Origin of the sequence: Sulfurisoma sediminicola (assembly GCF_003865015.1) — a bacterium.
Taxonomy (GTDB): Bacteria; Pseudomonadota; Gammaproteobacteria; order Burkholderiales; family Rhodocyclaceae; genus Sulfurisoma; species Sulfurisoma sediminicola.
In genome coordinates this window covers 388,538-443,955 of record NZ_BHVV01000002.1, presented here as the reverse complement: position 1 = coordinate 443,955, position 55,418 = coordinate 388,538, and the positions used below count along the sequence as shown (strand labels likewise).

General features: G+C 66.4%; 55 protein-coding genes, 1 tRNA gene, 1 other RNA gene and 1 pseudogene (2 of these 58 running past the window's edge). 24 read left to right on the top strand and 34 right to left on the bottom strand.

What is annotated here, in order from left to right:
• Positions 1–793 carry the 3' end of a proline--tRNA ligase gene (locus tag EJE94_RS06280; RefSeq protein WP_121243295.1) on the top strand. It extends 935 nt beyond the left edge of the window, so 793 of the gene's 1,728 nt are visible here — the last part of the coding sequence; the start codon falls outside the window, past its left edge; the stop codon is at positions 791–793.
• Positions 784–1,389: a lytic transglycosylase domain-containing protein gene (locus tag EJE94_RS06275; RefSeq protein WP_121243294.1), complete on the top strand. Its 606-nt coding sequence runs from the start codon at positions 784–786 to the stop codon at positions 1,387–1,389. The genes EJE94_RS06280 and EJE94_RS06275 overlap by 10 nt, the downstream gene beginning before the upstream one ends.
• Before the next feature lie 2 nt (positions 1,390–1,391).
• Here EJE94_RS06275 and rnpB read toward each other — a convergent pair.
• The 4 genes and pseudogenes from rnpB to rsmI form a co-directional block, all read right to left on the bottom strand.
• Positions 1,392–1,766: RNase P RNA component class A (gene rnpB, locus EJE94_RS06270), an RNA gene on the bottom strand.
• A gap of 75 nt (positions 1,767–1,841) precedes the next feature.
• Positions 1,842–2,501, bottom strand: a pseudogene (locus tag EJE94_RS15015) (DUF3025 domain-containing protein); the annotation flags it as partial.
• A 104-nt stretch (positions 2,502–2,605) separates the two neighbouring features.
• Positions 2,606–3,643 (bottom strand): dihydroorotase, encoded by a 1,038-nt coding sequence (pyrC, locus tag EJE94_RS06260; protein ID WP_121243293.1) that lies wholly within the window; start codon positions 3,641–3,643, stop codon positions 2,606–2,608.
• A 10-nt stretch (positions 3,644–3,653) separates the two neighbouring features.
• Positions 3,654–4,490: a 16S rRNA (cytidine(1402)-2'-O)-methyltransferase gene (gene rsmI, locus EJE94_RS06255; protein WP_207855760.1), complete on the bottom strand. Its 837-nt coding sequence runs from the start codon at positions 4,488–4,490 to the stop codon at positions 3,654–3,656.
• Between the two features lie 21 nt (positions 4,491–4,511).
• Between rsmI and EJE94_RS06250 the strand changes: the two genes are divergently transcribed.
• The 5 genes from EJE94_RS06250 to rfaE2 are packed head-to-tail and all read left to right on the top strand — an operon-like array spanning position 4,512 to position 7,011.
• Positions 4,512–4,859 (top strand): YraN family protein, encoded by a 348-nt coding sequence (locus EJE94_RS06250; protein ID WP_121243291.1) that lies wholly within the window; start codon positions 4,512–4,514, stop codon positions 4,857–4,859.
• On the top strand, positions 4,837–5,202 hold the full coding sequence (locus tag EJE94_RS06245) for an HIRAN domain-containing protein (RefSeq protein ID WP_121243290.1): 366 nt from the start codon (positions 4,837–4,839) through the stop codon (positions 5,200–5,202). The genes EJE94_RS06250 and EJE94_RS06245 overlap by 23 nt, the downstream gene beginning before the upstream one ends.
• A gap of 53 nt (positions 5,203–5,255) precedes the next feature.
• Positions 5,256–5,849 (top strand): phosphoheptose isomerase, encoded by a 594-nt coding sequence (locus EJE94_RS06240; protein ID WP_121243289.1) that lies wholly within the window; start codon positions 5,256–5,258, stop codon positions 5,847–5,849.
• On the top strand, positions 5,846–6,520 hold the full coding sequence (locus EJE94_RS06235) for a BON domain-containing protein (RefSeq protein WP_121243288.1): 675 nt from the start codon (positions 5,846–5,848) through the stop codon (positions 6,518–6,520). Before EJE94_RS06240 ends, EJE94_RS06235 begins: the two co-directional genes overlap by 4 nt.
• The gene (gene rfaE2 / locus EJE94_RS06230) at positions 6,520–7,011 is read left to right on the top strand and encodes a D-glycero-beta-D-manno-heptose 1-phosphate adenylyltransferase (RefSeq protein ID WP_121243287.1); all 492 of its coding nucleotides are present in this window, start codon (positions 6,520–6,522) and stop codon (positions 7,009–7,011) included. The genes EJE94_RS06235 and rfaE2 overlap by 1 nt, the downstream gene beginning before the upstream one ends.
• Here the strand turns inward: rfaE2 and EJE94_RS06225 are convergent.
• From EJE94_RS06225 to acsA, 13 genes are all read right to left on the bottom strand, one after another.
• The gene (locus EJE94_RS06225) at positions 6,995–8,356 is read right to left on the bottom strand and encodes a TAXI family TRAP transporter solute-binding subunit (RefSeq protein WP_121243286.1); all 1,362 of its coding nucleotides are present in this window, start codon (positions 8,354–8,356) and stop codon (positions 6,995–6,997) included. The two genes, rfaE2 and EJE94_RS06225, sit on opposite strands and share 17 nt — an antisense overlap.
• Before the next feature lie 73 nt (positions 8,357–8,429).
• A tRNA-Ala gene (locus tag EJE94_RS06220) sits at positions 8,430–8,505 on the bottom strand.
• Positions 8,506–8,561: 56 nt separating this feature from the next.
• Complete coding sequence (locus EJE94_RS06215; protein WP_121243285.1) at positions 8,562–11,054, bottom strand: glycogen/starch/alpha-glucan phosphorylase; 2,493 nt, start codon at positions 11,052–11,054, stop codon at positions 8,562–8,564.
• A gap of 94 nt (positions 11,055–11,148) precedes the next feature.
• Entirely contained in the window at positions 11,149–12,102 is a 954-nt protein-coding gene (locus EJE94_RS06210; protein WP_121243284.1) for an L-threonylcarbamoyladenylate synthase, read from the bottom strand.
• Positions 12,102–12,599: a 5-(carboxyamino)imidazole ribonucleotide mutase gene (gene purE / locus EJE94_RS06205; protein WP_121243283.1), complete on the bottom strand. Its 498-nt coding sequence runs from the start codon at positions 12,597–12,599 to the stop codon at positions 12,102–12,104. Before purE ends, EJE94_RS06210 begins: the two co-directional genes overlap by 1 nt.
• Complete coding sequence (folD, locus tag EJE94_RS06200) at positions 12,596–13,447, bottom strand: bifunctional methylenetetrahydrofolate dehydrogenase/methenyltetrahydrofolate cyclohydrolase FolD (protein ID WP_121243282.1); 852 nt, start codon at positions 13,445–13,447, stop codon at positions 12,596–12,598. The genes purE and folD overlap by 4 nt, the downstream gene beginning before the upstream one ends.
• Positions 13,444–14,073 (bottom strand): indolepyruvate oxidoreductase subunit beta, encoded by a 630-nt coding sequence (locus EJE94_RS06195; RefSeq protein ID WP_121243281.1) that lies wholly within the window; start codon positions 14,071–14,073, stop codon positions 13,444–13,446. Before EJE94_RS06195 ends, folD begins: the two co-directional genes overlap by 4 nt.
• 9 nt (positions 14,074–14,082) lie before the next feature.
• Positions 14,083–15,942 (bottom strand): thiamine pyrophosphate-dependent enzyme, encoded by a 1,860-nt coding sequence (locus EJE94_RS06190; RefSeq protein WP_121243280.1) that lies wholly within the window; start codon positions 15,940–15,942, stop codon positions 14,083–14,085.
• A 108-nt stretch (positions 15,943–16,050) separates the two neighbouring features.
• Positions 16,051–16,305, bottom strand: a complete 255-nt coding sequence (locus EJE94_RS06185; protein WP_121243279.1) for an acyl carrier protein — start codon at positions 16,303–16,305, stop codon at positions 16,051–16,053.
• Positions 16,302–17,453 (bottom strand): dihydrolipoamide acetyltransferase family protein, encoded by a 1,152-nt coding sequence (locus EJE94_RS06180; RefSeq protein WP_121243278.1) that lies wholly within the window; start codon positions 17,451–17,453, stop codon positions 16,302–16,304. The genes EJE94_RS06185 and EJE94_RS06180 overlap by 4 nt, the downstream gene beginning before the upstream one ends.
• On the bottom strand, positions 17,450–18,424 hold the full coding sequence (locus EJE94_RS06175) for an alpha-ketoacid dehydrogenase subunit beta (protein ID WP_121243277.1): 975 nt from the start codon (positions 18,422–18,424) through the stop codon (positions 17,450–17,452). The genes EJE94_RS06180 and EJE94_RS06175 overlap by 4 nt, the downstream gene beginning before the upstream one ends.
• Positions 18,421–19,425, bottom strand: coding sequence for a pyruvate dehydrogenase (acetyl-transferring) E1 component subunit alpha (pdhA, locus tag EJE94_RS06170; RefSeq protein ID WP_121243276.1), 1,005 nt, complete (start codon positions 19,423–19,425; stop codon positions 18,421–18,423). The genes EJE94_RS06175 and pdhA overlap by 4 nt, the downstream gene beginning before the upstream one ends.
• Positions 19,426–19,776: 351 nt before the next feature.
• Positions 19,777–21,543 (bottom strand): acetate--CoA ligase, encoded by a 1,767-nt coding sequence (gene acsA / locus EJE94_RS06165; RefSeq protein ID WP_121243275.1) that lies wholly within the window; start codon positions 21,541–21,543, stop codon positions 19,777–19,779.
• A 146-nt stretch (positions 21,544–21,689) separates the two neighbouring features.
• Here acsA and fabI point away from each other — a divergent pair, with 146 nt between their 5' ends.
• Positions 21,690–22,517, top strand: a complete 828-nt coding sequence (gene fabI / locus EJE94_RS06160) for an enoyl-ACP reductase FabI (protein WP_121243274.1) — start codon at positions 21,690–21,692, stop codon at positions 22,515–22,517.
• Between the two features lie 30 nt (positions 22,518–22,547).
• Here the strand turns inward: fabI and EJE94_RS06155 are convergent, their stop codons facing one another.
• Positions 22,548–23,375: a hypothetical protein gene (locus tag EJE94_RS06155; protein ID WP_121243273.1), complete on the bottom strand. Its 828-nt coding sequence runs from the start codon at positions 23,373–23,375 to the stop codon at positions 22,548–22,550.
• Between the two features lie 63 nt (positions 23,376–23,438).
• On the opposite strand from EJE94_RS06155, the gene EJE94_RS06150 reads away from it, so the two are divergent.
• Both EJE94_RS06150 and EJE94_RS06145 read left to right on the top strand, forming a co-directional pair.
• Positions 23,439–24,536: a GDP-D-glucose phosphorylase 1 family protein gene (locus EJE94_RS06150; RefSeq protein WP_147435843.1), complete on the top strand. Its 1,098-nt coding sequence runs from the start codon at positions 23,439–23,441 to the stop codon at positions 24,534–24,536.
• A 2-nt stretch (positions 24,537–24,538) separates the two neighbouring features.
• Complete coding sequence (locus EJE94_RS06145) at positions 24,539–25,555, top strand: RNA methyltransferase (RefSeq protein ID WP_121243271.1); 1,017 nt, start codon at positions 24,539–24,541, stop codon at positions 25,553–25,555.
• A gap of 53 nt (positions 25,556–25,608) precedes the next feature.
• Here the strand turns inward: EJE94_RS06145 and EJE94_RS06140 are convergent, their stop codons facing one another.
• The 3 genes from EJE94_RS06140 to EJE94_RS06130 all read right to left on the bottom strand — a co-directional run bounded on the left by EJE94_RS06140 (position 25,609) and on the right by EJE94_RS06130 (position 27,635).
• On the bottom strand, positions 25,609–26,622 hold the full coding sequence (locus EJE94_RS06140) for an AI-2E family transporter (protein WP_121243270.1): 1,014 nt from the start codon (positions 26,620–26,622) through the stop codon (positions 25,609–25,611).
• Positions 26,623–26,661: 39 nt separating this feature from the next.
• Positions 26,662–27,321 carry a DUF1345 domain-containing protein gene (locus EJE94_RS06135; protein WP_207855758.1) on the bottom strand — a complete coding sequence of 220 codons (660 nt, stop codon included), beginning with the start codon at positions 27,319–27,321 and terminating at the stop codon, positions 26,662–26,664.
• 62 nt (positions 27,322–27,383) lie between these two features.
• Positions 27,384–27,635: a hypothetical protein gene (locus tag EJE94_RS06130; protein WP_121243269.1), complete on the bottom strand. Its 252-nt coding sequence runs from the start codon at positions 27,633–27,635 to the stop codon at positions 27,384–27,386.
• 250 nt (positions 27,636–27,885) lie between these two features.
• On the opposite strand from EJE94_RS06130, the gene EJE94_RS06125 reads away from it, so the two are divergent.
• Positions 27,886–28,704 carry a tetratricopeptide repeat protein gene (locus EJE94_RS06125; RefSeq protein ID WP_124962405.1) on the top strand — a complete coding sequence of 273 codons (819 nt, stop codon included), beginning with the start codon at positions 27,886–27,888 and terminating at the stop codon, positions 28,702–28,704.
• A 70-nt stretch (positions 28,705–28,774) separates the two neighbouring features.
• Here EJE94_RS06125 and EJE94_RS06120 read toward each other — a convergent pair whose 3' ends face one another.
• From EJE94_RS06120 to EJE94_RS06100, 5 genes are all read right to left on the bottom strand, one after another.
• Positions 28,775–30,454 carry a PAS domain S-box protein gene (locus EJE94_RS06120; RefSeq protein ID WP_165904766.1) on the bottom strand — a complete coding sequence of 560 codons (1,680 nt, stop codon included), beginning with the start codon at positions 30,452–30,454 and terminating at the stop codon, positions 28,775–28,777.
• A gap of 62 nt (positions 30,455–30,516) precedes the next feature.
• Entirely contained in the window at positions 30,517–32,139 is a 1,623-nt protein-coding gene (locus tag EJE94_RS06115) for an NAD(P)-binding protein (protein ID WP_121243266.1), read from the bottom strand.
• A 1-nt stretch (position 32,140) separates the two neighbouring features.
• Positions 32,141–33,145 (bottom strand): thiamine pyrophosphate-dependent enzyme, encoded by a 1,005-nt coding sequence (locus EJE94_RS06110; protein ID WP_121243265.1) that lies wholly within the window; start codon positions 33,143–33,145, stop codon positions 32,141–32,143.
• 11 nt (positions 33,146–33,156) lie between these two features.
• Positions 33,157–34,410: a pyruvate ferredoxin oxidoreductase gene (porA, locus tag EJE94_RS06105; RefSeq protein WP_121243264.1), complete on the bottom strand. Its 1,254-nt coding sequence runs from the start codon at positions 34,408–34,410 to the stop codon at positions 33,157–33,159.
• Positions 34,403–34,987, bottom strand: coding sequence for a 2-oxoacid:acceptor oxidoreductase family protein (locus tag EJE94_RS06100; RefSeq protein WP_121243263.1), 585 nt, complete (start codon positions 34,985–34,987; stop codon positions 34,403–34,405). Before EJE94_RS06100 ends, porA begins: the two co-directional genes overlap by 8 nt.
• A gap of 239 nt (positions 34,988–35,226) precedes the next feature.
• Here EJE94_RS06100 and aceE point away from each other — a divergent pair, with 239 nt between their 5' ends.
• From aceE to phoU, 6 genes are all read left to right on the top strand, one after another.
• Complete coding sequence (gene aceE, locus EJE94_RS06095) at positions 35,227–37,911, top strand: pyruvate dehydrogenase (acetyl-transferring), homodimeric type (protein ID WP_121243262.1); 2,685 nt, start codon at positions 35,227–35,229, stop codon at positions 37,909–37,911.
• Between the two features lie 3 nt (positions 37,912–37,914).
• The gene (gene aceF / locus EJE94_RS06090) at positions 37,915–39,297 is read left to right on the top strand and encodes a dihydrolipoyllysine-residue acetyltransferase (protein ID WP_121243261.1); all 1,383 of its coding nucleotides are present in this window, start codon (positions 37,915–37,917) and stop codon (positions 39,295–39,297) included.
• Positions 39,294–39,872, top strand: coding sequence for an MFS transporter (locus tag EJE94_RS06085; RefSeq protein WP_121243260.1), 579 nt, complete (start codon positions 39,294–39,296; stop codon positions 39,870–39,872). Before aceF ends, EJE94_RS06085 begins: the two co-directional genes overlap by 4 nt.
• The gene (lpdA, locus tag EJE94_RS06080; protein ID WP_121243259.1) at positions 39,869–41,602 is read left to right on the top strand and encodes a dihydrolipoyl dehydrogenase; all 1,734 of its coding nucleotides are present in this window, start codon (positions 39,869–39,871) and stop codon (positions 41,600–41,602) included. Before EJE94_RS06085 ends, lpdA begins: the two co-directional genes overlap by 4 nt.
• A gap of 67 nt (positions 41,603–41,669) precedes the next feature.
• On the top strand, positions 41,670–42,347 hold the full coding sequence (gene rpiA / locus EJE94_RS06075) for a ribose-5-phosphate isomerase RpiA (protein ID WP_207855756.1): 678 nt from the start codon (positions 41,670–41,672) through the stop codon (positions 42,345–42,347).
• 68 nt (positions 42,348–42,415) lie between these two features.
• Positions 42,416–43,117, top strand: coding sequence for a phosphate signaling complex protein PhoU (gene phoU / locus EJE94_RS06070; protein ID WP_121243257.1), 702 nt, complete (start codon positions 42,416–42,418; stop codon positions 43,115–43,117).
• A gap of 95 nt (positions 43,118–43,212) precedes the next feature.
• Here phoU and EJE94_RS06065 read toward each other — a convergent pair whose 3' ends face one another.
• From EJE94_RS06065 to EJE94_RS06050, 4 genes are all read right to left on the bottom strand, one after another.
• The gene (locus EJE94_RS06065) at positions 43,213–43,485 is read right to left on the bottom strand and encodes an oxidative damage protection protein (RefSeq protein ID WP_121243256.1); all 273 of its coding nucleotides are present in this window, start codon (positions 43,483–43,485) and stop codon (positions 43,213–43,215) included.
• Positions 43,486–43,558: 73 nt separating this feature from the next.
• Positions 43,559–44,896 carry an amino-acid N-acetyltransferase gene (gene argA / locus EJE94_RS06060; RefSeq protein WP_121243255.1) on the bottom strand — a complete coding sequence of 446 codons (1,338 nt, stop codon included), beginning with the start codon at positions 44,894–44,896 and terminating at the stop codon, positions 43,559–43,561.
• Between the two features lie 8 nt (positions 44,897–44,904).
• Positions 44,905–46,443, bottom strand: a complete 1,539-nt coding sequence (gene pap / locus EJE94_RS06055; RefSeq protein ID WP_121243254.1) for a polyphosphate:AMP phosphotransferase — start codon at positions 46,441–46,443, stop codon at positions 44,905–44,907.
• 2 nt (positions 46,444–46,445) lie between these two features.
• Entirely contained in the window at positions 46,446–47,174 is a 729-nt protein-coding gene (locus EJE94_RS06050; protein WP_121243253.1) for a 16S rRNA (uracil(1498)-N(3))-methyltransferase, read from the bottom strand.
• Positions 47,175–47,216: 42 nt separating this feature from the next.
• On the opposite strand from EJE94_RS06050, the gene EJE94_RS06045 reads away from it, so the two are divergent.
• From EJE94_RS06045 to EJE94_RS06030, 4 genes are read left to right on the top strand one after another with little or no spacing between them, the layout of a single operon-like run.
• Positions 47,217–47,774 carry a thioredoxin family protein gene (locus EJE94_RS06045; RefSeq protein ID WP_121243252.1) on the top strand — a complete coding sequence of 186 codons (558 nt, stop codon included), beginning with the start codon at positions 47,217–47,219 and terminating at the stop codon, positions 47,772–47,774.
• Between the two features lie 57 nt (positions 47,775–47,831).
• Positions 47,832–48,464 carry a LysE family translocator gene (locus EJE94_RS06040; protein ID WP_121243251.1) on the top strand — a complete coding sequence of 211 codons (633 nt, stop codon included), beginning with the start codon at positions 47,832–47,834 and terminating at the stop codon, positions 48,462–48,464.
• A gap of 7 nt (positions 48,465–48,471) precedes the next feature.
• Complete coding sequence (locus EJE94_RS06035) at positions 48,472–48,852, top strand: YajD family HNH nuclease (protein WP_121243250.1); 381 nt, start codon at positions 48,472–48,474, stop codon at positions 48,850–48,852.
• Between the two features lie 4 nt (positions 48,853–48,856).
• Positions 48,857–49,306 carry a YaiI/YqxD family protein gene (locus tag EJE94_RS06030; RefSeq protein ID WP_121243249.1) on the top strand — a complete coding sequence of 150 codons (450 nt, stop codon included), beginning with the start codon at positions 48,857–48,859 and terminating at the stop codon, positions 49,304–49,306.
• Positions 49,307–49,544: 238 nt separating this feature from the next.
• On the opposite strand, the gene EJE94_RS06025 is transcribed toward EJE94_RS06030, so the two are convergent.
• From EJE94_RS06025 to EJE94_RS06010, 4 genes are read right to left on the bottom strand one after another with little or no spacing between them, the layout of a single operon-like run.
• The gene (locus EJE94_RS06025) at positions 49,545–50,009 is read right to left on the bottom strand and encodes a hypothetical protein (RefSeq protein ID WP_124962404.1); all 465 of its coding nucleotides are present in this window, start codon (positions 50,007–50,009) and stop codon (positions 49,545–49,547) included.
• Positions 49,993–50,802 (bottom strand): hypothetical protein, encoded by an 810-nt coding sequence (locus EJE94_RS06020; protein WP_124962403.1) that lies wholly within the window; start codon positions 50,800–50,802, stop codon positions 49,993–49,995. The genes EJE94_RS06025 and EJE94_RS06020 overlap by 17 nt, the downstream gene beginning before the upstream one ends.
• Positions 50,789–52,060, bottom strand: coding sequence for a sulfate reduction electron transfer complex DsrMKJOP subunit DsrP (dsrP, locus tag EJE94_RS06015; protein ID WP_121243246.1), 1,272 nt, complete (start codon positions 52,058–52,060; stop codon positions 50,789–50,791). The genes EJE94_RS06020 and dsrP overlap by 14 nt, the downstream gene beginning before the upstream one ends.
• Before the next feature lie 11 nt (positions 52,061–52,071).
• On the bottom strand, positions 52,072–53,028 hold the full coding sequence (locus EJE94_RS06010) for a 4Fe-4S dicluster domain-containing protein (protein WP_121243245.1): 957 nt from the start codon (positions 53,026–53,028) through the stop codon (positions 52,072–52,074).
• Positions 53,029–53,589: 561 nt separating this feature from the next.
• On the opposite strand from EJE94_RS06010, the gene dusB reads away from it, so the two are divergent.
• The 3 genes in view from dusB to purH are tightly spaced (at most 9 nt apart) and all read left to right on the top strand, a layout consistent with a single transcriptional unit that may run on beyond the window.
• A complete protein-coding gene (dusB, locus tag EJE94_RS06005; protein ID WP_121243244.1) occupies positions 53,590–54,603 on the top strand; it encodes a tRNA dihydrouridine synthase DusB in 1,014 nt (337 codons plus the stop codon).
• Complete coding sequence (locus tag EJE94_RS06000; RefSeq protein WP_121243243.1) at positions 54,600–54,830, top strand: Fis family transcriptional regulator; 231 nt, start codon at positions 54,600–54,602, stop codon at positions 54,828–54,830. The genes dusB and EJE94_RS06000 overlap by 4 nt, the downstream gene beginning before the upstream one ends.
• Before the next feature lie 9 nt (positions 54,831–54,839).
• Positions 54,840–55,418, top strand: partial view of a bifunctional phosphoribosylaminoimidazolecarboxamide formyltransferase/IMP cyclohydrolase gene (purH, locus tag EJE94_RS05995; protein WP_121243242.1) — the 5' portion only. 993 nt of this gene lie beyond the right edge of the window; the window shows 579 of its 1,572 coding nt (coding positions 1–579); the start codon lies at positions 54,840–54,842; the stop codon falls past the right edge of the window.

Here is a 55,418-nt window from a genome sequence, read left to right as displayed (position 1 = left end):
GCCGGGACTCGAAGGCGGCTTCCGCTTCGCCAGCGAGCAGGAAATCATCGAGCATTTCGGCTGCCCGCCGGGCTTCCTCGGCCCGCTCAACACGAAAAAGCCGGTGAAGGTCGTCGCCGACCGCACGGTGGCCAACATGAGCGACTTCGTCTCCGGCGCCAACGAGATCGGCTTCCACATCCGCGACATCAACTGGGGCCGCGACCTGCCGGAACCGGACCTGATCGCCGACATCCGCAACGTCGTTGCCGGCGACCCCTCGCCCGACGGCGAGGGCAAGCTCGCCATCCAGCGCGGCATCGAGGTCGGCCACGTCTTCTTCCTCGGCACCCGGTACTCGGCGGCGATGAACTGCACCTACCTCGACGAGACCGGCAAGCCAAGAACCATGGTGATGGGCTGCTACGGCATCGGGGTCACGCGGCTGGTCGGCGCGGCGATCGAGCAGAACCACGACGAGCGCGGCATCATCTGGCCCGCTTCGATCGCGCCCTTCACGCTGGTGATCTGCCCGGTCGGCTGGGGCAAGTCCGAGGCCGTGCGCGAGGCGGCGACGAAGCTCTACGAGGACCTGCTCGCCGCCGGCATCGACGTCATGCTCGACGACCGCGACGAACGGCCCGGCGTCATGTTCGCCGACTGGGAACTGATCGGCGTACCCCATCGAGTCACCATCGGCGATCGCGGCCTCAAGGAAGGCATGGTCGAGTACCAGCACCGCCGCGACAAGGAAGCGGCCAAGGTGCCGCTGACCGAGATCGCCGCGCTGGCGCTGCAGAAGGCATGCACCTGAGGCGGCTGCTCGGCTTACTGGCCTTTGTCACGGGCAGCGCATGGGCCGGCGCGCAGAAGTACGAGCCGCTGGCGGCCAGCGTGCAAGCGGCGTTGCACGCCGCGGTGGCCGACCGTGCCGCGCCCGAGCCGCACTTTTCCTCGATGCAGGAGAAGATCGCATGGCTGTCCGAGATGTCGCGCCGGCTGGAAAAGCGCATCCCGGACCGCCACGGACGCCTCGAGTTTCTCAAGACCGTCTATTACGAGGCACAGCGCGCCGGGCTCGATCCGCAACTGGTGTTGGGGCTGATCCAGGTCGAAAGCGGCTTCCGCAAGTACGCCGTCTCCGGCGCAGGCGCCCGCGGCTACATGCAAGTCATGCCATTCTGGGTCAAGCTGATCGGAACCCGGGACAACAACCTGTTCCACCTGCGCACCAACCTGCGTTACGGCTGCACCATCCTGCGCCACTATCTCGACATCGAGAACGGCAATATCTATCGTGCGCTCGGCCGCTACAACGGCAGCCTCGGCGCGCCCGAGTATCCGAACATGGTGCGCGGGGCATGGGAGAAACACTGGAGCTGGGGGACGCGCTACATCCAGCCCCGATAAAAATCGGAAGCCCGCCGATAAGCCGGGTTCTGTGGGGCCGCCGCGCCGAAACGCGACGGCCTGGCAGCCATTCCTCTAGGCCTGCCGTTGCCGACAGGCTCAAGCAGCCTACCCGGGAGCGACGCGAGCCACGCCAATGCTCCCCTATTTGGCCTTGCCCCGGATGAGGTTTGCCGTGCCGTCCGTGTCACCACGTCCGCGGTGGGCTCTTACCCCGCCATTTCACCCTTGCCTGATCTCCTTGCGGAGCCATCGGCGGTATCTTTCTGTTGCACTGTCTGTCGCCTCACGGCGCCCGGCCGTTAGCCGGCATCCTGCTCTATGGGGCCCGGACTTTCCTCGCCATCTTGCGATGCCGCGGCTGCCTGGCGGACTTCCGGGTCGCATTGTAGACGCTTGGGCCGGAATTGCCGAATGTCGTCGTAATAGGCGGGTTGTTCGCTGTCCGGGGTGACGCCCGGAATGCCGAGCAGCGGCAGAGGCTGAAAGCTGCTGCGGAACGTCTCGTCAGTCGCATCAATCCGTGCGGCCAGCCAAGCATCGACCGTCGCGAGCTGCGCAGCCAAGGGCTGTTCCAGCCACGCTGCATCGACCACCATGCAGAGCGCCTTGGCGGTCAGGCCGACGAAGGGCACACGCAGGCTCTCCATGCTGGCATGGCCGAAGAGGAAGAAGCGCATCTTCGCCGCGACTTCACCGCGGCGATCGGCGAAGACCTCGCGCCAGCGATGGGCGCTGATGCCGGCCCACAGCGTCATGTCGGCGCAGGCGACGACGAGGCCGCATTCGTCGAACTGCGTCAGCGCATCGCGCAGACGGCCGCGATCCCTGCAACCGAGCGCGCGGCGCTCGGTCATCGTGCGGTAGTGCTTGCGGTTGAGCGCTGCCTTAGCCTGCGGATAGGCCAGCCAGACCAGCGCATTGAAGGCGTCGTGCCAGTTGTCGGCGCGGGTCTCGACCTCGCCATGCAGCCAGGCACGCTCCTCGTAGGCCAGTGTCGAACCGCCGGGGGAAACGAAGCGCAGCGTCTTGCCGTCGCCCGTCGCGATGCCATGCGCAGCGACCAGTTCGTTCAGCGAAAAACTCGGCACCGGCGATACGCCGCCCAGCATCTTCCGCGGCACGACCGCCGCGAGCGGGGCCAGCAGGTCAAGCACCGGGGCCGGGCGCCCGCCGGACGGGCTCGATCCCAGAGCCGCCGGTCACTGGCACACTTTCACGCCTGCAATCGCCAGGCCACGGTCTCGCCGGCACGCAACGGCACCAGCGCATCGTTGTCCGGATAGGATTGCGCGGCAGGTACGGTCCACGCCTCCTTGACCAGGGTGACCCTTTCCACGTTGCGCGACAGTCCGTAATAGTCGGGGCCGAAATGGCTGGCGAAGCCCTCGAGCCGGTCCAGCGCCCCGGCCGCCTCGAAGGCCTCGGCGTAGAGTTCGATGCCGGCATGCGCCGTGTAGCAGCCGGCGCAGCCGCAGGCCGCCTCCTTCGCGCTCTTCGCGTGCGGCGCCGAGTCGGTGCCGAGGAAAAACTTGGGGTTGCCTGATATCGCTGCGGCGACCAGCGCCTGGCGATGGGTCTCGCGCTTGAGCACCGGCAGACAGTAGTGATGCGGTCGGATGCCGCCGGCGAACATGGCGTTGCGATTGAGCAGCAGGTGATGCGCCGTCAGGGTGCCGGCGACGTTGGCGCCATGCGCCAGCACGAAGTCGATGCCGTCCTGCGTCGTGATGTGCTCGAGCACCAGCCGCAAACGCGGAAACTCGTGCAGCACGGGCACCAGCACGCGCGCGATGAAGGCCGCCTCACGATCGAAGACGTCGACGGCCGGATCGGTCACCTCGCCATGCACCAGCAGCGGCAGGCCCAGCGCTTCCATGCGCGCCAGGGTCGCCGCGCACTTCTTCAGGTCGGTCACGCCGGCATCCGAGTTGGTCGTGGCCCCGGCCGGATAGAGCTTGACGGCATGGATGAAGCCGCTCGCCTTCGCCACGTCGATCTCGCCCGGCAACAGATTGTCGGTGAGATAAAGCGTCATCAGCGGCTCGAAGCTCATGCCGGCAGGCAAGGCCGCGAGGATGCGCTCGCGGTAGGCCCGCGCCTGCTCCACTGTCGTCACCGGCGGCCTGAGGTTGGGCATGACGATGGCGCGGGCGAAGCGTCGCGCCGTGTCGGGCAGCACCGCGGCCATGGCCGCGCCGTCGCGCAGGTGCAGATGCCAGTCGTCGGGTCGGGTGATGGTCAGCGTAGACATGAGAAAGATTTTACCCGCCCTTGATTTCGAGCGCCCGCTGATAGAGCGCGTTCTTGGCCTGGCCTGTGATCTCGGCCGCGAGCTTCGCCGCCTGCCTGGTCGGCAACTCGGCCAGCAGTGCCTTCAATACCCGTTCGCTTTCCGCGTCGAGGCCCTCCCGCGGTGGTGGGCCGGAGACGATCAGCACGAACTCGCCGCGGCGGTGGTTGTCGTCAGCCGCCAGCCAGGCCGGCCCTTCGGTCAGCGGCATGACGGCGATCTGCTCGAACTGTTTGGTCAGCTCGCGCGCGATCACCAGCGTGCGCATCGGCTCCAGCCGCGCCGCGAGGTCCGCGACGGTCTCCTCGATGCGGTGCGGCGCCTCGTAGAACACGAGCGCCGCCGGCACCGCCGCGAGCTCCATGATCGCCGTGCCGCGGGCGCCGACTTTTGCCGACAGGAAACCGGCGAAAAGGAATCGCTCGTCGGCAAGGCCGGCCGCCGACAACGCGACGCTCGCCGCGCTCGGCCCCGGCAGCGGCACGATGCGATGGCCTGCGGCGCGCACCGCCGCGACGGCCCGGGCGCCCGGATCGGAGATGCCCGGCGTGCCGGCATCCGACACCAATGCCACGCGCTTTCCCTCGGCCAGCAGCGCGATCAGCTTCGCCGCCGCTTCGCGCTCGTTGTGCTGATGCAGCGCGAAGGTCGGCACGCGGATGCCGAAGTGGTCGAGCAGGTGGCGCGTATGGCGGGTGTCCTCGCAGGCGATCACGTCGGCCGTGCGCAGCGTAGCTAGGGCACGCTCGCTGATGTCGCCGAGGTTACCGATCGGCGTGGCGACCACATACAATGTTCCGATGTCCATGCACGGCATTCTTGCAGCGCAATGACGGCGAGGCAAGCCAAAGGCGCGGCGGCGGAAGATGCCGCCGCGCGGCTGCTCGAAGCGCGCGGCCTGCGTGTCGTCGGGCGCAACTTCCGCGTCAGGGGCGGCGAGATCGACCTCGTCTGCCGCGACGGCGCCACCACGGTGTTCGTCGAAGTGCGGCTGCGCAGCCGCAGCGACTTCGGCGGCGCCGCCGCCAGCATCACCGCCGCCAAGCAGGCGCGCGTGATTCTCGCCGCGCGCCACTGGCTCGTCCGCCACGGCGAAACGCCATGTCGCTTCGATGCCGTGCTGTCCGACGGCCAGACGTTCGAATGGATCCGAGATGCGTTTCGCCCTGCTGATTAGCCTGATCCTCGCCTGCCATAGCGTCGCGGCGCAATCCGTCAAGGTGCTGGTGCAAAGCTCTCCGCTCGCCGGCGCCCAGTACTACGAGGTCGGCGCGCTGTGGCAGGAGATGAAAGTCGGCGACGGCGTGACGCTGGCTCGCGAGCCGGACAATCCGCACGACGCCAATGCGGTACGCGTCGAATGGCGCGGGCGCAAGCTCGGCTATCTGCCGCGCACCGAGAATCGCGCCGTGGCGGCCGAGATGGACCGCGGCGGCCGCGTCGAAGGCCGCATCGCCGCGCTGGTGACGCACCGCAAACCCTGGCAAAGGGTGCGGATCGAGGTATTTGTCGTCCTTTAGCGCCCCATTTCAGTAAGCCCGCCGTCACGTCCCACCGTTAGAATCGCGCGACCATGAGCCTTTCCCAACGCATTCAATCCCAGTTCGCCGAAAGCATCGCCGCCAAGCAGGCCGCCATGGCGACCATGGCCCCACCCATCGAGGCCGCGATCCGCCTGATGGCCGATGCCTTGCGCGCCGGCGGCAAGGTGATGGCCTGCGGCAACGGCGGCTCGGCCGCCGACTCGCAACATTTCGCCGCCGAACTGCTCAACCGCTTCGAGAAGGAGCGCGCGCCGCTGGCGGCCATCGCGCTGACCACCGACACCTCGACGCTGACCTCGATCGCCAACGATTACGCCTACGATCAGGTCTTCGCCAAGCAGGTCGCCGCGCTCGGCCGCGCCGGCGACGTGCTGCTGGCGATCTCGACCTCCGGCAACTCTCCCAACGTCATGACGGCGATGAAGATCGCGCACGAACGCGGCGTCCGCGTCGTCGCTCTGACCGGCAAGGGCGGCGGCAGGATGGGGGAACTACTCGCCGCCGGCGACGTCCATTTGTGCGTGCCGGCCGAACGCACGGCACGCATCCAGGAAGTACACCTGCTCACGTTGCACTGCCTGTGCGACGGCATCGACGCCCTGATTCTCGGAGAAGACACATGACCCGCAAGCTGCATATCCTCTTACTGCTATCGATGGCTGCCGCGTTGCCGCAACTCAGCGGCTGCGTCGGTGCGGTCGCCGTTGGCGCCGGCGCCGGCGCGCTGATGGTCAGCGACCGCCGCCCCAGCGAGACCTACCTGTCCGACCAGGGCATCGAGATCCGCGCCGCCAACCGCATCGACGAACGCTTCGGCGACAAGGCTCACATCAATGTCACCAGCTACAACCGCGCCGTGCTGCTGACCGGCGAGGTGCCCGATGCCGCGACCAAGGCCGAGGTCGAGAAGATCACCGCCGCGGTGCCGGACGTCAAGGCCATCAGCAACGAGCTCGAGATCGCCGGCATCAGTTCGCTGTCGTCGCGCAGCAACGACACCTACGTCACCTCCAAGGTCAAGGGCCGCTTCCTCGACGCCAACAAATTCTCGGTCAACGCCGTCAAGGTCGTCACCGAGAACGGCGTCGTCTACCTGCTCGGCATCGTCTCCCAGCGCGAAGCCGATGCCGCGGTCGAGGTGGCCCGCACCACCGGCGGCGTGCGCAAGGTCGTGCGGCTGTTCGAGATCGTCTCGGAAGCACAGGCCAAGCGCCTCGACGACCCGGCCAACAAGCCGACCCAGAGTGGCGCGCCCGCGGCGGCGACGCCGCCACCCACGCCCGCCAAGCAATAATGCCCTACGCCCCGCCCTCGTTCGAAGCCAAGATCTGCGCGCCCGAGGCACTGGCCGAGCGCCTCGCCGCCGTAGCGCGGCCGCTGGTGTTCACCAACGGCTGCTTCGACATCCTGCACCGCGGCCACGCCACCTATCTGGCGCAGGCGCGCGCCCTCGGCAACTCCCTGCTGGTGGCGGTGAACAGCGACGCTTCGGTCAGGCGGCTGGGCAAGGGCGACGACCGGCCGCTCAACCCGCTCGAGGATCGCCTCGCCGTGCTCGCGGCACTGGAGTGCGTGACGCTGGTGACCTGGTTCGACGAGGACACGCCGCTGGCGCGCATCCTCGACAGCCGCCCCGACGTTCTGGTCAAGGGCGGCGACTGGCCGGTCGAGCGCATCGTCGGCTCTGCCGAGGTGCTCGGCTGGGGCGGCGCGGTGCATTCGATTCCCTTCCGCCACCAGCGCTCCACCACCGAGCTGATCGGCCGGATCAGGACGCAGCGTTAGGTGGGAGTGGCTCCAGCCGCTTGAGGATGTTCTGCCGCGCGATCAGGACGTGGCTGCGCAGGGTATAGAGCACGTCAGAAAACGCCAGCGGCGTCTGAATGCGGTTGATGGCCGCCTCCAGGGCATCGAGCCGCGCCAGCCATTCCTCGCGTGAATGCTTGCCGGGCTGGTCCTCGACTTCCGCCTCGAGCAGCTTGAGTTCGCCATAGCGGCGGAATATGCGCGAACGCACCCGCCAGCCATAGAGCGTCGGCGCGATTTTCACCAGCGGCACCAGCAGGGCCAGCAAGGGAATCAGCATCACCACGAGGCGATCGAGCTGCACCGCCACCCAGAACGGCAGGTAGCGCTGCAGGAAGGGCTTGCCGGACTTGTAGTAGCGCTCCGCCTCGGGCGCCAGGGGAAAGTCGGTGCCGGCGGGACGGGGAAACTCGCCGGGCCGCTGAAAGGCCCCGGGTTCGCTATGCACTTCAGCCAGCACCTGCATCAACAGACCCACCAGCACCGGGTGGGTGTCCTCGCGCACCACCAGCGTCGCCGTCGGTGCCACCAGGGTGATGTCCTCGGCCGGGACGTCGGCGTCCAGGTCGATGGTGCCACGCGGCAGCACGACCTTGGAGAGGTAGGGAAAGCGCCGGGTATAGGCATCCGCATGCGCCAGGTTCATCAGCCGCACGCCCGGGGTGTTCAGCAGCGTCCAGATCGCCGCCGACTTCGCCGGGCCGACGATGAACGCCGCATCGATCTTCTTCGCCGCCAGGGCCTGCCCCAGGCCAAGGCCGCCCTGCTCGACCAGGGTGACGTTCTTCTCGTCCATCTGGTGGGCCTGCAGGATCTCCCGCGCGAGGTAGTTCGCGCCGCTGCCCGGTGCGCCAATGGCGACGCGCTTGCCCTTGAGCCAGGCCACGCCCGCTGGCGCTCCGCCCTTGCCGCGCGGCAGGTCACCGCGATGGAAGATCCACAACGGCTCATAGTAGAGGCTGCCAAGCGAATACAACGCATCGCCTTCCTGCAGGCGCGCCGTACCGCCCTGCAGGAAGGCCGCGTCGACCGCGAAGTCGGGGTCGCGCAGGCGCTGCAGATTCTCGGTGGAGCCGGCCGAGGGCTTCTCGATCAGGCGGACGCCGTAGCGGGCCAGCGCGTCCTTGTAGGCCACGGCGAAGCGCTGGTAAGCGCCGCCCTCGCCGCCGCTGCTCAGGACGAGCGTATCGGGCGGCGCCGGCTTGATGAAACGCGAGGCCCCCCAGAAGCCGGCGATGATCAACACCAGCAGGGGGAGCCCGACCAGCAGCAGGTCGCGCAGCGAATAGTCGCGGATATGACGCAGCTTGATGGGGTTGAGCATCGGGGCGATCCTCGTTCCTGTCGGCGCGTGGGCAAATGACAAGGGCCTGCCAGCGGCAAGCCCTTGATGTTCGTGGTGGAGAGGAAGGGGATCGAACCCTCGACCTCCGCATTGCGAACGCGGCGCTCTCCCAGCTGAGCTACCCCCCCACGTCGGCCGCGGATTATAGCAGAAGCCAAATCGGGCCGGCCGGCGCCGGCGCAGGCTAGACGTCCACCGCCATCGGCTCGGCCCGCCAGATGTCGCGGCAATACTCCGCGATGGTGCGATCGGACGAGAACTTGCCCATGCGGGCGACGTTGAGTATCGACATGCGCGTCCATTGGCGGCTGTCGCGATATGTCAGGCCGGCCTGTTCCTGGCAGGCGATGTAGCCGGCGTAGTCCGCCAGCAGCAGGTAGTTGTCGTGCCAGACCAGGTGATCCACCAGCGGCTGGAACACGGTGCGATCGCCGTGGGAGAAGTGGCCGCTGGCGATCAGGTCGATGACGCCCTTGAGCTCGAGATTGGCGTTGTAGATGTCCCACGGCCGGTAGCCCTCCGCCAGCGTGCGCACCACCTCTTCGGCGGTGAGGCCAAAGAGGAAGAAGTTGTCGGCGCCGACCTCCTCGCGGATCTCGACGTTGGCACCGTCGAGGGTGCCGATAGTCAGCGCGCCGTTCATCGAGAACTTCATGTTGCCGGTGCCCGAGGCCTCCTTGCCCGCGGTCGAGAGCTGCTCCGACAGATCCGCAGCCGGATAGAGACCGTGACCGAGCTTGACGCTGAAGTTGGGCAGGAACACCACCCTGAGGCGGCCGGCGACATCGGGATCACGGTTGACCACGTCGGCGACGGCATTGATCAGGCGGATCATCAGCTTGGCCATGGCATAGCCCGGCGCCGCCTTGCCGCCGAAGATGAAGGTGCGCGGCGTGATGTCGAGCCCGGGATTGAACTTGATGCGGTTGTAGAGCGTGACGATGTGCAGCACGTTGAGATGCTGGCGCTTGTATTCGTGGATGCGTTTGGCCTGGACGTCGAACAGGCTGTCGGGGTCGATGCTGACGTTGCAGCGGTCGAGGATCCGCGCGGCCAGCGCCTCCTTGCGGCTGCGCTTGACCTCGCGCCACTCCTGCTGGAAGGCGGCATCGTCGGCATGGCGCTCGAGGACGCGCAGTTGCGACGGGTCGCGCGCCCAGCCCGCGCCGAGCGTGCGCGTCAGCAGGCGCGACAGCCCGGGATTGCTGAGCATGACGAAGCGGCGCGGCGTGACGCCGTTGGTCTTGTTCTGGAACTTCTCCGGCCACAACTCGAAGAAGTCGCGCAGCACCGTCTCCTTAAGCAGGCGGCTGTGCAGTTCGGCGACGCCGTTGATGGCGAAGCTGCCGACGCAGGCGAGGTGGGCCATGCGCACGAAGCGCGGCGGTGCCTCGTCGATAATGGACATGCGCTGCACGCGGGCCGTGTCGAAGGGATGGCGCAGCCGCACCTCGTCGAGGAAACGCGCGTTGATCTCGTAGATGATCTCGAGATGGCGCGGCAGCACGTTCTGGAACAGCGGAATCGGCCACTTTTCCAGCGCCTCGGGCAGCAGGGTATGGTTGGTATAGGCGAAGGTGTGCCGGGTCACCTCCCAGGCAGCATCCCAGCCCATCTGGTGCTCGTCGACGAGCAGGCGCATCAGTTCCGCCACGGCGATCGCGGGATGGGTATCGTTGAGCTGGACGCTGAACTTCTCGTGAAACTTGTCCAGCGGCTGGCCCGTGGTGCGATGGATGCGGATCATGTCCTGCAGCGAGCAGGTGACGAAGAAGTACTGCTGCAGCAGGCGCAGACGCTTGCCGATCTCCGGCTCGTCGTTCGGATAGAGCACCTTGCTGATAGTCTCCGAGCGCACCTCGCGCACCACGGCGCCGTAGTAGTCGCCGCGATTGAAGGCGTGAAAATCGAAGCCTTCGGCCGCTTCGGCGGTCCACAGGCGCAGCAGGTTCACGGTGTTCACGCCGTGGCCGAGGATCGCCGTATCGACGGCGATGCCGTTGAAGACCTCGTTGGGCACCCAGCGCACGCCGAAGCGCCCCTGGGCATCGGTGGTTTGCTCCGTATAGCCGCCGATCCTGACATCGTAGGCGATGGCGGGGCGGCGCACTTCCCACGGATTGCCGAAGCGCAGCCAGTTGTCGGTGGTTTCGACCTGGCCGCCGTCGCGAATCACCTGGTCGAAGATGCCGAATTCGTAGCGGATGCCGTAGCCGATCGCCGGGACCTGCAGCGTAGCCAGCGAATCCATGAAGCAGGCGGCGAGCCGGCCGAGGCCGCCGTTGCCGAGGCCCGGCTCCTCCTCGTGCTCGAGCAGGGCGTCGAGTTCGATGCCGAGGCCGGCCAGCGCCCGCCGCGTCGGTTCCTCGATGCCGAGATTGAGCAGGTTGTTGCCGAGGAAGGGGCCGGGCAAATACTCGGCGGAGAGATAGCAGACGGTGCGCGGATTGGCCTTCTGGTAGGCCCGCGTGGTGGCGACCCAGCGATGCAGCAGGCGGTCGCGCACGGTGTAAGCGAGCGCCTTGTACTGGTCGTTGAGCGTGGCCACCTCGGGGAAACGCCCCTGCAGGTAGAAGAGGTTGTCGAGGAAGGCGGCGCGGATCGACTCTTCGGACAGACCGGTACGAATGGTCTCGCGGTTGGTGCCGTTCAGTGCCTTGCGGTGCGACTCGGCCATGATCCCTCCCGTTCGCGCCGCCACCGGACGCGCCGGAGCCTATTCTGACCGATAGCCGGTGAAGCCGGAAGGGGTGGAAAATCCGCTGTGGCGTTCAGGCGGTGGCGCGGCGCAGACGATCGAGCACCCCCATCCAGGCGGCGGTCTGCGGCGGCTGCTGCACCACGATGCGACCACAGCCAAGTGCATCGAGTTCGCGCAGGCTGGCGTAGAGCGCGCGGGCGAAGGGCTCGGGCTCGGCCGGCGCGAGCCGCCAGCTGATCAGCTCGTGGTGGATCGGCTGCGCCATGCTGGCGAGGAAGGCAGTGCGCTCCTGCTTGATGATCGCGTTCCTGACGGCGAACACCAGGCCGTCGGAGGAGACGAGTTCGAGCGGCGTCGTCGGTGCGTAGTGCGATTCGAGCGAGCCGGAGACGCGCGGCGCATCGGCGCGGCCGCCGGCCGCCGGCGCCTGTCCGAGCACGGCGGCGATCGCGTCCACGCCTATCATGCCGGGACGCAGGATCGCCGGCGCGTCCCCCGACAGATCAAGGATGGTCGACTCGATGCCGACCTGGCAGGGGCCGCCGTCGAGCACCAGGGCGACGGCATCGCCGAGTTCCTCGCGCACATGCTCCGCCGTGGTCGGGCTGATGCGGCCGAAGCGGTTGGCCGAGGGAGCGGCCAGGCCGCCGCCGAATTCGCGCAGCAGTTCCAGCGCCAGCGGATGATTGGGCACGCGCAGACCCACGCTGTCCTGGCCGCCGGTGATGGCGTCGCTGACACCGGGCCGGCGCTTGAGGATCAGCGTCAGCGGGCCGGGCCAGAAGGCGGCGGCGAGCTTGCGCGCCGCTTCGGGAATGTCGCGCGCCCAGGCATCGAGCTGCGGGGCATCGGCCAGATGGACAATCAGCGGGTGGTCCTGCGGCCGGCCCTTGGCGGCGAAGATTTTCGCCACGGCCTGCGGGTTGGCGGCATCGGCGCCGAGGCCATAGACGGTCTCGGTCGGGAAGGCGACCAGTTCGCCCGCACGCAGCAATGCGGCCGCGCGTGCGATGTCTGCCGCCATCAAACTTCAGGCAAGGTCTTTGCCAAAACCTTTTCGGTCTGCCTGGTGCGGAAAGCCGACAGCTTCTTCGCCATCTCGGCGTCGGAGAGCGCCAGCATGGACACCGCGAACAGCGCCGCGTTGGTGGCACCGGCCTCGCCGATGGCGAAGGTCGCGACCGGAATCCCGCCGGGCATCTGCACCATCGCCAACAGGGAATCGAGGCCCTGCAGGTGCTTCGACGGCATCGGCACGGCGAGCACCGGCAGCTCGGTCTTCGCCGCGAGCACGCCAGCCAGATGGGCGGCGCCGCCGGCGGCGCCGATCAGCACTTTCATGCCGCGGCCCTGGGCCGAGGAAGCATAGTCGAGCGCGGCATCGGGGGTGCGGTGGGCCGACAGCACCTTGGCTTCGTGGGCGATGCCGAACTGCTTCAGCGTCTCGGCGCAGGCCTTCATGACCGGCCAGTCCGAGTCGGAGCCCATGACGATGCCTACCAGGGGATTCTTCTTGCTCATTTCAGTGTCCTCTCCGCGGATTCGAGGGTGTTGGTCAGCAGCATGGTGATGGTCATCGGCCCGACGCCGCCGGGCACGGGGGTGATGAGGCCGGCGACTTCCTTCGCCGATTCGAAGTCGACGTCGCCGCACAGCTTGCCGTCGGGCAGGCGGTTGATGCCGACGTCGATCACCGTGGCGCCTGGCTTGATCATGTCGCCGGTGATCATCTTTGCCTTGCCCACGGCGGCGACGAGGATGTCGGCGCGGCGGGTGTGGAAGGCGAGGTCCTTCGACTGCGAGTGGCAGACCGTGACGGTGCAGCTCTGCGCCAGCAGCAGCATGGCCATGGGCTTGCCGACGATGTTGCTGCGGCCGACGATGACGGCCTCGGCACCCTTGAGCGGCACGTGGCCGGCCTCGAGCATTTTCATCACGCCGTAGGGCGTGCAGGGGATGAAGCGCGGGTTGCCCTGCATCAGCGCGCCGATGTTCTCGGCATGGAAGCCGTCGACGTCCTTCTCGGGCGCGATAGCCTCGAGTACCGCCTCGGAATCGAAGTGCCTGGGCAGGGGCAGCTGCACCAGGATGCCATGCACCGCCGGATCGGCATTGAGCTCGGCGATGCGCGCGAAAACGACCGCCGGATCGACGTCGGGCGCGTAGACGTCCTTGATCGAGCGCATGCCGGTCTTCTCGCAGCCGGCGACCTTGTTGCGCACGTAGACCGCCGAAGCCGGGTCTTCGCCGACGAGGATCACGGCGAGGCAGGGTTGCACGCCGCGCGCGGTTAGCGCGGCGACGCGGCCGGCGAGTTCGGTGCGCAGGTGGGCGGAAAGCGCGTTGCCGTCGAGTATGGTTGCCGTCATGCCAGCGCCGACTCCTTGTGATGTGATGCCGCGGCATCGGCTGCCCTGCCGGCCTCGAAGGCCTTGCGGTTGACCTCGACCATGTGCGGCTTGCGCGCCGAGAAGCGCTTGAGGATGGACTCCAGCAGCACCCCGGGCGGGAAAGGCAGGTGGTCGGCCATGGCGCCGAGCATCACGGTGTTGCCCAGGCGCACGTCGCCGAGCTCGAGCGCGATGGCCATGGCGTCGAAGGCATGCACCTGGTAGCCGCGCGCCTTGATCTCGGCCAGCGGATCGTCGGGATAGTCGTAGAGGCCGAGATCGACCACCGGCGGCACCAGGCGTGCGGTGTTCATCAGCACCAGGCCGCCGGGCTTGAGGTAGTGGCACCAGCGCATCGCCTCGGCGGCCTCGAAGCCGACCAGCAGGTCGGCGGTGCCCGCCATGATCTGCGGCGACAGCACCTTGGGGCCGAAGCGCAGGTGCGAGGACACCACGCCGCCGCGCTGGGCCATGCCCGCGACCTCGGTCTTCTTGGCGTCGTGGCCGAGCGCGATGGCGGCCTCGGCGAGGATTTCGGTGGCGGTCATCACGCCCTGGCCGCCGATGCCGACGACGAGGATGTTGGTGATTTGGTTAGCGCTCATCACGGCCTCTCAATGGCGGACCAGGCGCATCGGCTTGGTCAGGTCGGCATGGACGATGGCTTCGGGTGCGCAGGGCTGCACGCAGAGGGTGCAGCCGGTACAGGCCGTCGTCTCGATCCTGACGAACTGCAGCTCGACTTCCTTGCCCGAGGGCTTGATCACCTTCTCGCGGCGCGTGACGTGGATCGCCGGACAGCCGACATCGACGCAGTTGCCGCAGCCGGTGCACTTGTCGTCGATGACTTCGTAGGGCTTCTGCTTCTTGTAGTCGTCGATCAGCACGCAGGGCTGGTCGGTGATGATCACCGACACCTCGGGAATTTTGATCTCGTCGCGGATGGTCTTGAACAGCACCGGCAGCTGGTAGGGATCGAGGACGTGGATGCGTTCCTTCTTCACGCCGAGCGACTCGACCAGCTTGGCAAAATCGACGCGCGGCGCCTCCTGCCCGTGGATGTCGCGGCCGGTGCCGGGGTTGGACTGGCCGCCGGTCATGCCGACGGCGCGGTTGTCGAGCAGCAGCACCGTGACGTTGCCGCCGTTGTAGACCATGTCGAGCAGGCCCTGCATGCCCATGTGGAGGAAGGTCGAGTCGCCGATCACGGCGACGATGCGCTTGTCCTTGTCGGTTTCGCCCCTGCCCTTGTCGAGGCCGAGCGCGATGCCCATCGAGGCGCCCATGGAGATCGTCGTGTCGAGCGCGTTCCACGGGTGTCCTGCCCCGAGGGTATAGCAGCCGATGTCGCCGGAGATGGTGATGTTCTTGATCTGCGCCAGCGTGTAATAGACGCCGAGGTGCGGGCAGGCCACGCACATCGTCGGTGGCCGGGGAAAGACCTGTGCCGGCGCCGTGATGCCTTCCGGCACCGGCTCGCCGAGCAGCTTGGCGATGGCCGGCTTCAGCACGTTGGGCGCGAGTTCGCCCTGGCGCGGCAGGATCTCCTTGCCCAGGCATTCGATGCCGGCGGCCTTCAGCTCGGTCTCGACCAGCGGCTCGACTTCCTCGACCACCACCAGCTTGTCCACGGTGGCGGCGAAGGCGCGGATTTTCTCGATCGGCACCGGGCAGGAGAAGCCGAGCTTGAGCACCGGTGCGTCGGGGAAGGTCTCGCGCACATGCATCCAGGCGGGGCCGGAGGCGACGAAGCCGACGCGCTTGTCGCGGCCATTGTCGATGATGTTGAGCGGCGAGGCTTCGGCCTCGGCGCGCAGCACCTTGTCGCGCTCGAACATCAGGGGGATGCGCTTGCCGGCGCCGGCCGGCGTCATCACCCAGCGCGCCGGTTCCTTCTTGAAGCCGGCGGCGGCGTGCGCCACGCGCTCGCCGACGGTAACCAGGCCCTTGACGTGGTTGATGCGCGTGGTCATGCGCAGGATCACCGGCACCTGGAATTTCTCCGAGAAGTCGAAGCCGGCCTTGGTCATCTCGTAGGCTTCCTGCGAGTCCGAGGGCTCGAACACCGGCAGGTGGGCGAAGCGGCCCCAGTAGCGCGAGTCCTGCTCGTTTTGCGACGAGGAGAGGCCGACGTCGTCGGCGATGGCGATCACCAGGCCGCCGGCCACGCCGGTCAGCGTCAGGGTCATCAGCGCATCGGAGGCAACGTTCATGCCGACATGCTTCATGCAGCAGAACGAGCGCGAGCCGGCGAAGGCGGCGCCGATGGCGACTTCCAGCGAAACCTTCTCGTTGACCGACCACTCGGAATAGATGTCCGGGTAGGTCGAGATCACCTCGAGCATTTCGGTGGAGGGCGTGCCGGGATAGGCGGCGGCGACGCGGCAGCCGGCTTCCCAGACGGCGCGGGCGACGGCTTCGTTGCCGGAAAGCAAAAGCCGGCTGGTGGCCGGCGCTGGGCTGACTGCTGCCATGTTGGACTCTCTCGTGTTGCGGGAAAAGTGGACCTTAGCCGCGATGCCGCATCGCACCATTGACGCCGGTCAAAGAGGGCGAATTATCCCCGTTTCGGCTGGCCGGCGCTACGGCCCAATCCCGAGCTTTTTCATAAGGTAAGCGACCACATCGTCGAGGGTCACCAGCCTCGCGTAGTCGGCCTCGGGGATCTCGACCTTGAGCCGCTTGTTGAGGCCGAGCAGGAAGTTGAGCCAGTCCATCGAATCGAGGTCGACCTGGCTGCGCAGCGGACGGTCGCCGCGCAAATCGTCGGTCTCGACCTCGGGCGCGATGGACAGCAGCGTGGCCAGCACCACGGCGCGGATTTCTGATTCATTCATCTGTCGAGGTCCTCGGGTCGTTGCAGCAGGTCGGCCAGTTCGCGCAGGAACAGCGCGCCGCGGTGTCCGTCGGAGACGCGGTGGTCGGCCGAGAGGCTGGCCGTGACCATGGGGAGCGCCTTGAGTTCGCCGTTCTCGGCCCACGGGCGTTCCGTAACGCGGCCGAAGCCGACCAGCGCGACCTGAGGCGGATAGATCACGCCGAACACAGCCTGCGAGCCCTGGTCGCCGAGGTTGGTGACGGTGATGGTCGCCTCGCTCATCTCGCTGCTGCGCAGCGAGCCGGCCCGCGTGCGCCGCACCAAGTCGGTCAGTTCCTGCATCAACTGCGTCAGCGGCTTGGCGTCGGCATTCAGCAGCGCCGGCGCGATCAGGCCGCCCTGGCGCAAGGAGATCGCCACGCCGAGGTTGATCCGTTCGGCCGGCACGAAGCCGCCATCGCGCCAGTAGCCGTTGAGTTCGGGGTAGCGCTTGAGCGCGACGGCCACGGCCTTGAACAGCAGCACCGCCGGCAGCAGGCGCTCGGCCATCGGGCGCTTCGCGTTCCCGGCCTGCAGCCAGGCCAGCGCCTTCACCAGCGGAATGTCCTCGGCGACGTAGTAGTGCGGGATCTCGCGCTTGGAGCGTGCCATCGCGGCGGCGATGGCGCGGCGCATCTCGCCCGCCTTGTCCGCCGCCGGGAGCACCGCGGCCGGCGGTGCGAGCCCCGCCGCCGCGTGCTCGACGTCCTCCAATGTCACAGCGCCGTGCGGGCCGCTGCCGGTCACCTTGTCCAGGTCGACGCCCTTCTCCTGCGCATGCTTGCGTGCGGCGGGCGAGATCATGCGGCGCGGGGGTGGCGCGGCCGCCGTGGCTCCAGCGCGCCCCGCAGGAAGTACCCTTGGGGTGCCGACTATTGTTTCTGCCGTTTCTCCCGGTTCAAGCAGCTTCGCCATCACCGTGCCCACGGGCATCTTCTGGCCGACCTCGGCCAGCAATTCGCCGACGCTGCCCTCCTGCCAGCACTCGACATCGACGGCCGCTTTCGAAGTATCGACCACGGCGACCACCTGGCCCTTCTTCACCGTGTCGCCAACGCCGACTTTCCACTCCAGCAGGGTGCCCTCGTCCATGTCGGCGCCGAGCGAAGGGAGCTTGAATTCGATCATCCGAGCAATCCCTTCACGGCGGCGACGATCTTCTCCGGCTGCGGCAAGGCCGCCTCTTCGAGATGCCTGGCGTAGGGGATCGGCACCTCCTCGCTGCAGACCCGCGCCACCGGCGCGTCGAGCTCGAAGAAGGCGTGCTCCATGATGCGCGCCACCACTTCGGCGGCAAGGCCGCCGCTCTTCCAGTTCTCGTCGACGACGACCACGCGGTGGCACTTGGCGACGGCAGCGGCGATGGTCGCGGTATCGAGCGGACGCAGCACGCGCAGGTCGATCACTTCCGCTTCGATGCTCTCTCCGGCCAGCGTTTCGGCCGCCGCCAGCGCCTTGGGCAGCGAACCACCGTAGGTAATGATCGCGACGTCCCTGCCCTCGCGCCTGACCTTGGCGCTGGAAATGTCGACCTTGCAGTCGTCCGCCAGTTCGCCCTCCACGTTGAACAAGCCGGCATGCTCGAAGATCACCACCGGATCGGGATCGGCCAGCGCCGGCGCCAGCATGCCGCGCGCGTCCTCGACGGTGGCCGGCGCCAGCACCCGGATGCCGGGGATGTGGGCGTACCAGCCCTCGAGGCTGTGCGAGTGCTGCGCCGCGAGCTGGCGCCCGGCGCCGGTAGTCATGCGGATCACCAGCGGCACCGAAAACTGCCCGCCGGACATGTGGCGGAAGAGCGCGGCGCTGTTCACGATCTGGTCGAGCGCGAGCAGGCTGAAGTTCACCGTCATCACCTCGACGATGGGCCGCATGCCGCCCAGCGCCGCGCCGATGCCGGCGCCGACGAATCCGAGTTCCGACAGCGGCGTGTCGCGAATGCGCTCGGGACCGAACTCCTCGAGGAAACCCTTGGAGAAGGCGTAGGTGCCGCCGTAGCGGCCGACGTCCTCGCCCATCAGGAAGACGCGAGGATCGCCGGCGAGTGCCTCGTGCATCGCCTCGCGCATGGCTTCGCGGTAGCTGAGTCTTCTGGTCATGGCGTATGCACGTCCTTCAAGAGGTCTTCGACCGGCTCCCACAGCCCCGCCTCGGCGTAGGCCACGGCCGCCGCCACCTCGGCGCAAGCGGCCGCGTCGAGCGAGAGGAACTCTTCTTCCGTCAGTTTGCCCTCGGCCTTGAGCCGCGCGCTGAAGGTGTGGATCGGGCCGCGCGCCTTCCATTCCTCGACCTCGGCCTTCTGCCGGTAGAGCTCGGCGTCGAACATCGAGTGGGCACGGAAGCGGTAGGTCTGGAATTCGACGAAGGCCGGCCCCTGCCCTGCGCGCACGCACTGCACGGCCTGCTGCATCGCCGCGTGCACCGCGACGATGTCCATGCCGTCGACGCGCCGCGCCGGCATGTCGTAGGAGGCCGCCTTGACGCAGAGGTCGGTCTGCGACTCGGCGCGCTCGATCGCGGTGCCCATGCCGAAAAGGTTGTTCTCGCAGCAGAACAGCACCGGCAGCTTCCACAAGGCCGCGAGGTTCAGCGACTCATGGAAGGCGCCCTCGGCCACCGCGCCGTCGCCGAAGAAGCAGGCGGTGATGCGATCCTCGCCCCGCATCTTCGCCGCCAGCCCAAGTCCGGTGGCCAGCGGCAGCCCGCCGCCGACGATGGCGTTGCCGCCGAAGAGCCGCGTCTTCGCATCGAACAGGTGCATCGAGCCGCCGCGACCGCGCGCGCAGCCGCAGCTCTTGCCGAACATCTCGGCCATGATGGAGGCCATCAACAGCCCGCGCACCAGCGCATGGCCATGCTCGCGATAGGTGGCGACCACGTTGTCCGCGGCCGCGAGTGCGTGCAGCGCGCCGACCGCCACCGCCTCCTCTCCGATGTAGAGATGGAGGAAGCCGCGAATCTGGCCGGCGCCGTAGAGTTCGGCCGACTTCTCCTCCATGCGGCGGATGCGCACCATGTCGGCGAGCAGCCTGTGCGCGAAGTCCTTGTCCCAGGAAACCGGGCCGGACGGCGGGGGCGGGGCGTGGTGGTCGATGGTCATGTCAGTTGTTCCACTGCGCTTCGCGCGACTGGCGACGCATAGGACGCCATGTTCGTGGCATGTCGGAGAGCGCCTCGGGTGACGGGTGGCCGACGCTGCTCATGTCACCCGAACCGGGCTGCGCCCGATTCTCCTTCTTTACTTCGCTGCGTCGGCCACCCGTCACCCGAGGCGAAATACGCGGGAGCTTTGCGACGGCCAAACACCCAAGGACGCCCCCGATCGGGCCGGTGGGGTGCTCTGCATAGCGAAGTAAAGGAGGAGGCGGCGGCCGCAGGCCACCGCCGGAGGACATGAGCAGCGCAGAGCACCCCACCGGCCCGATCACGCACCAAACGTCAAGTTTCATCTTCAGCCTCCACTTTCGAGCGTGGAAAGATCGCCCTCGGGCAGTCCGAGCTCCCGCGCCTTCAACAGCCGCCGCATGATCTTGCCGCTGCGCGTGCGCGGCAGTGATGCCACGACGGCGATCTCCTTCGGCGCCACGGCCGCGCCGAGGCGCTTGCGCGCATGGCCGAGCAGTTCCATGCGCAGCGCCTCCGAATCCTCGAAACCCGCTTTGAGCGAGACGAAGGCCTTGACCACCTCGCCCACCACCGGATCGGGCTTGCCGATCACGCCGGCCTCGGCCACGGCCGGATGCTCCATCAGCGCGCTCTCGACCTCGAAGGGGCCGATCAGGTGCCCGGCCGACTTGATCACGTCGTCGGCGCGGCCGACGAACCAGAAGTAGCCGTCGGCATCGCGCTTCGCCAAGTCGCCGGTGAGGTACCAGTCACCGGAAAAGCACTTGCGGTAACGCTCCTCGTTGTTGAGGTAGCCGCGAAACATCGAGGGCCAGCCGCGCTTCAATGCCAGTTCGCCCTCGACGTCGGGCGCATCGATCACCGCCACCGAGCCATCCTCCTGCCGCTTGACGATGGCCGCATCGATCCCGGGAAGCGGCCGCCCCATCGAGCCGGGCTTGATGTCGAAGGCCGGGGTGTTGGCGATCATGATGCCGCCGGTCTCGGTCTGCCACCAGTTGTCGTGGATCGGCAGGCCGAGCACTTCCTTGCCCCAGCGCACCGCCTCGGGATTCAGAGGCTCGCCGACGCTGGCGATGAACCTGAGCTGGGGGAAGCGGTACTTCCGCGGGATCTCGGCGCCAGCCTTCATCAGCATGCGGATCGCCGTCGGCGCCGTGTACCAGACCGTCACGGCCTGGTCCTGCAGGATCGAATACCAGCGCTCGGCATCGAACTCCTCGCGATCGACGATCGAAGTCACGCCATGCAGCAGCGGCGCGACGATGCCGTAGGAAGTACCGGTGACCCAGCCCGGATCGGCGGTGCACCAGAAGATGTCCTCGGGATGCAGGTCGAGCGCATAGCGGCCGGTGGCCCAGTGGGTGACCACCGCCCCATGCACGTGGATCGCGCCCTTCGGCGTGCCCGTGGTGCCGCTGGTGAAATGCAGCAGCGCCATGTCCTCGGCGCCGGTCGGTGCGACCTCGCAGACCTCGCCGGCGTCGGCCATCAGCGTGGCCAAGTCCAGCGTGCCGGGAATATCGGTGCAGCCGCCCTCCCCGGTCACCAGCAGCACGTGTTCGAGCGTCGGCATCTTCTCGCGCCACTTCGCCACCTTGCGTTCGTAGAGCAGGTCCGTGGTGACCAGCACGCGCCCTTCGCCGAGATTCACCCGCGTCGCGATCGGCTCCGGCCCGAAGGCCGAGAACAGCGGCGAGACCACCGCGCCATGTTTGAGGCTGCCGAGCACCGCGACGTAGAGTTCGGGAATGCGGCCGGAAAGCACGAAGACGCGTTCGCCGCGGCCGACACCGAGATTCTTCAGCACATTGGCGAAGCGGCTGGTGAGGCGCGACAAGCCTTCGAAGCTGACGTCGCGCGAGGCAGCGCCACGCGAAACAAAGCGGAACGCAGTCTTCTTGCGCAAATCGCCACTCGCCTGCCGCTCGACCGCCTGTCCGGCGATATTCACCCGGCCCTCCCGGTCCAAGGCCAGTTCCGCGCGCGCGGCCTCCCAGGAAAAACACTGCCGCTCGGCTGCGTAATCGGCCAGGTTCGGCGCCAAACGCAAATCGGCCGCGGTCTTGCGGATGATGGCTGATGCGTCCATGCCTTCTTCGCTCCCTTGCTGCAATATAGTCCCGCGGGGCGATGGAGGAAAGCGAGGGCAGGCCAATAGTCGGTGCTGGCGGGACGGCGACGATGTGGCTAGACTGTGATCGACGCCCTCGCTCGGTGTTTCGAAAGGATTCCGCCATGCTGACCGATCCCGACTCCGTCGATCCGCTGCCCAAAGTGTGGGACGAAGACTCCCGCGTGGGCGACATGCTGAAGGGCAAGCGGGGCCTCGTCGTCGGCGTGGCCAGCCCGGAAAGCATCGCCTTCGGTTGCGCGGCCAAGCTGCGCGCGTTCGGCGCCGAGATCGCGCTGACCTACCTCAACGACAAGGCCAGGAAATACGTCGAACCGCTGGCCGAGCAGATCGACGCTTCGATGCTGCTGCCGCTCGACGTCACCCAGCCGGGACAACTCGAGGCGGTGTTCGAGGCCATCCGCGAAAAATGGGGCCGGCTCGACTTCCTCATCCATTCGATCGCCTTCGCCCCGCGCGAGGATCTGCACGGGCGCGTCGTCGACTGTTCGGAGGGCGGCTTCCTCACGGCGATGCAGGTCTCCTGCCATTCCTTCATCCGCATGGCGCACCTGGCCGAACCGCTGATGAAGAACGGCGGCGTGCTCGTCACCATGAGCTACTACGGCGCCGACAAGGTGGTGAACAACTACAACCTGATGGGGCCGGTCAAGGCGGCCCTCGAAGCCTCGGTCCGCTACATGGCCAGCGAACTCGGCGAAAGCAACATCCGCGTCTTCGCCGTGTCGCCGGGGCCACTGCGCACGCGTGCCGCGAGCGGCATCGCGCAGTTCGACGAGTTGATCGACATGGCCGCCAGCCGATCGCCCGGCCAACGCCTGGTCGACATCGCCGAGGTCGGCCGCGTCGTCGCCTTCCTCGTCGGCGGCGCGTCGTCCGGCATGACCGGCGACGTCATCTACGTCGACGCGGGCCTGCACATCGTGGCCTGAGGCGCGTCCGCGGGCGACGATCCGCGGCCCTCAGAAGCGATACGAAGCCTTGAACTCGGCGCGCTTGCCGTAGGTGCTTGGTACGCCCTTGCCCCATAGCAGCGCCCCACCCAACAGCGCCAGCTCCCAGTCGCGGCCGACGCGCCAGCCGCCCTCGAGCTCGCCCACGGCACCGGTGCGCGCGTTCTGCACCCAGTCGATGACCGGCTTTGCGGTGAACTTCAGAAAGCGCGCCTGCGGCCACTCCCCGCGCACCTCGAGCTCGAACTTGGTCTGGTTGATGTCCTTGCGTGCGTCGTCGCCGGCCACGGACACCACCTGCTGCACCTGGGCGGAGAATGACTGCTTGACAGGCGTGGCGGCGGTGCCCAAGGCCAACGGCACCCGGGTACGCACCCCCACCCCCAGCTGATATTTTCCGGAACCGAGAGACTCGGGCGAAGCCGTCGGAAGGGTGGCCTCGATGAAAGAGGACACCGGCCGGCCGGCCACGGGAACCGCTTTCATGCCCATGCGGACCTTGATGTCGCCGGGGCGTGGATTGAACAGGTCGCCGGCGAAGTCGGTCTTCTCGTCGGGAAACGGCAGGTCGAGGCGCCACAGGTTCACCAACCCGTCCGGGAAATGTTCGAACCTCACCTGGGTCCGCGTCGATTCGTCGTCCGTGCCGCGGTCGGTGGCCTGGCGCTTGAACTGCACCAGCCAGCGGCGCGGCTCCGGCGCGGGCGACGCTTGCGCCGGCTTCGCCACGGCCGCATCCTGCCCCTCGACCGGCGCATCCGCAGCCTGCGCCCAGCAGGTGGCCGCGGCGGCCGCGGCCAGCAGCCAGCGGATGGGCTTGCGCGAAATTGCGTTCATCTACCTGCCGGAAGTCACCGGGAACCGGATAGCGCATTTTCCCCGATGGCTGCGGGGCTGTCAGTGTTGACTTTTGCCGTGCGACTCCCATCATGGCGGGCCTTCGCCCAAGCCCACCCCCTGCCCGACCCGATGCTGCCCGACCTCTTCGAATCCGCCGACGTCTTCCGCGACCGCTTCGAGCGGGGCCTCGTCGACCTGCTGCGCACCACGGGCGAGTTGGGCGAGGACATCCTGGTGCTGGCCAACGCCAATTTCGAGACGCGCATCTGGGAGCATCTGCACGACGAGCTGCGTGCCTGCTTCATGCGCCTTGCCGCCGAGAACGCGGCGCAGACGCTGCACGGCGCCCCCGACGACGTGGCGACGCTGCGCGAGATCCTCGATCACGACTTCGACACGCTGCGCCCGGTCGAGCTGCGCCGCGCCGGGCCGTGGGAGCTGCAATTCAATCCGCTACGCGCCTACCGCCCCGCGCGCCACAGCAATGTAGCCGTCACAGGCATTCGCGCGCCCTTCGACCCGGCGCGTTTCCACTTCGACAAGCCCTTCCTGCGCCAGGAGATCATCTGGGAGGGGTCGCTGCTCGGCCGCAAGGCGACGCTCTTCTACAACAAGTTCCCCTTCGCCGACTACCACGGGCTGCTGGTCCCGGACGTCGGCGGCCACCGTCCGCAGTTCCTCGAGCCGGCGGACCTCGCCTGGCTGTGGGACCTCGCGCTGGAACTGAACGGGCGCATGCCCGGCTTCGGCCTCGCCTGCAACAGCTATGGCGCCCATGCCTCGGTGAACCACCTGCACTTCCAGAGCTTCCTGCGCGAAACGCCGCTGCCCATCGAAGACGCGCGCTGGACGCACAATGGCGGCAGCGAGCCCTACCCCTGCCGCTGCCTGCGGTTCGACGATCGCAAAGTGGCCGGCGAATTCATCGCCGACCTTCACCGGCAGGAGATCAGCTACAACCTGATCCTCTCCGACGGCCTCTTCTACTGCCTGCCGCGGCGCAAGCAGGGCGAAGTCGCCTACGCATCGTGGCTGGGCGCACTGGCCTGGTACGAAATGGCCGGCGGCTTCCCGCTGGCGATCGCGGCCGATTTCGCGCGGCTGGATCCGGAGGAGATCGCCGCGCAGATCGCCGCCGTCGACCTCGCGCAGACCTAGCCATGCGCATCGAACACATCCGCCGGCGCCTGCGCGACCTCGGTGCCCAGCCCTGCCACGAGGAACGCATGCTGCGGGCGTGGACCCGGGCGCTGCCGCTCGACGCCGGCGCCTGCCCGGCCGACCAGTATTTCCCCCGGGCGATGCGCGAGGCGTTTCCCGCCATCGCCGCCGACCTCGACGCATTGGCGCGCGTGCGCTCCGCGCACGGCGGCGCCGACGGCTCCGCCCGTCTGCTGGTGGAACTCGGCGACGGCCAGACGGTGGAAAGCGTGCTGCTGCCGAAGGACGGTCTCTGCGTCTCGACCCAGGTCGGCTGCGCCGTGGGCTGCACCTTCTGCATGACCGGCCGCGACGGCCTGTTGCGCCAGCTCGGCAGCGCCGAGATCGTCGCCCAGGTGGTGCTGGGCCGGCGGCGGCGCGCCGTGAAGAAGGTCGTGTTCATGGGCATGGGCGAGCCGGCCCACAACATGGACAACGTGCTTGAGGCCATCGACCTGCTCGGCACGGCGGCCGACATCGGCCACAAGAACCTGGTGTTCTCGACCGTCGGCGACCGCCGCGTGTTCGAACGGCTGCCGCTGGAACGCGTCAAGCCGGCGCTGGCGCTGTCGCTGCACACGACGCGCGCCGACCTGCGTGCGCGCCTGCTGCCCAAGGCGCCGCGCATCGATCCGGCCGAGCTGGTCGAACTGGCCGACGCCTATTGCCGCGCCACCGGCTACCCGATCCAGTACCAGTGGACGCTGCTCGAAGGCATCAACGACGACGACGACGAACTCGAAGGCATCGTGCGCCTGCTCAAGGGCAGGTACGCGGTGATGAACTTCATTCCCTACAACGAAACGGAGAACGCCGGCGGGCCCGCCTACCGCCGCCCGTCGTGGGAGCGCGCACAGGCGATGGCGCTACACCTCTACCGCCATGGCATCCTCGCCAAGCTGCGCCAGTCGGCCGGGCAGGACGTCGACGGCGGCTGCGGCCAGTTGCGGGCACGGGCAGCCGCGCGGCTCGACTGAAGGTCGGCGCCGGCGGGACGGCACGTCGCCCCTTCTTTTGCGTTCTTCCTCGATCAAAACAAGCCCGCTCGCGTGAGTTCATCCTTGAGCCACGCATAGACAATCGGCGCCGCAACGACGCCGGTCATTCCGAAGACCGCTTCCATCAGCAGCATTGCCGTCAGCAGTTCCCAGGCGCGGGCATTGATCTGGCTGCCGACAATTCGGGCATTGAGGAAATACTCGAACTTGTGCACGACGACGAGGAATATCAGAGAGGCCAAGGCGGCGTGAGGCGAATGCGCCAGGCTGACGACGACGATGACGACATTCGAAATCAGGTTGCCCACCACCGGCAGGAGGCCTGCGATCAGCGTTATCAGGATCAAGGTCTTGGTGAGAGGCAGGTGCACGCCAAACAGCGGCAGCGCCACCACCAGGTAGATTGCCGTGAAGACGGTATTCAGCACGGAAATGCGCACCTGCGCAAAGACGATCCGCCGAAATGCCTCGGCAAGGCGACGAACGCGCTCCTGCAAGGCAACGCCCACCGGTCCCAGCGGCCGCCCGCCGTGGGCGTCCTGCGTCGCGACCATGGCACCGATGATCAGGCCAACGAGGATGTAGGCGAGGGTCACGGCGGCCTCCTTGCCGACATTCCGCAATTCGGAAGCATGCTCGCGCAGCAACTCCACGGTCGCCATTCTGAGGTCATCGGGATCCACGGGAATCATGTCAATGGCCCAGGATGGCAGCGTCGCACGCGCATCCTCGATGATCTGGGCCATTTTGGCGAACAGCGCGGACAGGCTGCCGGCGTCGCTCTTGAAGAACGCGATTGCGCCAATCACTGCCGCCGTAGTGAAGCTGGCCACCACCGTCGCCAGGACGATCACCGCGGCAAGCCGGGCGCGCTCGCTGGCGAAGTGCCGCTGCAGGCGTGGCGCAAGCAGATGCACGAGCACGAAGACAAGGAGTCCGGCGAACAGGGCGGGCAACAAGTTCAGGCGCAGCACCGCGACCAGCGCCATGCCGGAGAGCAGCCAGGAGGCGAGTCGCACCCGCAGATCGAAGTATTCAGCGTTCATTCTGGGTCATCCGGGGCGTGTTCGGGAGCACCATGCACGTCAACCAAGCAGTCCTGCAGCGATATTGACGGTAAGGGCCAGGAGTGTCGTGTTGAATACGAAGCCGACGATGCCATGGGCCATCGCCAATCGTCGCATCCGTGTGCTCGCGATGGCCACGTCCGCCGTCTGGGAGGTCATGCCGATGACCATCGCGAAATACAGGAAGTCCATATAAACGGGGCTGTCCTGTCGCGGAAACTCCAGCGGCGAGCCGACGTCTGTGCCGGAGGAAATGTAATACACGTGAGCATAATGAAGAGCGAACGCGGTATGAACCAGCAGCCAGGATGCGGCAAAGGTCGCGGCAACCAGGCCCACGTGAAAGCCCTGGCCGGTCGGCGCGTAGCCCTTCAGGCCCGACAGTTCCAGGACGATGGCGGCGAGGCTGGCGACGGCAGCCGCAACGGTCAGCACCAGGACGACCGCGGCGCCGTCATCCTGGATGCGGGCGCGCCACCGCATATGCTCCACGGAGGAACGATGGATCATGATCCAGGCCAGCAACAGGTACAAGCCCGCACCGATGTCCCAGGTAGCCAACGCCCGCGTCGAGAATGCCATCGTGGGTGGCAACAGCAAGAACGTGACCGTCCCGGTCAGGCCGGCGACCGCCAGCCGCGGCCGTGCGCGCACCTGATGCCAGAACTTGGTGATCAATGATCGGGCATGTTCCCTGGGGAGACCATCTGGGGACGGGGCCATGTCGCGCATGACCCCGATCAAACGTCAGGCTTCAGGCAATGGGCCGCCTTGGCTGCTTCATAGGATTGGCTGAGGTCCCTTTCGTCCTTTGCCGGAACCGACAGTTTCACCCAATGGCCGTTGCATTCGGATCGCTCGGCGATCAGTTCCGCGACGAACCTGGTCTTTTCCTCCATGGTCAGATGAGGCTTGTCCGTACAGGCGTTCAGCAGCGGGATGCCAAAGACGCCGATCAGGAGAGCGCGCATGGTTTGGGGCACGGAAATCATGTGGTTGTGTCGGATCGTTTGGGCATGGCCCGAAGGTGGATTGCATTCTATGGCCGACCGTTTCCATGATCGCGGCGAATCGATTCGAATCGGGCCATGCAAGTTGTAACAATTTGAAAGCATCCGGGCGACACATGTTGTTGCAATTCGCGCCTTGATGCGCAGGCGCACCACCCCTATCTTTCGCCGCGGACGGCGGCATTCGACCTCCGGCTGACGCCGTAGTGCGCTTTCGCAGCCCGATCAACCCGTGTTGAAACAGGAGTGTTCCATGAAAAGAGCCATAGCCTCGATCGTACTTGTCCTCACTGCTTCCGCAGCCCTGGCACTGCCGACACCCAAGGACATTGCCACCGCCGTAAATTCCGGGCAGCTGTCGCAGGCCGAGGCCATGTTGCACGAAGTGATCAAGGAGAAGCCGGCCAGCGCGAAGGCACACTACGAACTCGGTCAGCTATTGGCACGAGAAGGACGCAAAATCGAAGCGCGCCAGGAATTGCTCGAGGCACGGCGTCTCGATCCGTCGCTGAAGTTCGCCACCGACCCCAAGCACTTCAACGAGCTGCTGGACCGCTTGCCGGAAAGCATCGGTGCTCCGGTCACATCGCCTGCCGCGGCGACCCTGCATCCCGCTGTCGTAGCGCCGGCGGCGCCACAACTTCCCTGGGGCTTCATGCTCCTGGGCGGCGGCGCCATCCTGGTGATTTGGTTGTTCATGCGCCGCAGCGCCTCGGCGCCGGTGATGACGCCTTCTGCCGCATCCGCCACCGGCGGGAGCCTTTCCGGCGGCGGATTCGGCTACGGGCCCGGCACGCCCATCCAGCCGCAGGCTGCGGGTTCGGGCCTGGGTGGCGCCATGCTCGGCGGGATCGCCGGCATGGCAGCAGGCTACGGACTGGCCAAGGTTCTCGAGAGCGGCAGCGAAAACCAGCGTATTCAACCGGCGCGGGACAACAGCAGCTTCATCCCGGTCGATTCCAGTCCGCAAGTCGATTTCGGAGCATTCGATGCCGGCTCCGGCGACTCATGGGACTCGGCAGACGCGGGGCCAAGCGACGAAAGGTGGTAATCCGGCCTTGCGCGCCGCATTTCCGGACAAGCTTTCCTGACTGGCCCGAATCTGCGGGCGATCGCCGCTGTTACTCAGTGCCGGCCTTCGCGGTGTGAATGCGGTTCCTGCCATCCTTCTTGGCCGTGTAACAGGCCATGTCCGCGCGAGTCAGTGTATCGACCATCGACTGTCCGGCGTGAACGGGCACGATGCCGATGCTGACACCGATCGAAAACCGATGCGAACGCCAATGGAACTTGAAGCTCCCGACGGTCGCACGGAGCTTCTCGGCCAGGCGGGCAGCATGGTTCAGGGTCGAATGCTCCATCAGTACCGCGAATTCGTCGCCGCCAACGCGTGCGAGGGTGTCGCGCGAGCGCAACTGCCCCTGCAGCAGGGCGGCGATCTGCCGTAGCAGCTCGTCCCCAGCGATGTGGCCACAGGTGTCGTTGATGACCTTGAACTGGTCCAGGTCGAGGAAACACAGGGCGTGCCGGTCCGCCGGGTCGCTCTCCGCCGACAGCAGGCGCTGCAGCCGACGCTCGAACTCCCGGCGGTTGATCAGGTTGGTCAGCGCGTCGTGGGAAGCCTGGTGGGCGAGCTGGATCTCGAGGTCGTGCCTGTCGGTGACGTCGCGGCAAACCACCAGCATCCTCGGTCCGCCGCCTCCCGGTTCCAACGTGGCGCGCTGATGCACCCAGAATATCGAACCGTCCTTGCGGATCTTCCGGTACTCGATGTCCTCGCCTGGACACGGCTGTTGGAACTGCCTTTCGAGGCAGGCGAAGACGCGCTGCTGGTCCTCCGGATGGATGATCTTCGCCGCTGATTCACCGATCAGCTCGCCGGGATCGTAGCCCAGCAAGCGGGCACCGGTCCGGTTGACGGTAAGGATTTCGCCAGTCGGGCTGAGGGTCGTATAGATATCCGGCGCATTCTCGTACAGCGCCTGATAGCGGGCCTCGGTGATGCGCAGCGCTTCCTGCGCCTTGACGGTATCGGTGACGTTCTTGAAGATGCCGCGAGTCGAGATCGCGCCGCCATCCTTGATGAGGGAACCGCAATCCCCGACCAGGTAGATCGTTTCTCCGGACTTGGTGAGGAACTTGAAGGTGATGCAACTCAAGTTCTCGCCCTGGAGCAGGCGCCGAAAGCGGTCCTGGCAGCACAGCGTGCTGTCGGGATGAAGGACGTCCAGCAGGGTCAGCGATTGAAGCTCCAGTTCGCTGTAGCCCATGACTTCCCGCCAGGTGCGATTGGTGTAGAGAAAGCGGCCGTCCGGCCCGAGGCACTGGATCAGGTCGCTGGTGTTGTCGAAGATGTCGACGTAGAGTTCCTCGCTCTCCCGCAGGCGCTTCTCCATCAGGCGGCGCTCCCGTTCCTGCCCGGCCCGCCTGAGCAGGACATCGACCATGAGCGGCAGGCCCTCGAGATATTGCGCATCGTTGTCGATGAACTGGCATATGCCGAACATCAGGCAGCGGATCGCGATTTCCTTCGCGCCGGTTCCATTGACCACGACCACGGGAATATCGATGCCTTCGTCCGAAATCCGCGTCACCAGGTCGAGGGCGGTGAAATCCGCCAACTCCAGGTCGCAGAAGGCCAGGTGCCACTCCTCCTTCGCCAGGGCGCGGTCGAGTTCCTTGCGCCGATGGACGCGATGGAAGGCCAGGCCCGCGACATGGGCGTGCAACGCCCGCTCGATGGCCGCCCCGGATGCGTCGGAGCAGGCCATCAGGACCTTGACCTTCTGCGTGTTGCTCAAGACGCTGCTTCCCGGCATGTGTCGAATCCGATACGGGTCGAAAATGTCTTCAAAATGGGGGCTCAGTTTTCCTCGGGCACCATGCGGATCGCGCCGCAGGGGCACTCGGCGACGCAGACGCCGCAGCCCTTGCAGTAGTCGAAGTTGAACTTGAAGCGCTTGCCCGGGCCGAGCTTGATCACGGCATTGTCGGGACAGACGCCGTAGCAATTGTCGCACTCGAAGCAGTTGCCGCAGGACATGCAGCGGCGCGCCTCGAACAGCGCGTTGCCCTCGTCCAGTCCGCCGAGCACTTCCTCGAACGTGGACTGGCGACGGATGATGTCGAGCACCGGCCGCACGGTCTTGGGCGCATCGGAGTAGTACCAGGCGTTCATGCGCTCGAAGGTGGCGAGCTCGTGCTTGGGCAACGGCGCGTAGGTTTCGCCGCGCAGCCAGGCGTCGATGGCGCGCGCCGCCTTCTTGCCGTGGCCGACCGCCACCGTGACAGTGCGCTCGTTGCCGGCCATGTCGCCGCCGGCGAAGACGCCGGGGTGGCCGGTCATCATGCCGGCATCGACCTGGATCAGGCCCTTGTCCACGACCAGGCCGGGCACGTTCTCCAGCAGCGACAGGTCGGCGTCCTGTCCGAGTGCCAGCACCACCGAGTCGGCCTCGATGCGCTCGAACTCGCCGGTCGGCTGCGGGAAGCCCTTGTCGTCGAGCGCCATCTTCTCGACCATGATGTCCGACTCGCCGGCCTCCTTGATGGTCGACAGCCACTTGATGGAGATGCCTTCCTGCAGCGCCTCCTCAACCTCGAAGTCGTGCGCCGGCATCTTCTCGCGGGTGCGGCGGTAGACGATGATCGCCTCCTCGGCGCCGAGGCGCTTGGCGGTGCGCGCGACGTCGAGGGCGGTGTTGCCGCCGCCGTAGACGACTACCTTGCGGCCGAGCATCGGCGCAGATTCGCCCTCCATGCCGCGCAACACCGCGACGGCGTCGAGCACCTTGTTGGCATCGCCGGCCGGAATGTAGGCGCGCTTGGCGATGTGGGCGCCGACGCCGAGGAAGACGGCATCGAAGCCGTCCTGCATCGCCTCGAGGACGTTGCTGACCTTGGTCTGCAGATGGATCTCGACGCCGAAGTCAAGGAGGCGCTTGATCTCGGCGTCGAGCACGTCGCGCGGCAGGCGGTACTTGGGAATGCCGAAGCGCATCATCCCGCCGGCGAGCGGGCCGGCCTCGTAGATCACCGCCTTGTGGCCCATGCGCGTCAGCTGGTAGGCGGCGGAGAGGCCGGCCGGGCCGGAGCCGACGACGAGCACGCGCTTGCCTGATGCCGCGGCCGGCGCATCGAATTGCCAGCCGCGCTTGATCGCCTCGTCGCCGAGGAAGCGCTCGACCGAATTGATGCCGACCGAGGAATCGACGTACTGGCGGTTGCAGCCGCCCTCGCAGGGGTGGTAGCAGACGCGGCCCATGATGGCGGGCAGCGGATTGTTCTCGGTGAGCGCGCGCCAGGCCTTTTCGTAGTCGCCGCTCTCGGCGTGGAACAGCCAGCCCTGGATGTTCTCTCCGGCCGGGCAGGCGGCGTTGCAGGGCGGCAGGCGGTCGACGTATTCGGGGCGGAAGGTACGCCACGAGCCAGTGCGGTTGGCCAGCGAGGAACCGGGGTTGAGGGTGATGGCGAAGGGCTTGTCCATTTCAGTGGCTCTCTTTGCGGGCCTGCAGCCCGTACCTGCGGATGTTCCTGTCCGCCTGCGCCTGCAGGTGGGCGATCACGTCGACCCGCGGCTGCTTGCCGAAGAGATGGGCATAGCGCTTCTGCGGCTTCAGGTACTCCTCGACCGGCAGCGGGCGGCGTATCGCCAGCACCGACTTTATTTCGCCGTGCTCGGCCTCGAACACCGGGAAGATGCCGGTTTCCTTGGCCAGCCGCGCCATGCGGATGGTGTCGTGCGAGGCCGTGCCCCAGCCCAGCGGACAGGGCACGAGGATGTGGATGTAGCGCGCGCCGCGGATTTCCATGGCACGCCGCACCTTGGCTTCGAGGTCGCGCAGGTCGGCCACCGTGGCGGTGGCGACGTAGGGGATGTCGTGGGCCAGCGCGATGGCGGGGAGGAACTTGCCCTGGTCGAAGACGTTGCCGGGCTCGGCTCCGACCGCCGGCGTGGTCGAGGTGCGTGCCGCCGCCGGCGTGGCGCTCGAGCGCTGCACGCCGGTGTTCATGTAGCCGCCGTTGTCGTAGCAGATGTAGAGCACGTCGTCGTTGCGCTCGAACATGCCGGAAAGGCAGCCGAAGCCGATGTCGGTGGTGCCGCCGTCGCCGCCCTGGGCGACCACGCGGATCTGCGCCTTGCCCTTGACCTTGAGCGCCGCGGCGATGCCGGTGGCGACGGCCGCGGTGTTGCCGAACAGCGAGTGGATCCACGGAATCTGCCACGAGGTCTCGGGATAGGGCGTGGAAAACACCTCGAGGCAGCCGGTGGCGTTGGCGGCGATGAGCTGGCCGTCGGTCGCCTCCATCGCCGCGTCGATGGCGTAGCGCGCACCGAGCGCCTCGCCGCAGCCCTGGCAGGCGCGGTGGCCGGAATTGATGGAGTTGAAACGCTTGCTGCTGGCCTGGACGCTGCGTTCCTCGGGCGGCAGCAGGCGGTTGCCGACGGTGAAGGTGCCGGTCTGGTAGAACTTTACGGGTTGGAAACTCATGGCTGCCCCACTCAATAGTTGCGCGATGCGACGACGCCGACGTCGCGCAGCAGCGCTTCGGCGACGGGCCCGGTGCGGCGGTGCGCTTTTTCGCGTTCGAGTTGCTTGTTGACGGCGTTCCAGTCGAGGTCGAGGAAGGTCATCAGCTCGAGGTCGCCGCGACAGGCCCTTTCGAACAGCGCGGTGAGCGACTTGACGGTGATGGCACGGCCGCCGAGCCCGGCGATGACCGTGTGGCCCTTCAGCCCCATGCCGGTCACGGCCATGCGCACATCGGTGGCGACGATGCCGCCGCCGCCCACGGCGAGGCTCTTTTCCAGCACGACGAAGCGCTGGCAGTGCTTGAGCGCGGCGGCCACGGCGACATGCGGGAACGGGCGGAAACTGGTGATGCCGAGCACGCCGATCTTGTGGCCGGCGTCGCGCATGGCATCGACCGTATCCTTGATGGTGCCCAGCACCGAGCCCATGGCGATGACCATGGTCTCGGCATCCTCGGCGCGATAGGTGTGGATCAGGCCGCCGCTGTCGCGGCCGAACACCGTCGCGAATTCCTCCGCCAGTTGCGGAATGCGCTCGAGCGCCTGCATCTGCCGGGCGTGGGCGAGATAGCGCACCTCCATGAAGGCTTCGGGACCGACCATCGCGCCGATCGAGACCGGCTCGTTGGGGTCGAGCATCTGGCGCGGCTCGTATTTCGGCAAGTAGGCATCGACCTGCGCCTGCGTTGGCATGTCGACGCGCTCATAGGCGTGGGTGAGGATGAAACCGTCCATGCAGACCATGATCGGCAGCGATAGCTCCTCGGCCAGCTTGAAGGCCTGGATGTGCAGGTCGAGCGCTTCCTGGTTGGTTTCGGCGAACAGCTGGATCCAGCCCGAATCGCGTTGCGACAGCGCATCGGAATGGTCGTTCCAGATGTTGATGGGCGCGCCGATGGCGCGGTTGGCGATGGTCATGACGATCGGCAGTCCCAGCCCGGAGGCGTTGTAGACCGCCTCGACCATGTAGAGCAATCCCTGCGAGGCGGTGGCGGTGTAGCTGCGCGCCCCGGCGGCAGAGGCACCGATGGCCACGGACATCGCGGCGAATTCGGATTCGACGTTGATGAACTCGCAGGGTGCGAGCGAGCCATCCTTCACCATTTCGCCCAGCGCTTCGACGATGTGGGTCTGCGGCGAGATCGGGTAGGCGCAGATCACCTCGGGCCGGCACAGGGCCACGGCCTCGGCGACCGCGCGGCTGCCTTCCATCTGCTTAAGCATGGTTCATTGCCTCCTCCATCTCGGCCTTGACGATCGCATAGGCCTCGCGCGCCGCCGCAACGTTGCCCTCGGCGACCTTGCCGGAAAACCGTTCCTTGATCGCCTTGATCACCGATTCCAGCTGCAGTACTCCCGCCACGGCAGCGAAGCCGCCGAGCAGCGGCACGTTGGGCACCGGCCGGCCGACATGGTTCAAGGCCAGCTCCATCGCCGGCACGGTGCAGAGCCGCTCCGGGCGACATTCGCGAACGAAGTCGCCGAGACCCAGCTGGTCGAAGGTCTTGCTGGTGTTGATCAGGATGTAGCCGTCCTTCTTCAGGCCGGCGAAGACATCGACCTGGTGCAGCAGGGTCGGGTCCTGGATGATGATCGCGTCGGGCTCCATGATGGGCTCACGCAGGCGGATCTCGCGATCCGAGATGCGGCAGAAGGCCACCACCGGCGCCCCGGTACGCTCCGAGCCGAAGCTGGGAAAGGCCTGGGCATGGCGCCCCTCGTCGAAGGCGGCAACCGACAGCATCTCGGCGGCCGTCACCACCCCCTGCCCGCCGCGTCCGTGTATGCGTACCTGGAACATGCTGCCCCTCCTCCATCAGCTGATCGGTCCTTTTACTCCGCCATCATCCATGGACTGTTGATCGCCATCAAGGGCACCTCGCATGTTGCACTGCGTATTGCACAATGTGAATTGCTGTTTTACATTATGGAACAGCGAGGGACACCCGACCTACCCGGAAGGCTACACTGAGCGAAAACGGTCCGCGGCGGCAACCCCGTCGCCGGACCACCTACAACACAGACAAAGGAGGAGACCGCATGTCATCCATGCCGTCCACCGTGGCACATTCCGACGCCGACCCGCTGGAGACGCGGGAGTGGCTCGATGCCCTCGAAGCCGTGATCACCGAAGAGGGCCCCGAGCGCGCCCATTTCCTGATCGAGCGCCTGATCGAGCTGGGCCGCCTTGCCGGCATCAACCAGCCCTACTGCGCCAACACCGAATACCTCAACACCATCCCGGCCGACCGCCAGGTCACCGCGCCGGGCGACTACGCCATCGAGAACCGCATCCGCTCCTACGTGCGCTGGAACGCGCTGGCCATGGTGCTGCGCGCCAACAAGGGCGACTCGAATCTCGGCGGCCACATCGCCAGCTTCGCCTCGGCCGCGACGCTCTATGACGTCGGCTTCATCCATTTCTGGCGCGCGCCGACCGAACAGCACGGTGGCGACCTGGTTTTCGTCCAGGGCCACTCGGCGCCCGGCATCTATGCCCGCGCCTTCCTCCTCGGCCGCCTGAGCGAGGACCAGCTCGACGGTTTCCGCCAGGACGTCGACGGCAAGGGGCTGACCTCCTACCCGCACCCCTGGCTGATGCCTGACTTCTGGCAGTTCCCCACGGTGTCGATGGGCCTGGGGCCCCTGCAGGCGATCTACCAGGCCCGCTTCATGAAGTACATGCACGACCGCGGCCACGCCGACGCCACCGGCCGCAAGGTCTGGGCCTTCATGGGCGACGGTGAGATGGACGAACCCGAATCGATGGGCGCCATCGGCATGGCCGGGCGCGAGAAGCTCGACAACCTGATCTTCGTGGTGAACTGCAACCTGCAGCGCCTCGACGGCCCGGTGCGGGGCAACGGCAAGATCATCCAGGAACTCGAATCCGACTTCCGCGGTGCCGGCTGGAACGTGATCAAGGTGATCTGGGGCGGCTACTGGGACGCGCTGCTGGCGCAGGACAAGAAGGGCCTGCTGCGCCAACGCATGATGGACTGCGTCGACGGCGAATACCAGACCTTCAAGTCGAAGGACGGCGCCTACGTGCGCGAGCACTTCTTCAACACGCCGGAACTGAAGGCGATGGTCGCCAACTGGACCGACGACGACATCTGGCGCCTCAACCGCGGCGGCCACGACCCGCACAAGGTCTATGCCGCCTACCAGTCCGCCGTGAATCACACCGGCCAGCCCACCGTGATCCTCGCCAAGACCATCAAGGGCTACGGCATGGGCGAATCGGGCGAGGCGCAGAACATCACCCATCAGCAGAAGAAGATGGGCACCACCTCGCTCAAGGCCTTCCGCGACCGTTTCAAGCTGCCGATCACGGATGAGCAACTGGAGACGCCGCCCTACCTCAAGTTCGAGGAGGGATCGGCCGAGCTCAACTACATGCGCGAGAAGCGCCTGGCGCTGGGCGGCTACCTGCCCCAGCGTCGCCGCGCCGTCGAGCCGCAGCCGATTCCGCCCCTGTCGGCCTTCGACGCGCTGCTCAAGGCCACCGGCGAGGGCCGCGAGATCTCGACCACCATGGCCTTCGTGCGCATCCTCAACGTGCTGCTCAAGGACAAGGTCCTCGGCCGCCGCGTCGTGCCCATCGTGCCCGACGAGTCGCGCACCTTCGGCATGGAAGGCATGTTCCGTCAGTACGGCATCTGGAACCAGCAGGGCCAGAACTACGTGCCGCAGGACGCCGACCAGCTGATGTTCTACAAGGAATCGAAGGACGGCCAGATGCTGCAGGAAGGCATCAACGAGGCCGGCGCCATGTCCGACTGGATCGCCGCCGCCACCGCCTACTCGACGCACGGCGTGCAGATGCTGCCCTTCTACATCTTCTACTCGATGTTCGGCCTGCAGCGCACCATGGACCTGTGCTGGGCGGCGGGCGACTCGCGCGCCCGCGGCTTCCTGGTCGGCGGCACCGCAGGGCGCACCACGCTCAACGGCGAAGGCCTGCAGCACGAGGACGGCCATTCGCATGTACTGTCGGCGACGATTCCGAACTGCATTTCCTACGACCCGACCTTCGCCTACGAACTGGCGGTGATCGTGCAGGACGGCCTGCGGCGCATGGTGGCCGAGCAGCAGGACGTGTTCTATTACCTGACGGTGATGAACGAGAACTACGAGCACCCGGCCATGCCCGAAGGCGCCGAGCGCGACATCCTCAAGGGCATGTACCGCTTCCGCAAGGGTGCCGCCAACAACGGCCCGCGCGTGCAGCTGCTCGGCTCGGGCACCATCTTCCGCGAGGCCATCGCCGCCGCCGAACTGCTGCGCGCCGACTGGGGCGTCGAGGCCGACCTCTGGTCCTGCCCCAGCTTCACCGAGCTGGCGCGCGACGGCCACGACTGCACCCGCCATCACCTGCTGCATCCCGAGGAGCCGGCCAGGGTCTGCCACGTGACGGCCTGCCTCGGCGACACCCGCGGTCCGGTGATCGCGGCGACGGACTACATCCGTGCCTTCGCCGACCAGATCCGCCCCTTCGTCGCCGAAGGCGGCCGCCGCTACGTCGTGCTCGGCACCGACGGCTTCGGCCGCTCCGACACGCGCGAGCAGCTGCGCCACTTCTTCGAGGTGGACCGCTACTGGATCACCCTGGCCAGCCTGCGCGCACTCGCCGACGACAAGCAGATCGACGTCGCCAAGGTTGCCGAAGCCATCAGGAAGTACGGCCTCGATCCAGACAAACCCAACCCGGTGAAGGTGTAAGCCATGGCGACGATCGAAGTCAAAGTTCCCGACATCGGCGACTTCAAGGACGTGCCGGTCATCGAGGTGCACGTCAAGCCGGGCGACGTCATCAAGGCCGAGGACACGCTGGTCACGCTGGAGTCCGACAAGGCCACCATGGACGTACCCTCCCCCGCCGCCGGCACGGTCAGGGAAGTGAAGATCAAGGTCGGCGACAAGGTCGCCGAGGGTGTGTTGGTGCTGCTGCTCGAAGCCGGAGCGGCTGCAGAGGCCACGCCGGCTGCTCCGGCAGCATCCGCTCCGGCGCCAGCTGCGCCGGCCGCCGTTGCTCCGGCATCGGCGCCGATCCCGGCACCGGCCGCAGAAGGCGAGGTCTGCGAACTGCGCCCGACCGAGGTCGAACCGACCACGGCGCCTTCGGCGATCAGCATGCCCTCGCCCGGCGACGTCGCGGCCGAGGTCATGGGCGGCCACCAGGCCCACGCCAGCCCCTCGGTCCGCCGCTACGCCCGCGAGCTCGGGGTCGATGTCCGCAAGGTCAGGGGCAGCGGTCCCAAGGGCCGCATCACCCAGGCCGATGTGCAGGGCTTCGTCAAAGGCGTCATGGCGGGTTCCACCGCCGTCTCGCCAGCACCGACTTCTGCCGGCGGCGCCGGTCTCAGCCTGCTGCCCTGGCCGCAGGTCGACTTCGCCAAGTTCGGCCCCATCGAAACCAAGCCGCTGTCGCGCATCCAGAAGATCTCCGGCGCCAACCTCGCCCGCAACTGGGCGATGATCCCGCACGTCACCCAGTTCGACGAGGCCGACATCACCGACCTCGAAGCGCTGCGCGTCCAGCTCAACAAGGAGAACGAGAAGAGCGGCGTCAAGCTCACCATGCTCGCCTTCCTCATCAAGGCCATGGTCGTCGCGCTTAAGAAATACCCCAGCTTCAACGCCTCGCTAACGACGGCCGAAAATGGCGAAATGAGCCTGGTGATGAAGCAGTACTTCCACATCGGCTTCGCCGCCGACACGCCCAACGGCCTGGTGGTGCCGGTGCTCAAGAACGCCGACGGCAAGGGCGTGCTGGAGATCGCCAGCGAGTCCTCGGCCATGGCGAAGAAGGCGCGCGACGGCAAGCTCGGCCCGGCCGAGATGCAGGGCGGCTGCATTTCCATCTCGAGCCTCGGCGGCATCGGCGGCACGGCGTTCACGCCCATCATCAACGCGCCCGAAGTCGCCATCCTCGGCGTGTCGAAGTCCGAGATCAAGCCGAAGTGGAACGGCAAGGAATTCGTGCCGCGGCTGATGCTGCCGCTGTCGCTGTCCTATGACCACCGCGTCATAGACGGCGCGCTGGCGGCGCGTTTCACCGCCTTCCTCGGCCAGTTGCTGGCCGACATGAGGAGAAGCCTGCTGTGACCACGCTCTGCGTCGTCAAGAAGGGCGGCGAGGTGGCCATCGCCGGCGACTCGCTGACCACCTTCGGCGACACCCGGCTGGGCCGCCACTACAAGGGCGAGCACGACAAGATCCTCAGGCTCCACGGTTCGTGGGTCGGCATCTGCGGCAGTTCGGCGCATCACCTGGTGATCGTCAGCGCGTTGGCGAAGCTCGAGGAAGTGAAGCTCGGCTCGCGCATGGAAGTCTACGAGACCTTCCGCCGGCTGCATCCCGTCCTCAAGGAACACGCCTACCTCAACCCGAAGGAGGACGAGGACGATCCCTACGAGAGTTCGCAGATCGTCGCGCTGATCGCCAATCCGACGGGCATCTACGGCGTCTACACCATGCGCGAAGTGTTCGAGTTCGACCGCTTCTGGGCCATCGGCTCGGGCCGCAACTTCGCGCTGGGCGCCATGCACGCCGCCTTCGATACCGCGCTCACCGCCGCACAGATCGCCGAGGCGGGCGTGGCCGCCGGCATCGAATTCGACACCGCATCCGGGCCGCCGATCGTTTCTCACACGGTCACGCTCGCTGGAGAAAAGTCATGATGGAAGTCAAGGTTCCCGACATCGGCGATTTCAAGGACGTGCCGGTCATCGAGGTGCACGTCAAGCCGGGCGATGTCATCAAGGCCGAGGACACGCTGGTCACGCTGGAGTCCGACAAGGCCACCATGGACGTGCCCTCGCCCGTCGCCGGCACGGTCAGGGAAGTGAAGATCAAGGTCGGCGACAAGGTCGCCGAGGGCGTGCTGGTGCTGGTGCTGGAGGAAAGTGCGTCCATTGCCGCCGCGACGCCAGCCGCACCCACCACGGCTCCAGCCCCGGCTGCGGCCCCCGCGCCAGCCGCCACCCATGCCGGCGGCGCCGACATCGAATGCGACCTCATGGTCCTTGGCGCCGGCCCGGGCGGCTACTCGGCGGCCTTCCGCGCCGCCGACCTCGGCCTCAAGGTCGTGCTCGTCGAGAAGTACGCCACGCTCGGCGGCGTCTGCCTCAACGTCGGCTGCATTCCGTCCAAGGCGCTGCTGCATGTCGCCGCGGTGATGGAAGAAGCGCAGCACATGAACGAACTCGGCGTCGCCTTCGCCGCGCCGCAAGTCGACATCGACAAGCTGCGCGCGCACAAGGCCAAGGTCGTCGGCAAGCTCACCACGGGCCTAGCCGGCATGGCCAAGGCGCGCAAGGTGCAGGTGGTGCGCGGCGTCGGCAGTTTCCTCGACCCGCAGCACATCGCCGTCGAGACCGACGAGGGCCGCAAGGTGGTGAAGTTCGCCCAGGCCGTGATCGCCGCCGGCTCCAGTGCGGTGAAGCTGCCCTTCATCCCCGAGGATCCGCGCATCGTCGACTCCACCGGCGCCCTCGAATTGCGTTTCGTGCCGAAGCAGATGCTGGTCATCGGCGGCGGCATCATCGGCCTCGAAATGGCCACGGTCTATTCGGCGCTCGGCGCGAGGATTTCCGTCGCCGAGATGCTCGACGGCCTGATGCCCGGCGCCGACCGCGACCTGGTCAAGGTCTGGGAGAAGCAGAACGCGCAGCGCTTCGAACGCATCATGCTCAAGACGAAGACGGTTTCCGTCGAAGCGAAGGACGACGGCATCTGGGTGAAATTCGAGGGCGAGCAGGCGCCCGCCGAGGCGCAGCGCTACGACATGGTCCTGGTCGCCACAGGCCGCTCGCCCAACGGCAGGAAAATTGCCGCCGACAAGGCCGGCGTCGCCGTGACCGAACGCGGCTTCATCGAGGTCAGCCCGCAGATGCGCAGCAACGTGCCGCACATCTTCGCCATCGGCGACATCGTCGGCCAGCCCATGCTCGCCCACAAGGCCGTGCACGAGGCGCATGTCGCCGCCGAGGTGGCCGCCGGCCAGCGCTCGCATTTCGACGCCAGCGTGATCCCCTCGGTCGCCTACACCAGCCCCGAGATCGCCTGGGTCGGCCTCACCGAGGAGCAATGCAAGGCGCAGGGCCGCGCCATCGAGAAGGGCCAGTTCCCCTGGGCCGCCTCGGGCCGCGCCATCGCCAACGGCGCCGACTACGGTTTCACCAAGCTGCTGTTCGATGCGGAGAGCCATCGCATCATCGGCGGCGCCATCGTCGGCCCCAACGCCGGCGACATGATCGGCGAAGTGGCGCTGGCGATCGAGATGGGGGCCGACGCCGTGGACATCGGCAAGACCATCCATCCGCACCCGACCCTGGGCGAAACCGTGGGCCTGGCTGCCGAAGCCGCCCACGGCAGTTGCACGGACCTGCCGCCGGCGCGGAAGAAATAGCGGCTTCCGCTATACTCAAAAAATTCAGAAGCCCGGCCTGACCGGGCATATTTTTCGGAGACAGCCCATGGCAATGACCCAGGACGAACTCAAGCAGGCCGTGGCGCGCGCCGCGCGCGATTACATCGCCGCCAACGTGCCCGCCGGCAGCATCATCGGCGTCGGCACCGGCTCCACCGCCAACTTCTTCATCGATGAACTCGCCGCCGTCAAGGACCGCATCGCCGCCACGGTGGCGAGCTCGGAGGCGACGAAGAAGCGCCTCGAGGGCCACGGCATCAAGGTCGTCGACCTCAACGAGGTGACGAGCATGCCGGTCTATGTCGACGGCGCCGACGAGATCACCGGGAATCTCGAGATGGTCAAGGGCGGCGGCGGCGCGCTGACGCGCGAGAAGATCGTCGCCGCCGTGGCCGGCAAGTTCATCTGCGTCTGCGACCAGAGCAAACTGGTCGGCACGCTGGGCAAGTTCCCGCTGCCGGTCGAGGTGATCCCGATGGCGCGCGCCTACGTTGCCCGCGAAATCGAGAAGCTCGGCGGCAAGCCCAAACTGCGCGAAGGCTTCACTACCGACAACGGCAACCTGATCCTCGACGTCCACGGCCTCGCCATCGCCGACCCGGCCGGCTTCGAAACCAAGCTCAACCAGATCGTCGGCGTCGTCACCAACGGCCTCTTCGCCTGCCGCGGCGCCGACCTGCTGCTGCTGGCCACCCCCGACGGCGTGAGGCAAATGGGCAAGTGAAACATTCCTGTCATGTCGGAGCAATAAACTGCTCCGCCTGACCCGAAGCAGCGACGGAGAGCCCCACCATGAACGAACACATCGCCAAGCAGTTCGACGCCGACCTCGAGAACATCCGCTCGCGCGTGTTGCAGATGGGCGGCCTCGTCGAGCAGCAGATCGTCCGCGCCTTCGCCGCGCTCGAGACCGGCGACCTGATGCTGGCCGACGAGGTCGTCGCAACCGACCACGACGTCAATCGCCATGAGGTCGAGCTGGACGAAGCCTGCGCCCACCTGATCGCGCGGCGCCAGCCGGCGGCCTCCGACCTGCGCATGATCATGGCGGTGATCAAGACCATCACCGACCTCGAACGCGTCGGCGACGAGGCGAAGAAGATCGCCAAACGCGCCCGCACGCTGCACTCCGGCGACATGCCCTTCGTCCCGCGGGTCGAGCTGCGCCACGTCTCGGCCACCGCCGTCGCCATGCTGCGCAAGGCACTCGATGCCTTCGCCCGCACCGATCCCACGGTATCCGCCCAGATCGCCCGCCAGGACAAGGAAGTCGACGCCGAATTCAAATCCATCATGCGCCAGCTCATCACCTTCATGATGGAGGACCCGCGCATGATCTCCTCCTCGCTGGAGGTGCTGTTCATCGCCAAGGCCATCGAGCGCATCGGCGACCACGCCAAGAACATCTCGGAATACGTCGTCTATATGGTCAAGGGCCGCGACGTCCGCCACATCGGCCTCGAGGCCATCGAGCGCGAGGCAGCCGAAGGCTGAAGCCGGCGCCGCACCACCGCACCACCGCACCACCGCACCAAAGAGAAGGGCCGCCTCGACACCGGGGCGGCCCTTCGCTCATTGGCAGATGCGGTTCAGCCTTTGGGCGGCACGTAGCCCGCGGCCTGCTCGGCACCTTCGCCGAAGAAATGCTTGGTCACCTGCTCGGCCAAGTAGGTGCGGGCCCGCGGGTCCATCAGGTTGAGGCGGTTCTCGTTGATCAGCATGGTCTGCAGCTTGATCCACTGCTGCCAGGCCTCCTTCGACACGTTTTCCCAGAGCCGCTTGCCGAGTTCGCCGGGCATGGGCGGGAAATCCAGCCCTTCCGCCTCGCGGCCGAGTTTGATGCAATTCACCATGCGCGCCATCTATTTGTTTCCTTTCAAAAATATCTGCTGAGCGGCTACCGACCTGGCAATAAGTGGAGGCGCAGCCGCCGGATTAAAGGGCCTTGACGAAAACCTTGGAGCGGCGCTGGAAATTGTAGAGTTCGCGCCGGGCCGCCGGCAGGGTGTCGGGCGGCGCCTCCTCGAAGCCGCGCTCGATGAACCAGTGCGCGGTCCGGGTCGTCAGCACGAAGAGCTTTTTCAGCTTCAGCTTCTTCGCCCGCGCCTCGATGTGGCGCCGCAACTGGTCGCCGTAGCCGGCGCGACGGAATTCGGGATCGACGGCGAGGCAAGCGAGCTCCGCCGCTTTCTCGCTCGAAAACGGGTAGAGCGCGGCGCAGCCGACGATGACGCCGTCGTGCTCGAGCACCGAAAAGCGCTCGATCTCCATCTCCAGCCGTTCGCGCCCGCGCTTGACCAGCGTGCCGTCGGCCTCGAGCGGCTCGATCAGGCCGAGGATCGCGCCGACGTCGTCGACGGTGGCGTTGCGCAGCAGCGCCAGCGGATCATGCGTCATCACCGTGCCGAAGCCGTCGCGGGTGAAGAACTCCATCAACATGGCGCCATCGGCCTTGCGGTCGAGGAAATGCACCCGGCCGACGCCGCCGTGGCAGGCGCGGATCGAGCCGCGCAGCACGCGCTCGATCTCCGGCGCCTGTTTGGCCTTGCCGAGCAGCTGTTCGGCCTCGTCCACGGTCAGCGCGTCGATCACCGTGCCCTTGCGGTCGACCAGGCCGGCGCCGTCGGCGAGGAAGATCAGCTTGTCGGCGCGAATCGCCACGGCCACCGCCTCGGCCACTTCCTCCCAGGCGAGGTTGAATATCTCCCCCGTCGGCGAAGCGCCGATCGGCGTGATCAGCACGACGTTCTCCTGTGCCAGGTCGCCCTGGATCTCGTCGGCGATGACCTTGCGCACCGCGCCGGTGTACTGGAAATCGACACCGTCGACGACACCCACCGGCCGCGCCGTGATGAAGTTGCCGCCGGTGACGCGCAGGAAGGCGCCGGCCATCGGGGTATTCGGCAGGCCCTGCGACAGCAGTGCCTCGATCTCGATGCGCGTCACGCCCATCGCGCGCTTGACGCATTCGAGCGCATCGGAGTCGGTGACGCGCACGCCCTTGTGGAAACGCGGCTCGAGCCCGCGGCTGCGCATCTCGGCGTCGATCTGCGGCCGTGCACCGTGCACCAGCACCAGGCGGATGCCCATGCTGTCGAGCAGGGCGATGTCGTACATCAGGTCCTGGGCGCCGCCATCGGAGAACACTTCGCCGCCGAAGGCGATGACGAAGGTCTTGCCGCGGAAGGCATGAATGTAGGGCGCCGCCTGGCGCACCCACGCGACGAGGCGGGTATCGCTCTCAGGCGGCGCCTGCCGCGTTTCGATGGTCATGCTCGGCGTCAGTCCTTTTTCTTTTTCGGTTTCTCGGCGGCCGCCACGCCCTCGGCGCCCGGCTTGGCATCGAGCGCGGCCTCGAGCCGTTCGCAGATTGTACGCAGCACCTTGACCCGGGCGAAGTTCTTGTCGTTGGCCTCGACGATGGTCCATGGCGCGTTGCCGGTGCTGGTGCGATCGACCATGTCGCACACCGCCTCGTGATAGGCGTCCCACTTCTCGCGGTTGCGCCAGTCTTCCTCGGTGATCTTGAACTGCTTGAACTCGATCTTCTCGCGCTCCTTGAAGCGCTTGAGCTGCTCGTCCTTGCTGATCTGCAGCCAGAACTTGATGACGATGACGCCGGAGTCCGAGAGGTCGTGCTCGAAGTCGTTGATCTCGGAATAGGCACGCAGCCAGTCGGCCTCGGCGCAGTAGCCTTCGACCCGCTCGACCAGCACGCGGCCGTACCAGGTGCGGTCGAAGATCGTCACCCGGCCGGTGCGCGGGATGTGACGCCAGAAGCGCCACAGATAGGGCTGGGCACGCTCTTCCTCGGTCGGCGCGGCGACCGGCACGACCTGGTAGTCGCGAGCATCGAGTGCGGAGACGATGCGGCGAATGGTGCCACCCTTGCCGGCGGCGTCCGACCCCTCGAAGGCGCAGAGCACCGAATGGTTCTTGAAGCGCGGGTCGCGCACCAGTTCGGAGAGCTTGCCCTGCCACTTGGCCAGCTGCGTTTCGTAGTCGGCCTTGGTGATCGGCTTGCGGTTGAGCTTGAGCTCGGACAGCACGTCGCGGCCGTCGATGTTGGGCCGCGACGGCGGTGCCACCGGGGTGAACTGCTTTTCCGGATGGGCCAGACGCTGGCGGATCGCCTCGAGCAGGATCTTGCCGGTGGTGAGCGAGCGATAGCGGTCATCCTCGCCCTCGATGATGGTCCACGGCGCCCACGGCGTGTTGGTCATGCGCAGCACATGGCCGACGACGTCCTGCAGCTTGTCGTAGGTCTTGAGCCGGTCCCAGTTCCACTTGGTCACGCGCCAGGCGGTCTTCGGATCCTTTTCCAGCGCCTTGAGGCGGCGTTTCTGCCCGTCCTTGGTCAGGTGGAACCAGAACTTGAGCACCAGCGCGCCCTCGTTGACCAGCATCGCCTCGAAGCGGTTGATCTGGTCGATGCGCGCATCCATCGCCGCCTTGGTCATGCCGCCGTCGAGCCGGTCGTGGATCGGACTCGAGTACCACGAGCCGGCGAACACCCCGATGCGACCCTTGGGCGGCAGGGCGCGCCAGTAGCGCCACATGAAGGGGCGCAAGCGCTCCTCGTCGGTCGGTGCCGAGAATGCCAGCGTCGAGATGAAGCGCGGGTCCATCCACTCGTAGAGGATGTTGATGGTCTCGCCCTTGCCGGCGCCGTCCTGGCCGGAGACCAGCACGATCACCGGGATCTTGCCCTGCTCCTTGAGGTCGTACTGCACGTCGAGCAGGTCGGCCCGCAGCTGCGGCACGGCCTGCTTGTAGGTTTCCTTGTCGATCTTGTGACCCAGCTCGGCCGATTCGAACATGATCAATCCCCCCACAAAGCCATCATTCCGGCCAGGGCCGCGGCCCCGGCCGTTTCGGTGCGCAGCACGCGCGATCCGAGATTCACCCCGCGAAAGCCGACCGCATGCGCCGCCTGCGACTCGCCGTCCTCGAAGCCGCCTTCCGGACCAACGAGGAGTGTGACACCTCCTTGCGGTTTCGGCAGCTCGCGCAGGCGCCGTGCATCCAGCGGCGAAGCCAGCAGACGCAACTCATTTTCAACGGCCGGCTCACCAAGGTATTGAGGCAGATCAACAATCGGCGCCACCGGCGGCACGCGGTTGCGGCCGCACTGCTCGCAGGCCGCCGCGGCGACGGCCTGCCAGTGGGCCACGCGCCGCTCCATGCGCTCGCCGGAAAGCCGGATGACCGAGCGCTTCGCCGCCACCGGGCGAATCGCCGCCACACCCAGTTCGACGCACTTCTGCACGATCCAGTCCATCTTGTCGGCGGCGGCCACGGCCTGCACCAGCGTCACCGCCAGCGGCGCCTCGCGGTCGACCGGATCGAAGGTCTTGAGGTCCGCGCGCACCTCGTCCTTGCGCACCAAGGTGATGGCTGCGGTCCATTCGCCGCCGCGGCCGTCGAACAGGATCAGCGGGTCGCCTTCCTTCAGCCGCAGCACGCGCGAGACGTGGTGCGCCGCGGTCTCCGGCAGCGCCACATGCGCCCCCGGGGCAAGGCCTTGCGGGCAATGGATGCGCGTTATCATTGGCCCATTATAGGTTCGCAAGAGAACAAGGAGACAGCGTTCATGGTCAGCCTTACCACCCCCGTCTGCGACTTCGGCCGCCCCGCCATCGACTTCGACCTGCCCGGCGTCGACGGCGGGCGCCACAGCCTCGCCTCGGCGCGCGGCCCCCGGGGCCTCCTGGTGATGTTCATCTGCAACCACTGCCCCTACGTCAAGGCGGTGATCCACCGCCTGATCCGCGACACCCGCGAACTCAAGGCCATGGGCATGAACGCCATCGCCATCATGTCCAACGACCCCGCCGATTACCCCGAGGATTCGTGGAACCACATGGTGAAGATCGCCAGGGAACTCGACTTCCCCTTCCCCTACGTGCTCGACGCGACGCAGGAAGTCGCCAGGGCCTACGGCGCGGTGTGCACGCCCGACTTCTTCGGCTTCAACGACAGGATGGAACTGCAGTACCGCGGCCGGCTCGACGAGTCGCGCAAGGAGACCGCGCCCGAGGGCGTGCGCCGCGACCTGTTCGAGGCGATGAAGCAGGTCGCGCTGACCGGCAAAGGCCCCGCCGAGCAGATCCCGAGCATGGGCTGCTCCATAAAATGGAAGTCCGAATAAGGGCCTCACCGTACCGCTACCGCCGTCCCAAGGGATACCGCTTCGCATAACTTTTCGATGGACGCCCTGCTGACCCTGCCGCAACTCTCGGCCTTCCTCGTCGCCGCCGTGCTGATCACGCTGGCGCCGGGCCCGGACAACCTGATGGTGCTGAGCCTCGGCGTCGCGCGCGGCCGCGAGGCGGGCATCGCCTTCGGTCTCGGCTGCGCGCTGGGCTGCCTCAGCCACACCGCGCTCGCGGCGCTCGGCATTTCCGCCCTGATCGCCGCCTCGGCCGGCGCCTTTGCCGCGCTCAAGCTTGCCGGCGGGCTCTACCTCGTCTGGCTCGGCGCGCAGGCGATCCGCAACGCGCGTCCCTTCGGCACGACCGCGCGGGAGCTCCCGGCGGACGGCGCGGCAAAACTCTTCGCCAAGGGACTCGTCGCCAACGCCGTCAACCCCAAGGTGATCCTCTTCTTCCTCGCCTTCCTGCCGCAATTCGTCGCTGCCGGCCGCAGCCCCGGCGTGCAGATCGTCCAGCTCGGCCTCGCCTTCACGCTGCAGGCCGCGTTGATCTTCGCCGCCATCGGCTGGTTCGCCGGCATCATCGGCCAGTGGCTGCAGCGCCGGCCCGCGATCGGCGCATGGCTCGACCGCCTGGCCGGCGGCATCTTCGTGCTGTTGGGGCTGCGCCTCATCGCGGCGCGCTGAAGCGGCGATGCCCGCCCCGAAATCGCCCCGCGCACCCGATGCCTCCCGGCTCGACCGCCTGGTCGCCGAGGCGCGACGGTCGGCCGATCTGCGCGAGCAGGACTACCGCGAGCGGGCGCTGAAGATCTATCCCTGGATCTGCGGCCGCTGTGCCCGCGAATTCACCCGCGACAAGCTGCGCGAGCTGACCGTCCATCACCGCGACCACAATCACGACAACAACCCGCCCGACGGCAGCAACTGGGAGCTGCTGTGCCTCTACTGCCACGACAACGAACACCAGCGCCAGCTCGAACTCGCGTGCCGCGGCGATGGCGGACAAAAGACCGCCCCGGCCACCCACCAGCCCTTCGCCGCGCTGGCGGGTCTCTTGAAGAAGGGCGACTGAACGCGTGCAGATCTGGGTCGATGCCGACGCCTGCCCCAGGCCGGTGAAGGAAATCCTCTTCCGCGCGGCGATGCGCACGGGCGTCGCGGTCACCCTCATCGCCAACCAGATGCTCGCCGTGCCGCGCTCGCCGCACATCCGCGCGCTGCAGGTACCCAAGGGTTTCGACGTCGCCGACAACGAGATCGCGCGCCGGGTCGAAGCGGGCGACCTCGTCGTCACCACCGACATACCGCTGGCCGCCGACGTGATCGCCAAGGGCGGCAAGGTGCTGACCCCTCGCGGCGAAACCTACGACGCCGGCAGCATCGCCGCCGCCCTGACCCTGCGCAATTTCATGGACACCCTGCGCTCGTCTGGCGTCGAAACGGGCGGGCCGGCATCGTTCAGCGCCAGCGACCAGCACGCATTCGCGCGGCAGCTGGACAGGGAATTGTCTGGGCGGAAGATCTGAGGTCCGGAGTCGACCAGGACCTGTCTTACGGGATCTTTCTCCATCGCCGACTTGAACCGGTGTGCGCAACCGCAAAGTCGTTGAACCGCCCCCCATTACTGCAGACCGGCTGTCGGGCTGCGGCAAAATGGCCGATGAACTTCATGACCAAGGCGGGAAGCACACACACAAGCGCCCACCTATCGCCGCTGGATTTCTCATCCATTGCGAATGAGTGCCGGACAACCGTTGCAATCGATCAAAACCCAAGTGTTTCGACGACGGCAACCAGGTCGGCAAAGCTGGCCGATTCGAGTTTCGCCGCCAGCGCGGCCTTGTCCAGTCCAGCGCATTCAAATCTGGTGAGTTCCACCTCAAGGGGCAGTTCCCGGATTTCCAGCGGCGACATGAATCCGATATGGCAGATATGGGCAAGGCACAGGCGTTCCGGCTCGGTGAGTTCCAGGCCGTGATGCCTCAGTATTTCCAGGTATCGCTCGGCAGTGCGGTTGAGCTTGCCGCTGATCTCCATGGTGTTCTTTTGCCCCTCCGCGAGAATCGCGAGCGGCGGCCCGAAAAAGACGCTGGTTTTTCCGACAACCCGCGTCTTTTCGGCCGTCGTCAGGGCAGGGGCAATCCAGCTGGGATCACCCCTGCCTTGACCCGGCGCGGGCGTCGAGGCAGCGTCGTCCGGCAAATCCGACATATCAGTGGGCGATGCCATGCACGCGCTCGTACTTGGCGTCCTTCATGCCTTTGGGAAGCTGCGGCGGCGATTCCGGCGCGATCTGGACGAAGCCCCTGTTTCTGGCGCCATCCTGGACGTTGTGCGGGTTATGGCATTCGGTGCAGGTGAACCAGCGCTTCTTGCCCGTGCTGGCCCATTCGCCGATGCGCTTGCCGTGGATGCCGTCCCGCCAGTCGCGCATTTTGTCGCCATGGCACTTGCCGCAAAGCAGTTGTGGCTGGTCGATGCTGACCGGATCGCCGAAGTTGTCCACCAGCTTGTTGCGCTGGGTCGTGTGGTGGCAATCGAGACACCAGATGCGACCGCGACCATGTTGCAGGTTCTGGGCATCCGGCAGCAGGCCTACCATCGTCGGGATCGGCTTCGGCTTCTTGTCCTTCGGCAGCGTTGGCGGGTTGAACGCGGGTCCGACGCCGTTATGGCAGGCCGTCGCGCACATCGGCAGGATGGCAAGTTTCTCGGACCGCGGTTTGACGACAGCCTTGCCCGGAGCGACATTCCCCAGAAGAGGCATGTCACCCATGGGGACGGTGCCGTCGAAGGGATCGCCCCACCAGAGGACCGCCCCGGTTTTCGGGGAACACTTCACGTTGGGCCAGCCCGGCTGAAGGTCACGCTTTACGACTTCCGACGCGCCCTTGCGGCTTTCGAAGCAAGTAATCTCCTGCTGCTGTTGCGCAAAAGCGGAAGAAATCATCCCGCAGCAGAAGGCCAGAATCATCGTGTGGAATGCAAGTTTTTTCATGATGGCCGCCTCACTTTGATCCAACCGCGGCTGCCTGGCTGCTGCCCGCGAGATCACCGGATTTTGCCGCCGTCCCGCTCTCGTACTTGACCTCGCCCAGCAGGATGCCGATGGCGCCCTTGAGCAGGATGGTCAGGATGAAGAAGCCGGCCGCCCAGTTGCCGAGCGTCACCAGGACCTCGACCAGGGTCGGGTAATACTCGGTCACCTCCCCGATGGGCGTGGGAATGAAGCCGGGAACGATCAGCCCCATCCCCTTCTCGATCCAGATTCCGCTAAAGGCCAGGACGCAGGCGATCGGCAGCAGCTTGTAGTTGGTGCGGATGCCGGGAACCAGGAACATGACGAAGCCGATGATCATGAAAGCCAGGGAACTCCAGAACCACGGAACCAGGCTGGTGAGGCCATGCAGGCCGAACATCAGGTAGTAGAGGCCATTCGCATGCTCGGTGCGGGCGTACAGCTCGACGACGATTTCCGACATCGTCAGGAACAGGGCGATGCCGAGGCACCAGGTGATGATGGTCGACAACAGGTTGATCGCATCGTCCTGAATCCACATCCTGGTGTTCTTGCGGATGATCAGGAAGGCCAGGATGATCAGGCAGGGTCCCGCCGCGAATGCAGTCACGATGAAGCGGATCGGCATCATGCTGTGGAACCACATCGGACGCGCAGGCAAGGTCGATATCAGGAAGGCCGTCACGGTATGGATGCTGAGCGCCCAGACGATCGAGATATAGACCAGGGGCATGAACCAGTTGTTGTTGACCTTGCCACCGGTATATTTCGCGTAGAGGTAGTAGAAGCCGCAGATGAAGTTGAGCAGGAGGTAGCCGTTGAGCACCAGCACGTCCCATGCCAGCATCGACCCGGGCATGTTGTAGATGCCGATATACGGAATCATGTGCCAGAGCCGGTCGGGTCGTCCCATGTGGGCAAAGACGAACAGCATGACCATGATCACCGCTGAAATCGCCAGCATTTCCCCCAGCACCGTGACTTCATGCATCCCCTTGTGATGGTAGACGTAGGCAGGAAAGACGATGGTCACGGCACCGGCCGCCACGCCGACCAGGAACACGAGGTTGGCGAAATAAAGGCCTTCGTGAATCTGGCTGGTCATGCCGGTGACGATCAACCCTTCGGTGTTTTGCAGGTAGAACCCGTACAGCGCAGCCGCGATGAGGACAGAAAGAAAGCCCATCCAGGCATAGAACTTCTGTCCGCCGATGAGGACGTAGCGAATGTAGTCGGAAGTGAAACCAATCAGTTTTTCCACAATCCGGCTCCTCAGTCGTAGAAGTAAAAGAACTTCGGAAAGGTGTTCAATTCAGCCTTGAGGCGGAACACGTTTTTCCGGGCCAGGATCAGGCTGACTTCGCTTTCCGGATCGAGCAGATTGCCGAACTTGCGGGCGCCCACCGGGCAAACCTCGACACAGGCCGGATAGCGTCCCTTGCGGGTCCGTTGCAGGCACCAGTGGCACTTCTCGACGACGCCCCGCATGCGCGGCCGGTTGCCCAGATAGTGCGTCACCGGGTTCATTTCTTCCTTGGGCAGGACCGGGTTGGTGAGGTTGATGCGGCGCGCCCAGTAGGGGCAGGCACTCATGCACATGCGGCAACCGATGCACCAGTTGTAGTCGATCACCACCGGGCCATCGGCCTCGCGGTAAGTCGTTCTCACCGGACACACCTTGACGCAGGGCGGCTTCTCGCATTGCATGCAGGCGATCGGCATGTAGGTGGCGTCCTTTTCCGGGACGGCCTCGGGTTCGTAACGGTACTGTCCTTCGAGAACCTGACCGGCCGGCGTGTAGGCATTGCCCCCGACCTGGATGCCCAGCCCTTCGGGATAGCCGTGGTTCATCTTGTCCGTCGCGAACTCCCCGCGCTCCATCCTGAGCACCTGGATCCACTCGATGCGTTCCCCGGGGTTCTTGCCGCGCGACTGGTTGTTCTCCTCGACGCAGGCCTTGACGCAACGGCGACAGCCGATGCACTTCCTGACATTGAGCGCGTAGCCCATGAGGACACCCGGCTGGGCCTCGGTGCCATCGACGGTGACCTTCTTGCCGTACTCGGCAGAGTAGCGCCTTTCAAGACGGGTGCGCGCCTCGGCCTTCTCCTCGGGCGTCATCAGGCGGTAGTTGCCCTGGAAATGCTCGGCCCATTCGGTCGCGGCCTTGGCATCGTCGGACATCGTCATCAGGGCCGCGGCCCCCATCAGCGATGAAGCGCTCAACATTCCGCCGGCCTTCAGGAAGTCGCGGCGCGAGGTCGTCGGGCCCGGCGCCGAAGGATCAGCCGACGCGGGTTGCGCCGGACATCCGGACGACCTCTCCTGGTCGGAATCGGCAGCAGGGTTCTCGTTAGGGATCACAATTGTTCTCCAGGATAGGGAAATGGCCGCAATCGAATTTCCAATGGATCACGAAGCTGTCGTCCGCTCCGCGAGTCAATCGACGCGAACGGCCGCGAAATTCCCGGGACAATCGTCTGTCGATTATTTCGCTAGCCTATAAGTTGCAGGCAAGGCTGCATTGATATGAATCAATGCCCCTAAAGACTGTAGGTACATTGTCGGCCGTGAATGGCTGCTCTCGATTTGCGCTACCGGCGGGTGCGGGTCGCAAACCGACACTTGATTGAATCCACCCAAAGCAGGAGGCGACGGTCGGGTCGCCGCGAGCAGCGCTGAACTCCGGGAAACCCGGGGGACGCCTGGCAAGGCTTGGCCGATTGCACAATATTTAGGCGGACTGGAGTAGAATCCGCGCCTTTCCCGATTTCGCCTTCCCGATCTGCAATGGACTTCCTCGGCTTCCAGCTGCGCAACAATCTTTTCGTCGCGCCCATGGCCGGGGTCACCGATCGTCCCTTCCGTCAACTGTGCAAGCAGCTCGGTGCCGGGCTCGCGGTGTCCGAGATGGTCACCTCGAACTCCCTGCTCTACGGCAGCGCCAAGACGCGCCGCCGCGCCAACCACGACGGCGAGGTCGAGCCGATCTCGGTGCAGATCGCCGGCGCCGATCCGGCGATGATGGCCGAAGCGGCGCGGTACAACGTCGACGAGGGCGCGCAGATCATCGACATCAACATGGGTTGTCCGGCGAAGAAGGTGTGCAACGTCATGGCCGGCTCGGCGCTGATGCAGAACGAGGCGCTGGTGGCGAAGATCCTCGAGGCCGTGGTGAACGCCGTGCCGAACACGCCGGTGACGCTCAAGTTCCGCACCGGCTGGAACCGCGACAACAGGAACGCCCCGGCCATCGCGCACATCGCACAGGAATCCGGCATCCGCGCCATCGCCATCCACGGCCGCACTCGCGCCGACCAGTATCAGGGCGAGGCCGAATACGACACCATCGCCGACGTGAAGTCGCGCGTGAATATCCCGGTGATCGCCAACGGCGACATCACCTCGCCGCAGAAAGCCAGGTTCGTCCTCGACTACACGCAGGCCGACGGCGTCATGATCGGCCGTGCCGCCCAGGGCAGGCCCTGGCTGTTCCGCGAAATCGAGCATTACCTCAGGACCGGCGCACTGCTGCCGCCACCGCAGGTCAGAGAAATTCACGCCATCCTGCGCGGGCATCTGGCCGACCTCTATGCCTTCTACGGCGAGCAGACCGGTGTCAAGATCGCGCGCAAGCACATCGGCTGGTACACCAAGGGGCTGGTCGGCGCCTCGCACTTCCGACACGCCATGAACCAGTTGCAGACGGTCGAGGAGCAAATCGCCGCGACCGACGAATTCTTCCTCGCCGAGGATGGATTGGCCGCCACCAACGACAGACTAATTTACAAAGAAGCTGCATGAGCACAGAACTGCACGACTGCGTGCGCCGCACGCTGAACCGCTATTTCCGCGACCTCGACGGCCAGGCGCCGCATGCCATCTACGACATGGTGCTGGCCGCCGTCGAGCGCCCGATGCTCGAGGTCGTCATGAAGCAGGCCGACGGCAACCAGACCGTCGCCGCCCAGATGCTCGGCATCAACCGCAACACCCTGCGCAAGAAACTTACCGAACACGATCTGCTCTAGGGAGCCCCCATGAAAGTCACCCAAGCCCTCCTCAGCGTCTCCGACAAGCACGGCGCCGTCGATTTCGCCCGCGAACTCGCCGCGCTCGGCATCAAGCTGCTGTCCACCGGCGGCACCGCCAAGCTGCTGCGCGACGCCGGCCTGCCCGTCACCGACGTCTCCGACTACACCGGCTTCCCCGAGATGCTCGACGGCCGCGTCAAGACCCTGCACCCGAAGGTGCATGGCGGCATCCTCGGCATCCGCGGCAACGCCGAGCACGCGGCGACCATGGAGAAGCACGGCATCCCGACCATCGACCTCGTCGTCGTCAACCTCTACCCCTTCACCCAGGCCATCGCGAAGAAGGACTGCACGCTGGAGGACGCCATCGAGAACATCGACATCGGCGGCCCCACCATGGTGCGCGCCGCGGCCAAGAACCACGGCAACGAGAAGGGCGGCTGCGCCGTCGTCACCGAGCCGGCCGACTATGCGGCCATCGTCGCCGAGCTGAAGGCCAACGGTGGCGCGATCTCCTACGCCACGCGCTACGCCCTGGCCAAGAAGGCCTTCGTGCACACCGCGCGCTACGACGGCGCCATCGCC

Bases quoted from the DNA above. Each gene is read 5' to 3' on its own strand.
- EJE94_RS06275 (WP_121243294.1), top strand. From the start codon at position 784: ATGCACCTGAGGCGGCTGCTCGGCTTACTGGCCTTTGTCACGGGCAGC.
- pyrC (WP_121243293.1), bottom strand. From the start codon at position 3,643: ATGTCTACGCTGACCATCACCCGACCCGACGACTGGCATCTGCACCTG.
- rsmI (WP_207855760.1), bottom strand. From the start codon at position 4,490: ATGGACATCGGAACATTGTATGTGGTCGCCACGCCGATCGGTAACCTC.
- EJE94_RS06250 (WP_121243291.1), top strand. From the start codon at position 4,512: ATGACGGCGAGGCAAGCCAAAGGCGCGGCGGCGGAAGATGCCGCCGCG.
- EJE94_RS06245 (WP_121243290.1), top strand. From the start codon at position 4,837: ATGCGTTTCGCCCTGCTGATTAGCCTGATCCTCGCCTGCCATAGCGTC.
- EJE94_RS06240 (WP_121243289.1), top strand. From the start codon at position 5,256: ATGAGCCTTTCCCAACGCATTCAATCCCAGTTCGCCGAAAGCATCGCC.
- EJE94_RS06235 (WP_121243288.1), top strand. From the start codon at position 5,846: ATGACCCGCAAGCTGCATATCCTCTTACTGCTATCGATGGCTGCCGCG.
- rfaE2 (WP_121243287.1), top strand. From the start codon at position 6,520: ATGCCCTACGCCCCGCCCTCGTTCGAAGCCAAGATCTGCGCGCCCGAG.
- EJE94_RS06225 (WP_121243286.1), bottom strand. From the start codon at position 8,356: ATGCTCAACCCCATCAAGCTGCGTCATATCCGCGACTATTCGCTGCGC.
- EJE94_RS06215 (WP_121243285.1), bottom strand. From the start codon at position 11,054: ATGGCCGAGTCGCACCGCAAGGCACTGAACGGCACCAACCGCGAGACC.
- EJE94_RS06210 (WP_121243284.1), bottom strand. From the start codon at position 12,102: ATGGCGGCAGACATCGCACGCGCGGCCGCATTGCTGCGTGCGGGCGAA.
- purE (WP_121243283.1), bottom strand. From the start codon at position 12,599: ATGAGCAAGAAGAATCCCCTGGTAGGCATCGTCATGGGCTCCGACTCG.
- folD (WP_121243282.1), bottom strand. From the start codon at position 13,447: ATGACGGCAACCATACTCGACGGCAACGCGCTTTCCGCCCACCTGCGC.
- EJE94_RS06195 (WP_121243281.1), bottom strand. From the start codon at position 14,073: ATGAGCGCTAACCAAATCACCAACATCCTCGTCGTCGGCATCGGCGGC.
- EJE94_RS06190 (WP_121243280.1), bottom strand. From the start codon at position 15,942: ATGGCAGCAGTCAGCCCAGCGCCGGCCACCAGCCGGCTTTTGCTTTCC.
- EJE94_RS06185 (WP_121243279.1), bottom strand. From the start codon at position 16,305: ATGAATGAATCAGAAATCCGCGCCGTGGTGCTGGCCACGCTGCTGTCC.
- EJE94_RS06180 (WP_121243278.1), bottom strand. From the start codon at position 17,453: ATGATCGAATTCAAGCTCCCTTCGCTCGGCGCCGACATGGACGAGGGC.
- EJE94_RS06175 (WP_121243277.1), bottom strand. From the start codon at position 18,424: ATGACCAGAAGACTCAGCTACCGCGAAGCCATGCGCGAGGCGATGCAC.
- pdhA (WP_121243276.1), bottom strand. From the start codon at position 19,425: ATGACCATCGACCACCACGCCCCGCCCCCGCCGTCCGGCCCGGTTTCC.
- acsA (WP_121243275.1), bottom strand. From the start codon at position 21,543: ATGGACGCATCAGCCATCATCCGCAAGACCGCGGCCGATTTGCGTTTG.
- fabI (WP_121243274.1), top strand. From the start codon at position 21,690: ATGCTGACCGATCCCGACTCCGTCGATCCGCTGCCCAAAGTGTGGGAC.
- EJE94_RS06155 (WP_121243273.1), bottom strand. From the start codon at position 23,375: ATGAACGCAATTTCGCGCAAGCCCATCCGCTGGCTGCTGGCCGCGGCC.
- EJE94_RS06145 (WP_121243271.1), top strand. From the start codon at position 24,539: ATGCGCATCGAACACATCCGCCGGCGCCTGCGCGACCTCGGTGCCCAG.
- EJE94_RS06140 (WP_121243270.1), bottom strand. From the start codon at position 26,622: ATGAACGCTGAATACTTCGATCTGCGGGTGCGACTCGCCTCCTGGCTG.
- EJE94_RS06130 (WP_121243269.1), bottom strand. From the start codon at position 27,635: ATGATTTCCGTGCCCCAAACCATGCGCGCTCTCCTGATCGGCGTCTTT.
- EJE94_RS06115 (WP_121243266.1), bottom strand. From the start codon at position 32,139: ATGGACAAGCCCTTCGCCATCACCCTCAACCCCGGTTCCTCGCTGGCC.
- EJE94_RS06110 (WP_121243265.1), bottom strand. From the start codon at position 33,145: ATGAGTTTCCAACCCGTAAAGTTCTACCAGACCGGCACCTTCACCGTC.
- porA (WP_121243264.1), bottom strand. From the start codon at position 34,410: ATGCTTAAGCAGATGGAAGGCAGCCGCGCGGTCGCCGAGGCCGTGGCC.
- EJE94_RS06100 (WP_121243263.1), bottom strand. From the start codon at position 34,987: ATGTTCCAGGTACGCATACACGGACGCGGCGGGCAGGGGGTGGTGACG.
- aceE (WP_121243262.1), top strand. From the start codon at position 35,227: ATGTCATCCATGCCGTCCACCGTGGCACATTCCGACGCCGACCCGCTG.
- aceF (WP_121243261.1), top strand. From the start codon at position 37,915: ATGGCGACGATCGAAGTCAAAGTTCCCGACATCGGCGACTTCAAGGAC.
- lpdA (WP_121243259.1), top strand. From the start codon at position 39,869: ATGATGGAAGTCAAGGTTCCCGACATCGGCGATTTCAAGGACGTGCCG.
- rpiA (WP_207855756.1), top strand. From the start codon at position 41,670: ATGGCAATGACCCAGGACGAACTCAAGCAGGCCGTGGCGCGCGCCGCG.
- phoU (WP_121243257.1), top strand. From the start codon at position 42,416: ATGAACGAACACATCGCCAAGCAGTTCGACGCCGACCTCGAGAACATC.
- EJE94_RS06065 (WP_121243256.1), bottom strand. From the start codon at position 43,485: ATGGCGCGCATGGTGAATTGCATCAAACTCGGCCGCGAGGCGGAAGGG.
- argA (WP_121243255.1), bottom strand. From the start codon at position 44,896: ATGACCATCGAAACGCGGCAGGCGCCGCCTGAGAGCGATACCCGCCTC.
- pap (WP_121243254.1), bottom strand. From the start codon at position 46,443: ATGTTCGAATCGGCCGAGCTGGGTCACAAGATCGACAAGGAAACCTAC.
- EJE94_RS06050 (WP_121243253.1), bottom strand. From the start codon at position 47,174: ATGATAACGCGCATCCATTGCCCGCAAGGCCTTGCCCCGGGGGCGCAT.
- EJE94_RS06045 (WP_121243252.1), top strand. From the start codon at position 47,217: ATGGTCAGCCTTACCACCCCCGTCTGCGACTTCGGCCGCCCCGCCATC.
- EJE94_RS06040 (WP_121243251.1), top strand. From the start codon at position 47,832: ATGGACGCCCTGCTGACCCTGCCGCAACTCTCGGCCTTCCTCGTCGCC.
- EJE94_RS06035 (WP_121243250.1), top strand. From the start codon at position 48,472: ATGCCCGCCCCGAAATCGCCCCGCGCACCCGATGCCTCCCGGCTCGAC.
- EJE94_RS06025 (WP_124962404.1), bottom strand. From the start codon at position 50,009: ATGGCATCGCCCACTGATATGTCGGATTTGCCGGACGACGCTGCCTCG.
- EJE94_RS06010 (WP_121243245.1), bottom strand. From the start codon at position 53,028: ATGTTGAGCGCTTCATCGCTGATGGGGGCCGCGGCCCTGATGACGATG.
- dusB (WP_121243244.1), top strand. From the start codon at position 53,590: ATGGACTTCCTCGGCTTCCAGCTGCGCAACAATCTTTTCGTCGCGCCC.
- EJE94_RS06000 (WP_121243243.1), top strand. From the start codon at position 54,600: ATGAGCACAGAACTGCACGACTGCGTGCGCCGCACGCTGAACCGCTAT.